This window comes from Alphaproteobacteria bacterium HT1-32 (genome assembly GCA_009649675.1).
In the GTDB taxonomy this organism is placed as follows: domain Bacteria; phylum Pseudomonadota; class Alphaproteobacteria; order Rhodospirillales; family HT1-32; genus HT1-32.
Genome location: WJPL01000001.1, coordinates 2,134,927 through 2,192,597, shown reverse-complemented (window position 1 = coordinate 2,192,597; position 57,671 = coordinate 2,134,927). Strand labels below are relative to the sequence as shown.

49 protein-coding genes, 2 tRNA genes and 1 CRISPR repeat array (2 of these 52 only partly in view) are annotated in these 57,671 nt (G+C 57.5%); of the genes, 21 read left to right on the top strand and 30 right to left on the bottom strand.

The window, feature by feature from the left end; translation table 11 throughout:
- The 5 genes from GH722_10400 to GH722_10380 all read right to left on the bottom strand — a co-directional run.
- Positions 1-757, bottom strand: partial view of an NAD-binding protein gene (locus GH722_10400; GenBank protein ID MRG72183.1) — the 5' portion only. It extends 143 nt beyond the left edge of the window; the window shows 757 of its 900 coding nt (coding positions 1-757); its start codon is at positions 755-757; its stop codon lies off the left edge, out of view.
- Positions 758-1,156: 399 nt separating this feature from the next.
- Positions 1,157-2,242, bottom strand: coding sequence for a fructose-bisphosphate aldolase class II (locus tag GH722_10395; protein MRG72182.1), 1,086 nt, complete (start codon positions 2,240-2,242; stop codon positions 1,157-1,159).
- A gap of 58 nt (positions 2,243-2,300) precedes the next feature.
- Positions 2,301-3,494 carry a phosphoglycerate kinase gene (gene pgk, locus GH722_10390; GenBank protein MRG72181.1) on the bottom strand — a complete coding sequence of 398 codons (1,194 nt, stop codon included), beginning with the start codon at positions 3,492-3,494 and terminating at the stop codon, positions 2,301-2,303.
- On the bottom strand, positions 3,494-5,500 hold the full coding sequence (gene tkt, locus GH722_10385) for a transketolase (protein ID MRG72180.1): 2,007 nt from the start codon (positions 5,498-5,500) through the stop codon (positions 3,494-3,496). Before tkt ends, pgk begins: the two co-directional genes overlap by 1 nt.
- A gap of 256 nt (positions 5,501-5,756) precedes the next feature.
- Complete coding sequence (locus GH722_10380; GenBank protein ID MRG72179.1) at positions 5,757-6,665, bottom strand: NAD-binding protein; 909 nt, start codon at positions 6,663-6,665, stop codon at positions 5,757-5,759.
- Between the two features lie 112 nt (positions 6,666-6,777).
- On the opposite strand from GH722_10380, the gene GH722_10375 reads away from it, so the two are divergent.
- Positions 6,778-7,632, top strand: coding sequence for an alpha/beta fold hydrolase (locus GH722_10375; protein MRG72178.1), 855 nt, complete (start codon positions 6,778-6,780; stop codon positions 7,630-7,632).
- 18 nt (positions 7,633-7,650) lie between these two features.
- Here GH722_10375 and argE read toward each other — a convergent pair whose 3' ends face one another.
- From argE to apaG, 4 genes are all read right to left on the bottom strand, one after another.
- Positions 7,651-8,811, bottom strand: a complete 1,161-nt coding sequence (gene argE, locus GH722_10370) for an acetylornithine deacetylase (protein ID MRG72177.1) — start codon at positions 8,809-8,811, stop codon at positions 7,651-7,653.
- Positions 8,811-10,217 carry a potassium transporter TrkH gene (locus GH722_10365; protein MRG72176.1) on the bottom strand — a complete coding sequence of 469 codons (1,407 nt, stop codon included), beginning with the start codon at positions 10,215-10,217 and terminating at the stop codon, positions 8,811-8,813. The genes argE and GH722_10365 overlap by 1 nt, the downstream gene beginning before the upstream one ends.
- A 125-nt stretch (positions 10,218-10,342) precedes the next feature.
- Positions 10,343-10,963, bottom strand: a complete 621-nt coding sequence (gene folE / locus GH722_10360; GenBank protein MRG72175.1) for a GTP cyclohydrolase I FolE — start codon at positions 10,961-10,963, stop codon at positions 10,343-10,345.
- 81 nt (positions 10,964-11,044) lie between these two features.
- A complete protein-coding gene (gene apaG, locus GH722_10355; protein ID MRG72174.1) occupies positions 11,045-11,443 on the bottom strand; it encodes a Co2+/Mg2+ efflux protein ApaG in 399 nt (132 codons plus the stop codon).
- 340 nt (positions 11,444-11,783) lie between these two features.
- Between apaG and cas9 the strand changes: the two genes are divergently transcribed.
- From cas9 to GH722_10330, 5 genes are all read left to right on the top strand, one after another.
- Positions 11,784-14,933, top strand: coding sequence for a type II CRISPR RNA-guided endonuclease Cas9 (gene cas9 / locus GH722_10350; GenBank protein ID MRG72173.1), 3,150 nt, complete (start codon positions 11,784-11,786; stop codon positions 14,931-14,933).
- Entirely contained in the window at positions 14,750-15,841 is a 1,092-nt protein-coding gene (cas1, locus tag GH722_10345) for a type II CRISPR-associated endonuclease Cas1 (GenBank protein ID MRG72172.1), read from the top strand. Before cas9 ends, cas1 begins: the two co-directional genes overlap by 184 nt.
- Before the next feature lie 32 nt (positions 15,842-15,873).
- Complete coding sequence (gene cas2 / locus GH722_10340) at positions 15,874-16,170, top strand: CRISPR-associated endonuclease Cas2 (protein ID MRG72171.1); 297 nt, start codon at positions 15,874-15,876, stop codon at positions 16,168-16,170.
- A 73-nt stretch (positions 16,171-16,243) separates the two neighbouring features.
- A CRISPR array of direct repeats spans positions 16,244-18,981; the repeat unit is 36 nt; unit sequence AGTGTAGCTAATCAGAAAGTGCGGTCCAACCGGAAC.
- Between the two features lie 83 nt (positions 18,982-19,064).
- Positions 19,065-19,138 (top strand) — tRNA-Gly (locus tag GH722_10335).
- Between the two features lie 267 nt (positions 19,139-19,405).
- Positions 19,406-20,620, top strand: a complete 1,215-nt coding sequence (locus tag GH722_10330) for an acyl-CoA dehydrogenase (protein ID MRG72170.1) — start codon at positions 19,406-19,408, stop codon at positions 20,618-20,620.
- Positions 20,621-20,668: 48 nt separating this feature from the next.
- On the opposite strand, the gene GH722_10325 is transcribed toward GH722_10330, so the two are convergent.
- Positions 20,669-21,520, bottom strand: a complete 852-nt coding sequence (locus GH722_10325) for an EamA family transporter (GenBank protein ID MRG72169.1) — start codon at positions 21,518-21,520, stop codon at positions 20,669-20,671.
- A 134-nt stretch (positions 21,521-21,654) separates the two neighbouring features.
- On the opposite strand from GH722_10325, the gene GH722_10320 reads away from it, so the two are divergent.
- The gene (locus tag GH722_10320; GenBank protein MRG72168.1) at positions 21,655-22,461 is read left to right on the top strand and encodes a hypothetical protein; all 807 of its coding nucleotides are present in this window, start codon (positions 21,655-21,657) and stop codon (positions 22,459-22,461) included.
- On the opposite strand, the gene GH722_10315 is transcribed toward GH722_10320, so the two are convergent.
- The 4 genes from GH722_10315 to GH722_10300 form a co-directional block, all read right to left on the bottom strand.
- Positions 22,351-23,259 (bottom strand): hypothetical protein, encoded by a 909-nt coding sequence (locus GH722_10315; protein MRG72167.1) that lies wholly within the window; start codon positions 23,257-23,259, stop codon positions 22,351-22,353. The genes GH722_10320 and GH722_10315 overlap by 111 nt on opposite strands.
- 107 nt (positions 23,260-23,366) lie before the next feature.
- Entirely contained in the window at positions 23,367-24,752 is a 1,386-nt protein-coding gene (locus GH722_10310; protein MRG72166.1) for a PDZ domain-containing protein, read from the bottom strand.
- Between the two features lie 137 nt (positions 24,753-24,889).
- Positions 24,890-25,657, bottom strand: coding sequence for a creatininase family protein (locus tag GH722_10305; protein ID MRG72165.1), 768 nt, complete (start codon positions 25,655-25,657; stop codon positions 24,890-24,892).
- Positions 25,658-25,663: 6 nt separating this feature from the next.
- On the bottom strand, positions 25,664-26,014 hold the full coding sequence (locus tag GH722_10300) for a hypothetical protein (protein MRG72164.1): 351 nt from the start codon (positions 26,012-26,014) through the stop codon (positions 25,664-25,666).
- Positions 26,015-26,094: 80 nt separating this feature from the next.
- On the opposite strand from GH722_10300, the gene GH722_10295 reads away from it, so the two are divergent.
- Entirely contained in the window at positions 26,095-26,604 is a 510-nt protein-coding gene (locus GH722_10295) for a universal stress protein (protein MRG72163.1), read from the top strand.
- A 16-nt stretch (positions 26,605-26,620) separates the two neighbouring features.
- On the opposite strand, the gene GH722_10290 is transcribed toward GH722_10295, so the two are convergent.
- Positions 26,621-27,448 (bottom strand): DUF1849 family protein, encoded by an 828-nt coding sequence (locus tag GH722_10290; GenBank protein ID MRG72162.1) that lies wholly within the window; start codon positions 27,446-27,448, stop codon positions 26,621-26,623.
- Between the two features lie 147 nt (positions 27,449-27,595).
- Here GH722_10290 and GH722_10285 point away from each other — a divergent pair, with 147 nt between their 5' ends.
- The 4 genes from GH722_10285 (at position 27,596) to GH722_10270 (ending at position 33,851) form a co-directional block, all read left to right on the top strand.
- Complete coding sequence (locus tag GH722_10285) at positions 27,596-29,410, top strand: hypothetical protein (GenBank protein MRG72161.1); 1,815 nt, start codon at positions 27,596-27,598, stop codon at positions 29,408-29,410.
- 79 nt (positions 29,411-29,489) lie between these two features.
- Positions 29,490-30,707, top strand: a complete 1,218-nt coding sequence (locus GH722_10280) for a CoA transferase (protein ID MRG72160.1) — start codon at positions 29,490-29,492, stop codon at positions 30,705-30,707.
- Positions 30,708-30,873: 166 nt separating this feature from the next.
- A complete protein-coding gene (locus GH722_10275) occupies positions 30,874-32,307 on the top strand; it encodes a deoxyribodipyrimidine photo-lyase (protein ID MRG72159.1) in 1,434 nt (477 codons plus the stop codon).
- A gap of 131 nt (positions 32,308-32,438) precedes the next feature.
- Complete coding sequence (locus tag GH722_10270) at positions 32,439-33,851, top strand: methyltransferase domain-containing protein (GenBank protein ID MRG72158.1); 1,413 nt, start codon at positions 32,439-32,441, stop codon at positions 33,849-33,851.
- Here GH722_10270 and GH722_10265 read toward each other — a convergent pair.
- Entirely contained in the window at positions 33,848-36,109 is a 2,262-nt protein-coding gene (locus GH722_10265; protein ID MRG72157.1) for an NADP-dependent malic enzyme, read from the bottom strand. The two genes, GH722_10270 and GH722_10265, sit on opposite strands and share 4 nt — an antisense overlap.
- A gap of 151 nt (positions 36,110-36,260) precedes the next feature.
- On the opposite strand from GH722_10265, the gene GH722_10260 reads away from it, so the two are divergent.
- From GH722_10260 to GH722_10250, 3 genes are all read left to right on the top strand, one after another.
- Complete coding sequence (locus tag GH722_10260; GenBank protein ID MRG72156.1) at positions 36,261-37,721, top strand: NADH:flavin oxidoreductase; 1,461 nt, start codon at positions 36,261-36,263, stop codon at positions 37,719-37,721.
- 75 nt (positions 37,722-37,796) lie between these two features.
- The gene (locus GH722_10255) at positions 37,797-37,994 is read left to right on the top strand and encodes a YqaE/Pmp3 family membrane protein (protein MRG72155.1); all 198 of its coding nucleotides are present in this window, start codon (positions 37,797-37,799) and stop codon (positions 37,992-37,994) included.
- Positions 37,995-38,002: 8 nt separating this feature from the next.
- On the top strand, positions 38,003-38,257 hold the full coding sequence (locus GH722_10250) for a hypothetical protein (GenBank protein ID MRG72154.1): 255 nt from the start codon (positions 38,003-38,005) through the stop codon (positions 38,255-38,257).
- A gap of 82 nt (positions 38,258-38,339) precedes the next feature.
- Here the strand turns inward: GH722_10250 and GH722_10245 are convergent, their stop codons facing one another.
- The 4 genes from GH722_10245 to GH722_10230 all read right to left on the bottom strand — a co-directional run bounded on the left by GH722_10245 (position 38,340) and on the right by GH722_10230 (position 43,367).
- Positions 38,340-39,512 carry a nicotinate phosphoribosyltransferase gene (locus GH722_10245; protein ID MRG72153.1) on the bottom strand — a complete coding sequence of 391 codons (1,173 nt, stop codon included), beginning with the start codon at positions 39,510-39,512 and terminating at the stop codon, positions 38,340-38,342.
- 11 nt (positions 39,513-39,523) lie between these two features.
- Positions 39,524-40,906 (bottom strand): 3-deoxy-7-phosphoheptulonate synthase class II, encoded by a 1,383-nt coding sequence (locus GH722_10240; protein MRG72152.1) that lies wholly within the window; start codon positions 40,904-40,906, stop codon positions 39,524-39,526.
- A 195-nt stretch (positions 40,907-41,101) separates the two neighbouring features.
- Positions 41,102-42,481: a glutathione-disulfide reductase gene (gene gor, locus GH722_10235; GenBank protein ID MRG72151.1), complete on the bottom strand. Its 1,380-nt coding sequence runs from the start codon at positions 42,479-42,481 to the stop codon at positions 41,102-41,104.
- 67 nt (positions 42,482-42,548) lie between these two features.
- Positions 42,549-43,367, bottom strand: coding sequence for a hypothetical protein (locus tag GH722_10230; GenBank protein MRG72150.1), 819 nt, complete (start codon positions 43,365-43,367; stop codon positions 42,549-42,551).
- 78 nt (positions 43,368-43,445) lie between these two features.
- Here GH722_10230 and GH722_10225 point away from each other — a divergent pair, with 78 nt between their 5' ends.
- A complete protein-coding gene (locus GH722_10225; protein MRG72149.1) occupies positions 43,446-44,204 on the top strand; it encodes a haloacid dehalogenase type II in 759 nt (252 codons plus the stop codon).
- A gap of 12 nt (positions 44,205-44,216) precedes the next feature.
- Here GH722_10225 and GH722_10220 read toward each other — a convergent pair whose 3' ends face one another.
- The 3 genes from GH722_10220 to glmU form a co-directional block, all read right to left on the bottom strand.
- A complete protein-coding gene (locus GH722_10220; GenBank protein MRG72148.1) occupies positions 44,217-44,798 on the bottom strand; it encodes a LysE family translocator in 582 nt (193 codons plus the stop codon).
- 115 nt (positions 44,799-44,913) lie between these two features.
- Complete coding sequence (glmS, locus tag GH722_10215; protein MRG72147.1) at positions 44,914-46,740, bottom strand: glutamine--fructose-6-phosphate transaminase (isomerizing); 1,827 nt, start codon at positions 46,738-46,740, stop codon at positions 44,914-44,916.
- Positions 46,741-46,742: 2 nt separating this feature from the next.
- Positions 46,743-48,122, bottom strand: a complete 1,380-nt coding sequence (gene glmU, locus GH722_10210; GenBank protein ID MRG72146.1) for a bifunctional UDP-N-acetylglucosamine diphosphorylase/glucosamine-1-phosphate N-acetyltransferase GlmU — start codon at positions 48,120-48,122, stop codon at positions 46,743-46,745.
- Positions 48,123-48,223: 101 nt separating this feature from the next.
- Here glmU and GH722_10205 point away from each other — a divergent pair, with 101 nt between their 5' ends.
- Together GH722_10205 and GH722_10200 are read left to right on the top strand one after the other, a co-directional pair.
- Positions 48,224-48,904 carry an HAD-IA family hydrolase gene (locus tag GH722_10205; protein ID MRG72145.1) on the top strand — a complete coding sequence of 227 codons (681 nt, stop codon included), beginning with the start codon at positions 48,224-48,226 and terminating at the stop codon, positions 48,902-48,904.
- A 61-nt stretch (positions 48,905-48,965) separates the two neighbouring features.
- A tRNA-Val gene (locus GH722_10200) sits at positions 48,966-49,040 on the top strand.
- 57 nt (positions 49,041-49,097) lie between these two features.
- Here GH722_10200 and GH722_10195 read toward each other — a convergent pair.
- Positions 49,098-49,748, bottom strand: coding sequence for a DUF2306 domain-containing protein (locus GH722_10195; protein ID MRG72144.1), 651 nt, complete (start codon positions 49,746-49,748; stop codon positions 49,098-49,100).
- Between the two features lie 104 nt (positions 49,749-49,852).
- Between GH722_10195 and GH722_10190 the strand changes: the two genes are divergently transcribed.
- The gene (locus GH722_10190; protein MRG72143.1) at positions 49,853-50,758 is read left to right on the top strand and encodes a LysR family transcriptional regulator; all 906 of its coding nucleotides are present in this window, start codon (positions 49,853-49,855) and stop codon (positions 50,756-50,758) included.
- 319 nt (positions 50,759-51,077) lie between these two features.
- On the opposite strand, the gene GH722_10185 is transcribed toward GH722_10190, so the two are convergent.
- From GH722_10185 to GH722_10165, 5 genes are all read right to left on the bottom strand, one after another.
- Positions 51,078-51,458, bottom strand: a complete 381-nt coding sequence (locus GH722_10185) for a DoxX family membrane protein (GenBank protein MRG72142.1) — start codon at positions 51,456-51,458, stop codon at positions 51,078-51,080.
- A 95-nt stretch (positions 51,459-51,553) separates the two neighbouring features.
- Positions 51,554-52,174, bottom strand: a complete 621-nt coding sequence (locus tag GH722_10180; protein ID MRG72141.1) for an NAAT family transporter — start codon at positions 52,172-52,174, stop codon at positions 51,554-51,556.
- A 362-nt stretch (positions 52,175-52,536) separates the two neighbouring features.
- A complete protein-coding gene (locus GH722_10175) occupies positions 52,537-52,890 on the bottom strand; it encodes a DUF1428 family protein (protein ID MRG72140.1) in 354 nt (117 codons plus the stop codon).
- Positions 52,891-52,901: 11 nt separating this feature from the next.
- Positions 52,902-53,372 carry a VOC family protein gene (locus tag GH722_10170; GenBank protein ID MRG72139.1) on the bottom strand — a complete coding sequence of 157 codons (471 nt, stop codon included), beginning with the start codon at positions 53,370-53,372 and terminating at the stop codon, positions 52,902-52,904.
- The gene (locus tag GH722_10165) at positions 53,369-53,779 is read right to left on the bottom strand and encodes a glyoxalase/bleomycin resistance/extradiol dioxygenase family protein (protein MRG72138.1); all 411 of its coding nucleotides are present in this window, start codon (positions 53,777-53,779) and stop codon (positions 53,369-53,371) included. Before GH722_10165 ends, GH722_10170 begins: the two co-directional genes overlap by 4 nt.
- Positions 53,780-53,876: 97 nt before the next feature.
- On the opposite strand from GH722_10165, the gene GH722_10160 reads away from it, so the two are divergent.
- Entirely contained in the window at positions 53,877-54,326 is a 450-nt protein-coding gene (locus tag GH722_10160; protein ID MRG72137.1) for a winged helix DNA-binding protein, read from the top strand.
- A 15-nt stretch (positions 54,327-54,341) separates the two neighbouring features.
- Here the strand turns inward: GH722_10160 and GH722_10155 are convergent, their stop codons facing one another.
- Positions 54,342-55,685: an MFS transporter gene (locus GH722_10155; GenBank protein ID MRG72136.1), complete on the bottom strand. Its 1,344-nt coding sequence runs from the start codon at positions 55,683-55,685 to the stop codon at positions 54,342-54,344.
- Here GH722_10155 and GH722_10150 point away from each other — a divergent pair.
- Positions 55,666-57,671, top strand: the 5' portion of a protein-coding gene (locus tag GH722_10150) for a PAS domain-containing protein (GenBank protein MRG72135.1). Its footprint extends 517 nt past the window's final position; the window shows 2,006 of its 2,523 coding nt (coding positions 1-2,006); its start codon is at positions 55,666-55,668; its stop codon lies off the right edge, out of view. The two genes, GH722_10155 and GH722_10150, sit on opposite strands and share 20 nt — an antisense overlap.

Below are 57,671 nucleotides of genomic sequence, written 5' to 3'. Positions count from 1 at the left end.
ACTTTGCCTGACGGGCAATGTCCAGCACGATGCCCAGATCTTTCGGCCAGATATTGATCGCCGAATGGGGCGTGTAATCGCCCCTGACCACATGCGGTGCCCGGTTCTCGAACATCCAGGAGGTTCCGGCGCACTGACTGATCACCTCGACAAGCTTCGCCGGGTCCACACCCTGTGTCATGCCGAAGGTCATGGCTTCACCCATCGCCGCGATATGCACACCGGCCAGCAACTGGTTCACTGCCTTCATGGCCGAACCCGGCCCGGCGCTGTCACCCAGCTGGAATATCGTCTCCGCCATAGCGTCCAGTGCCGGTTTCACGGCGGCAAAGGCTGCGGGCCGGCCTGCCGCCATCACCGACAGCCTGCCCTCGGCCGCCTTCACCGAGCCACCGGATATCGGCGCATCGAGATAATGCAGGTCTGCCGCTTCCGCCGCCGCCTCCATCTCGCGGGCAAAGTCCGGTGACACGGTTGCGCAGGAGATAATCCCCGCACCGTCCGGCATCCGGCCGATCAGCCCCTCGTCACCGGTCAGCACCATCCGCGTCTGGTCGGCGTTGAGGACGACCAGCACGGCGATATCGAGGTCGTCAGCCACCGCCGCCGCGACACCCGTCTTGCCGCCTTCGCCAACAAATTTCTCGACCTGCGCCCGGTTCGGATCAAAGCCCCAGACCTGATGACCGGCCCGCAGCAGCGACTGCGCCACGCCATAGCCCATCGATCCCAGACCAAACACGCCAATCCGCATCATATCACCCATCCGTCATTCTCCCGTTCATTGCCCACATCATCCGGCTTTCCACCCGAAAGCAAAGACCTGAGCGTAACCACAGATCATATTACCCCTCCCTGCCCTGAACTCGTTTCAGGAACGTCCGACAACAGCCGGAGTGTCAATTGTGAGGGATCCTGAACTGGATTCAGGATGAGGGAAAAAGGAGCGAAAAAGAGAAGGGGCAAGACATCTGACCCCGGCCTTTTACAGCCAGCCTTGGTTGTCAGCCCTGCCAGCCTCATCCTGAACTCGTTTCAGGATCTTTCCCGGCAATCCTCACAGTGATGTCAGAGGAGTTCTGAAAGGCATAAAAAAAACCCGTTGTCCCGAAACTGATCCGGAACAACGGGTTTTGGATAACACGGTAACCTGTACTTACTGTGCAGCAGCCTGTGACTGCTTGACTGACGGGGCCAGCGAGCCGGAGGCGTAGCGGGCGGCCATGTCGGAGAGCGGGATGGCTTTCAGCTTGCTGGCCTGACCGGCGGTGTTGAAGGATTCAAACCGTGCGATGCAGACTTTCTCCATCGCGGCGATGGCCGGCTTGTTGAAGGCCCGGGGATCGATTTCCGCTTTCTTCTCGGCAGCGACTTTCCGGTACATGCCGGTGATGGCCATCCGGTTGTCGGTGTCGATGTTGATCTTACGGACACCGAACTTGATGCCTTCGACGATTTCCTCAACCGGCACACCATAGGTCTGCGGCATTTCACCACCAAACTCGTTGATGATGTCCTGCAGGTCCTGCGGTACGGAAGAAGAGCCATGCATGACCAGATGCGTGTCCGGCAGCTTCTCGTGAATCGCCTTGATGACGTTCATGGCGAGAATGTCGCCGGTCGGCTTGCGGGAAAACTTATAGGCGCCGTGGCTGGTGCCGATGGCAACGGCCAGCGCATCGCAATGGGTACGGCTGATGAAATCGGCGGCCTGTTCCGGATCGGTCAGCAGCATATCCTTGTCGAGCTTGCCCTCGAAGCCGTGACCGTCTTCCTTCTCGCCTTCGCCGGTCTCAAGCGAACCAAGGCAGCCCAGTTCACCCTCAACAGACACACCAACCTGATGCGCGGTCTCAGCGACCTTCGCCGTGACTTCGACATTATAGTCGTAGGAAGCCGGGGTCTTGCCATCTTCTTCCAGCGAGCCGTCCATCATGACGGAGGTGAAGCCGTTCTGAATGGCAGAGAAGCAGGTGGCGGAATTATTACCGTGATCCTGATGCATGCAGACCGGGATATCCGGGTACATTTCAACAGCCGCCTGAATGAGGTGGCGCAGCACAATATCATTGGCGTAAGCGCGGGCACCGCGGCTGGCCTGCAGAATAACCGGCGACTCGGTTTTGGAGGCCGCCGACATGATCGACAGCATCTGTTCCATATTGTTGATGTTGAAGGCTGGCACGCCGTAACCATGTTCGGCTGCGTGGTCCAGCATCTGACGCATTGAAATCAAAGCCATTTTTCTCTCCCGTTCGTAAATGGGGGGCTATCGCTTGGGGCTGCCCTCCCGGTCGTGATTACCTTTCCAGCGCGGCGACACCCGGAAGCGTCTTGCCTTCCAGCCATTCCAGAAAGGCACCACCTGCTGATGATACATAAGTGAACTGTTCCTGAACACCAGCCGTCGCCAGTGCAGATACCGTGTCGCCCCCACCGGCAACGCTGAGCAAGCGGCCGTCGCGGGTCAGCTCTGCCGCCTTCCGGGCAACCGCATTGGTGCCTTCGTCGAACGGTTTGAACTCGAACGCACCGAGCGGGCCGTTCCAGACCAGTGTCTTGCAGGTCTCCAGCAAATCACAGAGAGATGCTGCAGCCATTGGCCCGACATCAAGAATCATCTTGTCGGACGGCACGCCACCGACTTCAACAACATCGGTTTCGACCCCTTCTGACAGCGTTGCAGCAACAACGGCATCACGCGGCAGTACAATCTCGCATCCCGCCGCATCGGCCTTGCCCATGATGGCGCGGGCCGTATCCAGCATTTCATGTTCGCAAAGCGACTTGCCGATATCCGTTCCCAGTGCGGCCAGAAAGGTATTCGCCATGCCGCCGCCGATCACCAGCTTGTCGACCCGGCCGACCAGGTTGCCCAGCAGATCGAGTTTCGTCGAAACCTTGGAACCACCGACGATGGCACAGACCGGACGTTCCGGATTACCCAGCGCCTTCTGCAATGCATCCAGTTCCGTCTGCATCAGACGCCCTGCTGCATTCGGCAGCCGCCGGGCGAGGCCTTCGACAGAAGCATGGGCACGGTGCGAAACCGAAAACCCGTCATTGACGAAGATGTCACCGAGTTCCGCCAGCGCATCGGCAAAATCGTTATCGTTGGCTTCCTCGCCGCCATGAAAGCGGAGATTCTCCAGCAGCACAAAGCCGCCGGGTGCACAATTGCCAATCACTGCCCGGGCCGGTGTGCCGATGCAGTCGTCACCGAACGCCACCGGCGCACCAAGCGCCTCAGACAACGGGCCAGCCAGCGGCTTCAGTGAGCTGGCCGGATCAACCTTGCCCTTGGGCCGGCCGAAATGGGACAGGATCACAACCTTTGCACCTGCCGCCGCAAGATCTTTCGCCGTCGGGACAAAGCGGCGAATACGGGTGTCATCAGAGATAACCCCATTCTGCATCGGCACGTTCAGATCGGCGCGAACAAGGACAGTCTTACCTTTGACATCCAGATCATCAATGGTGTTGAAGTCGCTCATCAGACCCGTGCCTTCACCGCTTCCACCACGGCATCCGACGTGATGCCGAAATGCTTGTAAAGCTGATCTGCAGGCGCAGAGGCGCCGAAGCCGGTCATGCCGATCGCGACACCATTGTCACCGAGATAACGCTCCCAGCCCCAGGTGATGCCCGCCTCGACTGACACCCGGAGGCTGCCCGGCGCACCAAGAACGGAAGCCTTGTAGGCTGCGTCCTGCCGGTCGAACAGTTCCTGACAGGGCATGGAGACAACCGCCGTCGGGATACCCGCAGCCTGCAGTTCGGCACGGGCTGCAACAGCCAGTTCAACTTCAGAACCGGTTGCCAGAATGGTTGCCGCACGGGGGCCACCTTCCGCTTCAAACATCACATAGGCACCGCGACCGGAAAGGTTCTCTTCCGTGTGCAGGGTGCGGATGGTCGGCAGGCCCTGACGGGTGAGAGCCAGAACAGACGGGGCATCCGTTGATTCCAGCGCCAGCGCCCAGCATTCCATGGTCTCGACCACGTCGCAGGGACGCATCACCATGACATTCGGCATGGCCCGCAGGCTGGCCAGATGCTCGACCGGCTGATGGGTCGGGCCATCTTCGCCAAGTCCGATGGAATCATGGGTCATGACATAGACAACCGGCTGCTGCATCAGTGCCGACAGACGGATCGAGGGACGGCAGTAATCGGTAAAGACCATGAAGGTCCCGCCATAGGGACGGAAACCACCATGCAGCGAGATGCCATTCATCGCCGCGGCCATACCATGTTCACGGACACCGTAATAGATGTAGGCCCCGGAGAAATCGTCACGGCTGACCGGATTCTGACCGGCAACCTTGGTATTGTTTGAACCCGTCAGATCGGCAGAACCACCAGCCATTTCCGGCATCACCGGGAAGATCGCCTCAATGGCTTTCTGGGAGGCCACACGAGTCGCCAGCTTCGGTGCGGTTTCCGACATCAGCTTCTTGTGGGCATTCACGGCGGCTTTGAAACCGTCATGCAGCTTGCCGGTCGAAACCCGGACAAATTCATCACGCAGGCCGGCATCTGCCTTCGCCAGCTTCTTTTCCCAGGCGGTGCGGGCTGCCTTGCCGCGCTTGCCGGACTGTTCCCAGGCTTCCTTGACACTGGCCGGGATTTCAAACGGTGCATGCGGCCAGTTCAGCGCCTTGCGGGCACCGGCAATTTCATCCGGGCCGAGCGGCGCGCCGTGGGTTGCGGAAGTACCGGCTTTTGTCGGCGCCCCGAAACCGATGGTGGTCTTGCAGCAGATCAGCGACGGCTTGCCCTTCTGACGCTGCGCCGCCTTGATCGCCTTCGCGATGGCTTCCGGGTCATGACCGTCAATGGACTGTACATGCCAGCCGGATGCCTTGAACCGGGCAGGCTGATCATCAGAGACGGACAGGTCGGTAGAACCGTCGATGGAAATCGAATTGTCATCAAACAGGACGATCAGACGGCCAAGGCCGAGATGCCCGGCCATCGACACGGCTTCATGACTGATGCCCTCCATCAGGCACCCGTCACCGGCGATGACATAGGTATAATGATCGACCAGATTGTCACCGAAGCGGGCGGCCATCATGCGTTCGGCCAGCGCCATACCGACGGAGGTTGCGATCCCCTGCCCCAGCGGGCCGGTGGTCGTCTCGATGCCGGTTGCATGACCATATTCCGGATGACCGGCGGTGATGCTGCCAAGCTGGCGGAAATTCTCGAGCTGCGCCTTCGTCATATCCGGATAGCCCGTCAGGTGAAGAACGGCATAAAGCAGCATCGAGCCGTGCCCCGCCGACAACACGAAGCGATCCCGGTCAGCCCAGTTCGGAGCCGTCGGATCAAACTTCATGAAATCCTTGAACAGAACCGTCGCCACATCCGCCATGCCCATCGGCATTCCCGGATGACCAGAATTGGCTTTCTGAACAGCGTCGGCAGCAAGAAAACGGATGGCATTCGCCATCTCTTCGTGGGTCGCGGTAGCCGCGGACGAAGAATCGGGCATAGGTAAAGCTCCTGAAGGGCTGAAAGTCGCGGCCTTTATACCCGCCCTCCCCGGAGAATCGACCGAAAACGGGGCATAGCCTGTGGAAAACTATTCGGGGTCACGGCAAATCAGCCTGATCTTCACGACCGGGGACAGTGCTTCATCACATAAGCCAGTCAAAACACCTGCCCCTCCAGACAACCACATCATGTCATCCCGTCAAACGACAGGTCGCTGCCGGGATGACATGTTGCGGATAAATGCTCTGACCCGCTTAAAGCGTCCGGCCCGAGATTTTTTCCATCCAGGCAGAGATTTCACAATGATCATGGCCGGCACCCAGGTCTTTCTGAGCCTCCAGCCAGGCTTTCACGCCCGTGGTCAGGACACTATTGGGCAGCCCCGCATCTTCACCGATCCGCATCGCCGTGGTGATATCCTTAACCATCAGGTCCATGGAGAACCCGGAATTGAAGGTATGGGGCAGGAAGAACTGCTTCACCTTGCGCTCGGTCGTACCGTTACGGCCTGTCGAGGCATTCACCACATCCGTGAAATTATCCAGATCGAGGCCGAATTCCTTGCCCATCAGCAGCGTCTCGATCGTGGCGACCATGCCGACAGCATTGACAAGATTGTTCAGTGCCTTGGTCGCCTGTCCGGCACCCGGACCGCCACAACGGTACACATTGGCACCCATCGCCTGCAGAACGGACTCGGCCCGGTCGACCAGATCAGCCGACCCGCCGGTCATGATTGCCAGCGAACCGGCTTCTGCGCCCTTGATACCGCCGGATACCGGGGCATCGATGAAATCAAACCCGCGCCCGGCGAGATCGGCCTGCAGGTCGCGGGTTTTCATCGGGTCGGATGAGGACATGTCGATCAGCAGCTTGCCCGGCGCGAATCCGGCAATCAGCGAATCACCGCCATCACCAAACAGAACCGACTTCACGATATCGATCTGCGGCAGCATGGTGATGATAATTTCAGACTGCGCCGCAAGGTCTTTCAGGCTGGCGGCCTTCGTTGCGGTCGGGCAACGGTCCAGAAACTCGCTGACAACTTTTTCACTGGCGTCGGTAACGCAAACACTGTGCCCCGCCTTCACCAGATTGGCGGCCATATGCCCGCCCATGTTGCCAATGCCGACAAACCCAACCTTTTTTGATGATTCGCTCACGTTACTCTCCCATTGAAAAAACAGCAGTTACCGAAGATCAGGTGGCCATCGAATAACATCTTGTTTTCATGGTCCACTTGATTTTGTCCGGTCTTTAGCATATCGCCATGGAATGAGCACTGATCCTTTGAAAATTCTCGACGACCTCGACGGTACAGCTTCACATCTTCACACGCCCTGCGGTGACGGACATATGGTCTGGCGCAGCTGGGGGAAGGGTGATCCGCTGGTGCTGATGCATGGCGGCTATGGCAGCTGGATACACTGGGTTCGCTGTATCGAGCCCCTGTCAAAGCGTTACCGGCTGCTGGTTCCGGACCTGCCCGGCATGGGTGATTCAGAAGTTCCGCCGGAACCACATACAGCTGAAGGGCTGGCGCAAGTCTGCGTCACCGGCCTCAATCAGATTCTGGAACCGGGTGAGCGACCACATATCGCCGGGTTCTCTTTCGGATCAATTCTGTCCGGCTACTCTGCTGCCTTTCTGGGAGAGCGTGCCCGCTCCTATACGATGATCGGCGCCGGTGGCCTCGGGCTGCCGCGTGTTGCCGGAATCGACCTGCGGCCGCGCCGACGTCATATGACAGAGCAGCAGAAGCTGGATGTCCACCGTCACAATCTGGCCGAGCTGATGCTGGCCGACCCGGATGCCATTGATGAGCTGGCCATGCATATGCAGGTCACCAACACCGGACGCGCCCGCACAAAAAGCCGGCCCATTTCCGGCACGGACACGCTGGCCCGGAAGCTGCCGGACATCATCGCACCGATTGCCGGAATCTGGGGCGCACTGGATGCAACGGCCATCCCGCGCATCGATATGCGCCGGGACATGCTGCGCCGGGTTCAGCCGGATGCAGAATTCCATGTCATCCCGAAAGCCGGTCACTGGGTGATGTATGAAGCGACGGATGCCTTCGTCGAAACCCTGACGGGCATCCTCAGCCGGGTCGAGGAACGGGGCTGAAGATCAGAGGGCTGAAGGTCAGCCCTCTGCCCAGTCCATCAGCTTGCCGATGAAGGCGTTGCAGGCTTCGATTTCCGTCAGGTCGATAAATTCGTTGGGCTGATGCGCCTGCAGAATGCTGCCCGGTCCGCAGATTACCGTCGACAGACCGGCTTCCTGAAACTGTCCGCCCTCTGACGCATAGGAGACCGTGGTCGTGGCATTGCGCCCGGTCAGCCGGTGGACCAGTTCTGCCGCCGGTGACGGGCTTTCCGGCATCAGGCCGGGAACCGAGGCCAGTTGCACGGTCTGTATATCAGCCTCCGGGAAAACGGACCGCATGGCCGGCAGCATCTCTGCAGCGCGGCCTTCAAGGCGCGCCAGAATGTCAGCGGAACTCTGCCCCGGAATGGTCCGGCAGTCCCAGTTGAAGCTGCATTCCCGGGCAACGATGTTATTCGCCGTGCCGCCGGAGATAACATTCACACCCATCGTTGTATAAGCCGGGTCGAACCGTTCATTGAAGGGGCCCTGGCTGCGGAATTCATCGGCGATGTCATGCAGAAAACTGACAAGCCGGGCGGCAATCGCGACCGCGTTCACACCCTTGTCCGTATGGGCGGAATGCGCCTCAAAACCGGTCACCGTCGTGCGAAAACTTGAAATGCTCTTATGGGCATCGACCACGCCCATCATGCTCGGCTCGCCGACGATACAGAGGGCCGGTTTCGGAAAACGGTCCACCAGTTCACGGATCATCCGGGGTGCTCCAAAACAACCGACTTCCTCGTCATAGGACAAGGCAAGATAGATCGGGCGTTTCAGGGGGCGTGACACAAGCTCCGGCAGACGGGACAGAACGATTGCCGAAAAGCTTTTCATATCTGCCGTACCTCGACCGAACAGGCGGCCGTCCTTCTCCACCACTTCCCAGGGGTCGGTGACCCAGGGCTGGCCTTCGACCGGCACCACATCCGTGTGACCGGAGAGCACCACGCCGCCCTCCGTCAGCGGACCGAAAGCCGCATACAGATTGGCCTTGGTGCCCTCGTCATTCGGCACCGCGTAGCTTTCGACGCCCCAGGCAGCGAGATAGTCGCGGACAAAATCAATCAGCGGCAGGTTGGAACGCGACGACGTGGTATCGAAGGAGACCAGCTTCGCAATCATCTCACGCGGGGTATAGCGGGGTCCGTCCATCATTCTTTCCAGAAAGCCGGGGTCAGCAGAATCAATACGGTCAGCACTTCCAGACGCCCGATCAGCATGCCCGCGCTGAGCATCCATTTCGCACTGTCCGGCAGGGTCGCAAAATTACCCGACGGACCGATAATCGGGCCAAGGCCCGGACCGACATTGGAGATCGCAGTCGCCGCGCCGGAAACCGCCGTCAGGAAGTCGAGGCCGGCCAGCCCCAGCCCCATCGCCAGCACCCCAAAACAAAAGACGAAGGTAAAGAAGAAGGTCAGCACGGACAGGCCCACCGTCTCGGAAATCGGCCGGCGGTTATAATAAGGTATGAAAACACCATGCGGCTGCAGCAACGTCTTCATCTGCGCCGCCGCCATGGCATAGAGAACCTGAAACCGGAAAATCTTGATGCCGCAGGTCGTCGACCCGGCACAGCCGCCGATGAACATGACGACAAAGAACATCACCAGCGCAAAGGTTCCCCACTGGTCGTAATCCGCCGTCGCATAGCCGGTCCCGGTCATCACCGACACCACATTGAACGAGACATAACGCAGTGCGTCATACCAGGGCTCGCCATTTGCAAAGGTCTGCCAGACCACAAGAGCCGCAATCACAGCGCCAACTATGCTGAAGAACCAGCGGACCTGTGTATCCCGCAGCAGGGCCAGGGGCTGTCCCCGGAAGGCCTGCAGATAAAGCACAAAAGGCAGCGCACTGGCGATCATGCCGAAGGTAATGATCCAGTCGATGGCGGCGCTGTCGAAATGACCGATCGACGCATCCGCCGTCGAGAACCCGGCCGTCGCGATGGTGGTCATCGCGTGGGCCACGGCCTCCAGCTTGCCCATACCGGCAAACCACAGCATGACGGCCCAGACCAGTGTCAGACCGACATAGATCAGGCCAATTGAACTGGCGATCTGTGCGGCCCGTGGCAAAACTTTCTCGGACTGGTCGGAGCTTTCCATCCGGAACAGCTGCATACCACCAACTCGCAGCATCGGCAGAACCGCAATCGCCATGACGATGATTCCGATGCCGCCAAGCCATTGCAGGACAGCGCGCCACAGCAGAATGCCCGGCGGCGCAAAATCGAGGCCGGTGATCACCGTGGCACCGGTGGTGGTGATGCCTGACATCGCCTCGAAGAAGGAGTCCGTATAGGACATTTCCAGCTTCGAGAAAGTGAAAGGCAGGGCGGCAAAGGTGGTCAGCACCACCCAGCTGAGGCTGGTCAGCAGAAAGGCCTGCCGGATGGTCAGGCGCATATCCTCGCCGCGACAGGTCAGGATCAGACTGATACCGATAAAGAACGTGCCCGCCGCGGACGCGGCAAATGCCTTCCAGTCATCGTCACCGCGAATAATGTCGATGATGGCAGGCAGGCACATACCGATGGCCAGTGTCGCCATCAGCAGTCCGATAACAAAGAGTATAGGTCGAAAGTCCGGCAAAAAAGTCTCCGAGCGCCCCGGCTGTCCGTTGCGCGCAGAGTCAGGCTAAAAGGCGGCGCTGTCCAGCACGCCGGTCAAATTCCCTAGCGGGCACCGACACCCAGAATGGTCAGAACCTCTTTCCGGCTCTCCGCATTATCGCGGAAAGCGCCGAGAAGACGGCTCGTCACCATGGTCACCCCGGGCTTGTGAACACCACGGGTTGTCATGCACTGATGCTGGGCCTCAACGACAACGGCCACCCCTTCCGGTTCCAGCACATCCTGAATGCAATTGGCAATCTGCGCTGTCAGCTTCTCCTGAATCTGCAGCCGTTTGGCATACATGTCGACAACACGCGCCAGCTTGGAAATGCCGACCACACGCTTGCGCGGCAGATAGGCAATATGAATCTTGCCGATGATCGGCACCATATGATGCTCGCAATGGCTTTCCAGCCGCACATCCCGCAGGGCCACGATTTCATCATAGCCATCGGTCTCTTCAAAGGTGCGGCTCAGGATTTCAACCGGATCCTGCTCATAACCGGCGAAGAATTCCTCATAGGCACGGACCACGCGGTTCGGCGTATCCAGCAGCCCTTCACGGTCAGGGTCGTCACCGCTCCACCTGATCAGGGTACGGACGGCGGCCTCTGCATCCTCACGGCTTGGACGACCTTCCTTGCCACCAAGTGCCGGGGCCAGCTTATCGATTGCGTTCACGTTGAAATCCTCTCATCTGCGACCGAACCTCTGAAATGTGGATCAGCCGACCTGCTTGCAAGTGCGGATTTACCCGCAGGATCAGTGAATGACCGGGTGACTGTGCGGACTGTCGAGGGAAAAAGCCGGAATCGCAATGTCGAACAGGTCACCGTTCTCGCGCTTCATTTCATAAGTGCCAACCATGAACCCGGACGGCGTCGAAAGCGGGCAGCCGCTGGTATATTCAAAACTCTCCCCCGGAGACAGCACCGGCTGTTCACCAATCACACCGGGACCGCGCACTTCCTCCATCCGGCCGCCGGCATCGGTGATTTTCCAGTGCCGGTTCAGCAACTGAACCACTTCATTACCATTGTTGCTGATAACCACACGATAGGCCCAGAGATAATGATCATCTGAAGGCTCGGACTGCTCATCGAGATAAAACGGCTCAACCGTTACCGTGATATTCTCCGTGGTTTCGCTGTAGTCCGCCATTTTCTGCCTTGTTTGCTCTCACTCAGAAGGCCAAACACTTAATTCCCCCCCTCCGCCCTGTCCAGCCTCGGGCGAGTTGCCCCTGCTCGGGAAGTGGGTCAACGGCATGCAGCAGACAATTGGGGATGTGGTTCGACTTCAGAAAAACCGGTACCGCAGCAATTTTGCCAGCGCGGAAACCAGAAAGGCAGAAGGCGGACCATTGGCCCGCCTTCTTCATTTTGTGGTCTAAACCTTGTTACCGGAAAGACCGCACTTTCGAGTTAGCTACAACTCTATTTTAGATAGTACAACCCGATCGGATTGTGCACAATAATAATTTTCTGAAGAATGGAGATTTATGATGTGGCGGCTGGGCATAGATGTTGGAACCAATTCGATCGGTTTTTCTGTCCTGGAACTTGATCAGACTCAGGAGATCCTGAAGCCGGTCAAAATTCTCGATCTTGGTGTCCGGATATTTACAGACGGTCGCAACCCGAAGGACCTTCAGTCACTTGCCGCCATGCGAAGAACCCCCCGCGGCATGCGACGCAACCGCGACAGGGCAAAAAACCGGAACGCCCGGTATCTGGGTGAGCTCCGGCGATATGGTCTTTTGCCAGACGAAGACCGGCCCTGCATCCTGCAACTTGATCCTTATATACTGAGGCTAAAAGGTCTGGATGAGAAGCTCGACCTGCATGCGTTTGGGCGCGCACTCTGGCATCTCAAACGCCGGGGTTTCAAATCAAACCGGAAAACGGATGGCGGGGATCAGGAAGGCGGCAAGATCAGGGATGCTTCTGACAGAACCCGTCAGACGCTGAAGGAGGAGAACTGCCGTACTCTGGGTGAATGGCTCGGCAAACCACGCCTTCAGACACTCATCGATAACGAGTGCCATAAAGCCGGCGAGAGAAAGCCGATGCCACAGGCCCGGGTGCGATTAAGAGGCAAAGGTGCAAAAGCGTTCTATGACTTCTATCCGACCAGGGAGATGATACTGGAGGAGTTTGACCTGTTGTGGCAGGTCCAGCAGAAATGGCACCCTGAAGTCCTGACCCCGGAAGCTAAGGAGTCATTACGGGAGACGCTTGCATTTCAATGGCCGCTAAAACCGCAACCGGTCGGACGATGCACCTTTGATCCGGACCAGCCAAGAGCACCACGGGCTCTGCCGAGTGTTCAGCGACTGAGAATCCTGCAGGAACTGAACCATCTCGGCATAATTGAACCCGGGAAGTCCTTACGTTCCCTGACTCTTGAAGAAAGGGATCAGGTGCTCCAGTTACTGCTCAGGACAAAAAAGCAGACTTTTGACGGCATACGGAAAGCGCTCAGATTGCCACAGGATGCCAGGTTCAATCTTGAATCGGCAAGCCGCCAACATCTTGACGGAGATCAGACGGCGGCCCGCCTGTCTTCAAAAAATCTGTGGGACAAGTCATGGCGGGATCTGTCCGCAACGGAACAGGATCGCATCGTCGAACGGCTGCTCGAAGAGCAGAACGAGACAGCTCTCGTTGAGTGGCTGCAGAAGGAATATTCACTGGCCCCCGACCGTGCGGACGCCATCTCCCGGGTAACACTGCCCGCAGGGCATGGGGCGTTCTGCCGGGAGGTCACAGCCCGGCTTACACCACATCTTGAGGCGTCAGTTCTCAGTTTTGACAAGGCTGCACTGGCTGCGGGTTTTCATCATTCCGATTTCAGGGATGGTGAAGTGTATCCGGACGGGTTGCCTTACTACGGTAAAATCCTGCAGCGGGAAGTGGCCTTCGGGAGCGGAAACCCGACCGACCCGGAAGAAAAGCGGCTGGGGAAAATCGCGAACCCGACAGTTCATGTCGCCCTGAATGAAATTCGCAAGGTCGTCAATGATCTCATTTCGATTTACGGGACACCGTCACAGATTGTCGTTGAACTGGCCCGGGATCTCCCGTTGTCAGCGCAGGGGCGCCGTGATCTTGAAAAACAGCAGCGGGAAAACCGGGAGGCAAATCAGAGCCGGGACAAGGAGCTTGACCGCCTGGGTATCCCCAGATCCTACGAAAACAGGCTGCGCCTGCGGCTCTGGGAAGAGCTGAATCAGGACAATGTGATGGACCGTCGATGTGTATTTACCGGTGAACAGATATCCATTGAACGGCTGTTCTCGTCCGAGGTCGAAATCGAGCATTTACTGCCGTTTTCCCGGACGCTGGATGACAGTATTGGCAACAAGGTTCTGTGCATGCGGCAGGCGAACCGGATAAAGACCAACAAAACACCACATGAAGCCTTTGGCGGATCACCGGAATGGGCGGATATTCTGAACCGCGCAGCAAGTTTACCGGAAAACAAGTTTTGGCGATTCTCACCGGATGCGATGGACCGGTATAACACCGGGGAGAGAGATTTTCTGAACCGGCAGCTTAATGACACCCGCTATATTGCCCGACTGACAAAAGGATATCTTGAAAAAACCGGTGCCGATACATGGGTGAACACCGGGCGACTGACATCCGACCTGCGCTGGGCGCTTGGACTGGACTCTGTCCTGCCCGGGCATAACAGCGCAGCATCCGGGACCGGGAAGAACCGGCTTGACCATCGTCACCATGCTGTTGATGCCCTTGTCGTCGGCCTTTGTGACCGGTCGATGATGAAGAAGGTCTCCGAACTTGCCGCGAAGCAGGAAACTGCTTCAGGTGTAAGGCTGCTTCCCGGTCTGGACGAACCCTGGGAGGATTTCCGGGACGCGGTTGTTCACCAGCTGGAGCGACTTGTCGTCTCTCACAAACCTGACCATGGCGTTCAGGGGCCGCTGCACAATGACACTGCCTATGGAATTCTTGACCCGCAGGCTCCGGCCGGAGAGGCACAGGAAGTTGTTCGCCGGGTAGCAGTTTCTGACATTCATAAAGCGTCGGATATCGAGCGGATCCGGGACCCGGAACTCAGGTCATTTTTTCAGAATGTTGCTGAAACAGCGACAGACAAGAATCTTGGCGATGTGCTCAGCGCAGCGGGAGAGACGCTGCATCCGCCTGTGCGCCGGGTTCGCGTTGTTGAAAAGCTCAGGGTCATCCCGATCGGCAATGGCCGGGCTACACCCTTCAAGGCCTATAAGGGCGATGGAAACTATTGCTACGACCTGTTCGAAGATCAGAAAGGCAGGTGGACCGGGATTGTTATCAACCGGTTTGACGCTAATCAGAAAGACTTTGATCCGCATTCCGGGACCGGCCCCGATGGCCATAACCTGGTCATGAGGATTCGGGTAAATGACATGCTGGAACTGGAACACGAGGGCAGCCGACAGGTCATGCGTATTGCGCAAATATCGCCTGGCAAGATCACTCTCGCCGGTCATACAGAGGCGGGCAGCCTGAAAGCACGAAATGCAGACAAGGAAGATTCCTTCCGATATCTCACATTTTCCCCTTCGTCGCTGCAAAAACTCGGGGCCGTGCGGGTCACTGTCAGTCCGGCCGGGCGGCTGTTTCGGAAGCAACCCGGACAGTGAACCATCGTGTTGTCGAAATAACCCGGGAAGATGCCCGGCTGAACCTGCACAGAGGCTTCCTCGTCGTCAGCTCTGCGGACGGGGAGATAGGACGGGTTGCGCTCGGTGATATCGGCGCTCTGATCATAAGAGGCCATGGCACCAGCCTGTCTGTGGCGGTTTGCTCGGCATTTGCTGAGCGGTCTCTCCCGGTCGTCATCTGCGGGTCTGATCAGCAGCCGGACGCCGTTATATGGCCGATCGACGGTCACTTCGAACAGGGTAAACGAATGCAGGCACAGGCAGAGGCAAGCCTGCCGGTTCGCAAACGGCTTTGGCGTGAGGTCGTCCGGGCAAAAATCCGAACCCAGGCGGGAATACTCGATCTCCGGGGTGTTCGAAGTAACAGGCTGCGACAAATGGAACGGGCTGTCCGGTCGGGAGATCCCGGGAATATTGAGGGGCAGGCAGCAAGATACTACTGGCCGATGCTGATGGGAGCCGGTTTTCGTCGTGAACGATCGTCAGGAGGTATTAACGCCCGCCTGAATTACGGATATACAGTGCTACGATCAGCAACAGCACGTTCAATTCTGGCGGCCGGTCTGCATCCATCGCTTTCGCTGCATCACGAAAGCCGGGGCACGGCGTTACGGCTGGCCGACGATCTGATGGAACCGTTCCGGCCTTATGTCGATTTCCAAGTCGCCCGGCTGATGGATGAGGGTGAAACGGATGAACTCAGTCCGGCAATGAAAGCCACACTTGCAGCCGTTCTGACCCGGGACCTGGCAGGTCCGAAAGGAGTCCGGCCGTTGCAGACCTGCCTTGATGCCATGGCCCTCTCATTGGCCCGGGTTTTTACCGGCGAAGTTCGTAAACTTGATCTTCCCGGAGAACCGTTACCGATGGACCTTGCCTCGACGTGAGTCATCTCAGTGGATTTCGACTATTGTGGATTATGGTATTCTTCGACCTCCCGGTAACCGAGCCATCCGAACGGAAGGCCTATACAAGGTTTAGAAACTATCTTCTTGATGAAGGATTCGAACAGGCACAGTTTTCTGTCTATGTCCGCCACACATCAGGAAAAGAGGCCGTAGAGGCTCTGGTCAGGCGAATTGAGCAACAAGTTCCCGAAAAAGGTAAAATAGATATTCTTCAATTTACCGACAAACAGTACGAGAATATCATCAGTTTCAGAGGCCGCGGACAGAAAACCAGTCCCGAAAACCCGAGCCAGTATGTGCTGTTTTGATGCAAATTGACCCGTTTCCGAAAAGTTTAATGGCGGATAATGCTTTTAAAATCAGAGCATTATCCGCCATTATAGTGTAGCTAATCAGAAAGTGCGGTCCAACCGGAACTGTGGGCGTCATGGTAAGGGCCAAGGTCGAGTGTAGCTAATCAGAAAGTGCGGTCCAACCGGAACTGTGTGCAAAAGGTTGGTGTTAAGTTCCAAAGTGTAGCTAATCAGAAAGTGCGGTCCAACCGGAACGGGCTGGTGTATCCATCCAGCATGGACCGGAGTGTAGCTAATCAGAAAGTGCGGTCCAACCGGAACTCGGCAATCAGACGGTCCTGCTGTTCAAGTAGTGTAGCTAATCAGAAAGTGCGGTCCAACCGGAACCGGCCCCATTCCACCCGTATCAGGTCCATCAGTGTAGCTAATCAGAAAGTGCGGTCCAACCGGAACGCGCAGGGCGAAGGCCGGGCAACCGATGCCAGTGTAGCTAATCAGAAAGTGCGGTCCAACCGGAACTGACTGCGCAGCGGTTGCCGTGGTCGTGAAAGTGTAGCTAATCAGAAAGTGCGGTCCAACCGGAACTCTCCTGATGAAACGTAAGTTTCATATGCTAGTGTAGCTAATCAGAAAGTGCGGTCCAACCGGAACTCGGATAGGTCGGCATAGAAGCCGGGGAACAGTGTAGCTAATCAGAAAGTGCGGTCCAACCGGAACTGGAAAGCAGACACGCATGTATCGATTAATAGTGTAGCTAATCAGAAAGTGCGGTCCAACCGGAACAGTTCGGGGGAAGCATCCACGTAATAACGGAGTGTAGCTAATCAGAAAGTGCGGTCCAACCGGAACTCGGTCGTCGTTGTCTGCTGGGTCTTGTCAAGTGTAGCTAATCAGAAAGTGCGGTCCAACCGGAACGGATCAGGCATTCGCCCGACAGCGCGATGGAGTGTAGCTAATCAGAAAGTGCGGTCCAACCGGAACTCTCACGTGCGCGTGCACAACGGGTTTCCGAGTGTAGCTAATCAGAAAGTGCGGTCCAACCGGAACCTTTCGGCACTACCACATACCCGGCATTACAGTGTAGCTAATCAGAAAGTGCGGTCCAACCGGAACTCCATGGTCACTATCAAAAGCGCGATAGACAGTGTAGCTAATCAGAAAGTGCGGTCCAACCGGAACGGGCTGGTGTATCCATCCAGCATGGACCGGAGTGTAGCTAATCAGAAAGTGCGGTCCAACCGGAACCGTGCCGATCTCAACTATCAACAGGGCTTGAGTGTAGCTAATCAGAAAGTGCGGTCCAACCGGAACAATGCCAGACGGCGGACGAACAAGTCCTGAAGTGTAGCTAATCAGAAAGTGCGGTCCAACCGGAACCGGATGGCGGCGGCGAAACTTTCGGCCCGTAGTGTAGCTAATCAGAAAGTGCGGTCCAACCGGAACTCTGCTCAAGGTCAGCCATCTGGACTTCGGAGTGTAGCTAATCAGAAAGTGCGGTCCAACCGGAACGTAGACATACGGCTTTGATCTCAATTCGTTAGTGTAGCTAATCAGAAAGTGCGGTCCAACCGGAACGAATCCCACTGGCGCGCCATCCTTCTCGAAGTGTAGCTAATCAGAAAGTGCGGTCCAACCGGAACTGAACCGCTGTTACATCTGCCGCAAGCGGTAGTGTAGCTAATCAGAAAGTGCGGTCCAACCGGAACGATGAACAGGCGGACAAGGAAAGCCGTGTCAGTGTAGCTAATCAGAAAGTGCGGTCCAACCGGAACGGGTTGCCTACCATATGTATCGCAGTCATCAGTGTAGCTAATCAGAAAGTGCGGTCCAACCGGAACGCAATCCTTCATCGAACGCATCGAGCGTCTAGTGTAGCTAATCAGAAAGTGCGGTCCAACCGGAACCGGTCCATTGCCATTGCGGCATCGCGCAGGAGTGTAGCTAATCAGAAAGTGCGGTCCAACCGGAACCGGCTACCCTTGGTAAACCGCCCGGATTTCAGTGTAGCTAATCAGAAAGTGCGGTCCAACCGGAACCGGCGGCTCTATTGGATGGAAGATGAAAGTAGTGTAGCTAATCAGAAAGTGCGGTCCAACCGGAACGTATTCGCGATGGTCCGGCGGAGCTGTTCGAGTGTAGCTAATCAGAAAGTGCGGTCCAACCGGAACTTTGCGTGCGGAAACCATCTGGCGCGAAGGAGTGTAGCTAATCAGAAAGTGCGGTCCAACCGGAACGCTGGAAAGGCAGGCGATCTTGTCAGAAATAGTGTAGCTAATCAGAAAGTGCGGTCCAACCGGAACTGTAAGGAGGAACGACGATGGATTTTCTATCAGTGTAGCTAATCAGAAAGTGCGGTCCAACCGGAACCGGTCAGACATGCTGGTTCCGCGCGTTGCGAGTGTAGCTAATCAGAAAGTGCGGTCCAACCGGAACTAGACGCATCCCATAGGGATTGCTGCCAGGAGTGTAGCTAATCAGAAAGTGCGGTCCAACCGGAACTTCTGGCGTCTCGATGCCGGCAACCTGAAGAGTGTAGCTAATCAGAAAGTGCGGTCCAACCGGAACAGCGCGACTGGTCAGAGCATACCGCGTCAAGTGTAGCTAATCAGAAAGTGCGGTCCAACCGGAACGTTAATCAGGCGACAATGGAGACGGCAATAGTGTAGCTAATCAGAAAGTGCGGTCCAACCGGAACCTTGAGGCCATCGATCCGCCTGCCTCCCTAGTGTAGCTAATCAGAAAGTGCGGTCCAACCGGAACGTATTCGCGATGGTCCGGCGGAGCTGTTCGAGTGTAGCTAATCAGAAAGTGCGGTCCAACCGGAACCGGGGCGGGACATTCCTCCTCCGCCCTGTCCAGCCCGAGCCGAGTTGCCGTGCCCGCTGCGCTGGATTATAAGCATCGTTAACGCGGGTGTAGCTCAATGGTAGAGCTTTTGCTTCCCAAGCAAGTGACGAGGGTTCGATTCCCTTCACCCGCTCCAGTTCCTTCCTCAGCCAGAAATTAGATGCAACGCACAATTTTCCTGTGATAGCTTGTGTGCGACGCACAAATTTGCCGGAGAAAAGCGCCGTTTAACCCGTGAAGATTCTTTGACATCAGCCTTGCCTGACATCATCAATCTTCGGGTAATCGGGGATATTGCATAAAATTCGGGCGCCCTGCAGGCCTCGTCAGATTGTCCTTCCCCGGCGAATTGATATAATTATATAACAATAGAAATGTGACGCACCCTGGAATGGAGACGACCATGACCGCCGAAGCCGCAGCCGGCAAAACGCCGGCAAGCACCAGAGCCCACTTCAACTGGGAAGACCCTTTTCTGCTGGAAGACCAGCTGACTGAAGACGAGCGGATGGTACGCGACACCGCCCGGGATTATGCTCAGGAGCAGTTGCAGCCGCGTGTTCTCGAAGCCTACCGCAATGAAACCTTCGATCCTGAAATCATGCGGGAGATGGGGGCGCTTGGCCTGCTTGGCATGACCATCCCCGAGGAATATGGCTGCGCCGGCGTCAATCATGTCTGCTACGGACTGGTTGCCCGTGAAGTCGAGCGTGTCGATTCCGGTTATCGTTCGGCGATGAGTGTCCAGAGCTCACTGGTCATGCATCCGATCTATTCTTATGGCACCGAAGAACAGCGCCGGAAATATCTGCCGAAACTGGCAACCGGCGAATGGATCGGCTGCTTTGGCCTGACCGAGCCGGATGCCGGTTCCGACCCGGCCGGCATGAAAACCCGCGCTAAAAAGGTCGATGGCGGCTATTCCCTGTCCGGCTCGAAGATGTGGATTTCCAATTCACCGGTCGCAGATGTGTTCGTGGTCTGGGCAAAAACCGACGACGAGGTCATTCGCGGTTTCGTGCTGGAAAAAGGCATGAAGGGCCTCTCCGCCCCGAAGATCGAAGGCAAGCTGAGCCTGCGGGCCTCGATCACCGGCGAGATCGTCATGGATAATGTGCAGGTGCCTGAAGAAAACCTGCTGCCGAATGTGCAGGGTCTGAAAGGCCCGTTCGGCTGTCTGAACAAGGCACGGTTCGGCATTGCCTGGGGTGCCATGGGTGCCGCTGAATTCTGCTGGCATGCCGCCCGCCAGTACACGCTGGACCGCAAGATGTTCGGCCGTCCGCTGGCTGCAACCCAGCTGATCCAGAAAAAACTGGCCGATATGCAGACCGAAATTTCACTCGGTCTGCAGGGTGCCCTGCAACTGGGCCGCATGGCCGATGCCGGTACGATGGCACCGGAAGTCATCTCGCTGATGAAGCGCAACAACTGCGGCAAGGCACTGGATATTGCCCGCCTCGCCCGTGACATGCATGGCGGCAACGGCATCGCCGATGAATTCCATGTCATGCGTCATATGGTGAATCTGGAAACAGTGAACACCTATGAAGGCACCCATGACGTGCATGCCCTCATTCTGGGCCGCGCCCAGACCGGCCTGCAGGCTTTCGGCTGATTGCTGAGAAGCCGTCTGATCTTCACTGGCCCCGGTTGCTGACCGGGGTCAGTGGAAGATGATCAGAACCGAGGCACCCGTTGCCATCAGCAGAAAGGCCGGGATATAGCGCCGGGTCAGGGGTTCGGTAAACACCACCCGGGCGATCAGGGCCGCGATCACCGGCTTGGTCAGCAAAATCATCTGATGTTGCCAGACAGGCAGCAGTTCCAGCCCCTTCAGACTAAGCCAGACGGCACCTGCATTGGTGATACCCAGCATCGGCAATTGCCAGAGAAACCGGCTTTTCCATGAACCGAGCCAGCGGTTGCGTTCAAACGCCACGCTCAGCAGCAGTGACAGAACCGAAATGCCCGCAGACAGCAGGCTGACGATGACAAATGACGGCACGACATCGACCGCGATCTTCAGGCAAATCGGCAACAGGGCATAGAAGGCTGAAGCGGCGACAAGAATATGCGCCCCGTGCCAGCTGCCCTTTCCCCAGCCATTAAAGGCAATCAGCAAGCCCGCCGCCATCAGCGCAAAAGCCGGGGCCGCCGTCCAGCCCACCATTTCCCCGAACCATATCCAGGCCGCGAATCCGGCGATCAGAGGTTTGATCAGAATGAACAGCTGGTGCCGCCAGATCGGCATATAGTCGTAACCGCGGATGACCAGATAGGCGCCGGCAACCGATACGCAGGCCCCCGCCAGAATCGCCAGCAAAGTGTCATTGCTTGTCACCGCAAGCATCTGCCAGTCGCCGCCACCCCAGGCGATCAGACCGGAAAGCACTGCTTCGAACGCCGAAGCCAGCCCGACCAGCAGGAAGGGCGGACAGGGACGTGAGGCCTTCGCCATAATCGGGATGAATGCATAGACGATCGAACAGGCGACCATGATCCCGAAAGCCGCCATTCAGTCATTCCCCTACTAATTGTATCTTCTGAAATTCGATCACAAAATAATTATCCCCATGTTCCCTGCATTATCCGGCGCGTCAACGTGATATTTTGTCGGTCTTGAAACGGCTTGGGAAAGGGTAAAAAGCCATGAGACTACCAAATCAGATCACCATGCATCACGGTCCGCAGATGTTGCTGGCCCGCTCAATCTTTGCCATCGACGCGGTTGCAGAACAACGGGGCGTCAAACTGGAAATCTCTACCGACCTTGAAATGGTTCAGGAAATTAACCGGCGGCACAGCGACAGCTGGTCACCGATCATGCCAAATCTGCTGATGCCGGAGCAGACATTCTGGATCATCGGCCGTGATGCCGATGGTGAGGCTGCCGTAACCATGGGTTGCCGGCGGTACGCCATCGAGAAAGGGTCTCTGTCAGAGATTCTTGCGGATCTGTCATTTTTCTACGCCACAATTCATCCCGACCTCGATGAGAGGGTGGAACTTCTGACCGTGGTTCCTGACTATATCTCCGGTCAGGTTGCCTATGTCGGCGGTATGTGGACCCGCCCGGATTTCAGACGCCGGGGGCTGGCTGCCGTGATGACGCGGATTGTCCACGCCATCTGTCTGGGTGTCTGGAATACGGACCATGCGATGAGCCTGGTTCGCCCGGAACTGCCGGAAGGGGTGCTCAGCGCCTACGGGTACCGCAACACGGCAGCCGGCTTCAAATGGCATGGTTGTGAAAAAGCATCACGGGCGCGAATGCGCCTGATCTGGTCCGACAAGACCGGACTGATCTCCGATCTCGAAACCTATCTCGACATGGCTGTCGCGGAACTAGAGGGCAACACCCTCGCGACGGGTCTCAGAGAAACACCAGACCGCGTTGATCGTTTTCCGACGCGGCCTTTCGAGGCGGAACGGCAGCAGAATGCGGTCGTAGTCTAGAACAACGTCGTCACCGGCCCCATCAATGCGTGCGAAGGACGTGTTGATGTGGCCGATGCGCGGACGCCATTCATCCAGCACGCTGGCATAATCGCCGGCAACGGCCATGGCGTAGCGCTTGTCGAGGTGAGCAGCACGACGGGTGCGGCCAATATTATCGATGGAGAAACCGGCACCGAACCAGTGGTCAAAGCCATGACCAATGTAACGGTAGGTAAAATCAACGGCCGCATCCGCGTCCTGCGCCACGACAATTGACCGGCGCAGCAGACCGGATTGCATCATCCGCTCGAAGACATCCGGCGACAGACGCCCGTCAGAAACCTGCCAGATGCGTTTGGCAAGCTGGAGCGATTCAACTGGCGGAATATCGTGGCCGAGAGATTCAAATCTGAATTCCCGCTCACGACCGGCTTCCTCACGGCGATCAATCACCTGTCCCAAACGGGTGACGATGTCTGCCATCAGGCCAGGGCCATGGTCGGCACGGTCAAAACGTTCCTCAACCCAGCCCTTAAAATAGAAATTCAGCCAGACCTGGGTGATATTGTGGGTTTCCAGCTCGCGCAGCTTCCCGACAAGCTGGTCAATCGCACCAAGCTGCACATTCGGCGTATAGAAACGAACGGTCAGCCATGACTTTTCCCGCCGCAAATGGACATGCCCGAGATTCCGGATATTGAAATCAATGGTGTCCACAGCATCTGGCCGGGACAGGGGAATCCCTACCTCCTGCGCCGCATGCATGATCGTCGCAGGGTACCAAGTCGTTCTGTTAAATACGATATCGTCTGTCATCGCCCACCCTCCAAGGCGGTCACTCTACTCTGATTAATCAGTTATCCACAAGCAGTTGCGAACAAAAACCAAAACAGAAAAATGACTCCCGGAGTCAAATGGGAGACTCAGGTTTCCTTGTCGGAAAGAGGCAGGACACGAGGCGAATAACCGGAAACTGTCTCAACCAGCAGAAGAACATGCTTCCGCCTCTCGCTGATTGCCGCTTTCACAGCAGCCTCGAATTCCGCCGGCGTTGTAACCGGCTGCTGGTTAATTTGCAGAATCACATCACCCGGCTGCAAACCGGCATCGGCAGTTGGTGTATTGGCGTCAATATCCGTAATGGCGAGACCAGTCATCCCCCAGCGCAGTCCGTATCTGCGGCGCACCTCGCCGGAAAGGGATGCCAGCGACAGGCCAACGGACATGAATTTCCCGTCAGCAGGTTCCTGCCAGAACCATGCACGATCTGCGGGCTCCGTACGCGGTTTCAGTGTCTTGCGATAGTCGCCGCGCAGAACACGTGTCTCGACACGGCTGTTTGCCTGTTCAGTCGAAATCACATCAAACACATCATTCACCGACTTGACCGAACGGCCATTGACCGTGGTGATGACGTCGCCACGGCGGAACCCGGCACGGGCTGCACCGGAGCCCAGAATGATATCGGTAACAACACTTCCTCCCGGCTCACCGAGGCCAAGCGCCCGGGCCATGGCGGCATCAATTGTCTGCATTTTAAGGCCGATCGGCCCCGGGCCGTCAGCATAGGCTTCGTCTTCGGCAACATCGCCGCCGGGCATCAGCACATAGCGAAAGCCGGAACGGTTTTCCACCAGCATCAGCATCTGCTCAACGCCACGTCGCCGGGCTGCCTTGAAGGCCGCATCAATCTGCTCCGGTCGCCAGACATTTTCGCCATTGACCATGACGATGACATCGCCCTCTTCAATTCCCGCCTCGGCTGCGGGCTGTCCCTGATCTGCACCGGTAACCGCAACGCCGACAACACCCCAGCGAATGCCGAATTCCTCACGGATTTCATCGGTCAGGGCATCAAGCGACAACCCTTCTGCCGGATAGCGACCACGGGCTGATTTCTGAATTTGTCGTGCCGGTGGCCAGTTGGTGAACCGGACCGTCAGCTTTTTCATCTCTCCGCGCCGGAGAACCGTAAATTTCCGCTGGTCACCCGGCCGGGTTTGCAGCATGGCACCAATCAGATCGTCGAATTTTTCGACCGGTGTTTCATTGACCCGGAGGATCAGATCACCACGGAGAAAGCCGGCCTTGTCGCCGGGACTGCCGACAGCAATATCACGTACCAATGCACCTTCCGGCTCGCTCATGCCCAGGGCTTCGGCCATCAGATCATTCGCGCCCTGAACCTGCATGCCGACAAAACCATGCTGCTGAGCGCGGGCAAAATTCGGCCAGCCGGCCATTGCCATCACAGCGACAACAAGCGCCGGTATGAAGATAGATTTTTTCAAGAAAACGCGATCAAGCATGCCTAACGACAATCAGTATTCTGTACAAACCGTTGCCCCGGCGCCGGGGCCGCAATCAACCCCAACTTCCCCCCAAGTCAGGAGGCACTGTACAAACAGTCTGGCAGGCGCACAACCGTAAGGGATACTCTGGTCAATCAGGCTTTCCGGAATGACTCTATTTCATGAATCAGATCTTCAGCCGCGGCCTCAATCAGACGTTCACCAAGCTCGGCTCTGGCCAGACCGGGATCAGACCCCACAAGCCCGTCCGGAAAATCAGCCCGGTGCCGGATCGCATCTGCATGGGCGTCACCACCGTGATTACGTAAAAATTCAGCGGACAAAACCTCACCCGTTGCCGTTGCCATACGCTGGCAGGTCTCCCGCCGGGCTGCCATTACGATCGAAAGTTCGCTGGGCGTGCCGTGCATCCCTTCCCGGTCACCAAAATACTCCTGACGCAGTGCGTTACAGCCCGGCAACTCCCACCAGCTGCGCACCCGGCAGGCAAACATCGGCTCTGTCGTGCCGGAAAAAGCATGTTCCGTCTGAACTTCGTGAATCGCTGCCCGCAGGGGGGCGATATTGCCACCATGTCCGTTGAGAAACAGAACATGCGTTGCCCCATGTCGCGCCAGCGAGCGCAGATAATCCACAGCCAGCATGGTCAGCACCGAAGGACGGATCGTTATCGTCCCGGCAAAAGCCATGTTGAAGGGGGCCACCCCAAGGTCAAGCGATGGTCCGACCAGCCAGCCCGCCCGTTCAGCTGCGGCATCGGCAATCACCGACGCACAGATCGCGTCGGTCCCGATCAGTCCTTCCGGGCCATGCTGTTCGGTGGAACCTGTCGGCACAAGCACGATACCCGACCTGCGGAAATAGTTTTCAGCCTGCCAACTGGTGATTTCAGATAATCGCATGACCGGTTATTTCACCTTTGGCTTGTCGGGTGCGGCCAGCATGATTCTGTCACCGATGCTGGCTTCACAACTGCCGTTCGCTGTAGCGCGGGCGACATTACCATTCTCGTCAAACTCGAATTCCGTGACACAGCCATCATCATCCAGATTGCCGAACACCGCCACACGGCGACCGTTCGGCAGCCGGTAAACCGCCTCCGGCTGTCCCCAGAACCGGAACAGTTCCCAGGCACCATGTCCCTGCCAGTCGCCAATCAGTTCATTGTAATTCTGGCCAGCCTGACGGGAACAGCCGGTCATCAGCAACGGCAACAGAACAACAGATAGCAGTACAAATGGCGGTCTTACATTTCTCATCAGGCGACCTATCTCCCGGTTTGCAGCCGATCCGTCAACAGTGATTGCCTGACCCTCCCTGACTCTGCAATGATGATCCCATGAGTGATGAAATTGACAAGACAGACTATCCGGAAGATCTGCGCGATGACGAGCGCATCTTTCTGATTGTGGCCGACAATACGGAAGAAATGAACGTTGCCATGCGCTTTGCCTGCCGACGGGCAAAGAATACTGATGGCCGTGTTGCCGTACTGTATATCATCCAGCCCCCCGAATTTCAGCATTTTGCCTTTGTCGGCAATCTGATGATCGAGGAGCAGGAGGAAGAAGCAGAAGAAACGCTGGCCCGGCTGGCCACTGTGATCGAAAGCCGTTCCGGCAAGGCACCCGTCACTTACATCCGTTCAGGACGGGCCATTGATGTGGTTCCCGCACTGGTCGGCGAAGAAGAGCAGATAAAGGTGCTGGTACTCGGTGCCAATGTCGGCGGCGAAGACCCCGGCCCTCTGGTCTCTCATCTGGTTGGCAAGGTCGCCGGACATCTGCGCACTCCGATTACTGTCGTTCCGGGCAATCTGACCCAGGAACAGATCGACGCCATTACCTGACCGGAAAGCCCCTCTGTCAGTTACATTTTGGCAGAGGCAGGGCCTGAACCTGTGCCAGTCGTGCTGACATCGTGAAGGTCGTATAATCAAACAAATAGCTGCCGGCGATGCCATCAGCCCGCAGCGTCATCGCCTGTTTCAGCAGGGACTGACCCGTCGACGGGTCGCTGACCACCATCTCCATCGGCCAGTAGACAGACGCCCCGATCGCGTCGAGACCGTTGGTCTGGCCAGGTGGTGTATTCTCCGGCGGACCCATGCGTGCGGCATAGGACAGGGGCTTGCCAGGCCCCCAGCCCGGAAACACCGTCCGTCCGGCAAAGTTCTGCCCGATTGCCGCCTGTTCAGCCAGGAACAGCATATAATCATGCGGAAACATGGTCCCCGGTGGCAGATCAACCGTCCGGGTTTTCGGCTTTGTAAACTCGGCCTTGCCCGGCTGACCGGTACCAGCCATCAGTGCTTTCAAATCGACCTCTTCGACAATCTGGTTTCCGCGCGAGACCGTCAGCTGATAGCGATAGCCACGCCCGTCAAGCGACTCCCAGCTGCGTGAACGGGCTGAAGTCCGGGGCAGCGGTCCGGTTGCCGTCTGCATGGTGAAATCCATAACCTCTGTCGACAGCCAGCCGTCACACCGCAGTTCAACCCGCAGATCATAAGTGCCGGTCAGCCCGGTAATACTGCTGTTGGCGGCGGGCGGCGGACCCATCGTCAGCTGATAGCGCCCGACAAACGGACGGGGCTCTGTGGTCTGCGCCTCACCGATGACCGGAAAAAGTGTCAGAACAACAAGTCCGATAAACGCCAGAAAGATGTAAAGTTTTGTTGTACGGTTAAACATACTGCTGCTCCGGCCGGGGGGATCGGGGTATAAGAATGCCGGATTGAGGTTAATATTTGGCGAAGCTCGTGAATTTTCGGTCAATCCGACAAGCCGCCGGCCCCGTATAAATACCTGAAACTGTTCATTCGACGACCAGAGGACGATATGCCATCAGCCTGTTGGGAGCGGGATTTCGACGCCCCGGTTACCGCCATATGGGAGACCCTTGGGGATACCGCCCGGTATAATGAAGCAGCCGGTCTGCCACGTCAGAAAATCACCGAACAACCGCGTCCGGACGGATCAACGCGCTATCTGGCTGAAACCAGAATGGGGTGGATTACGCTGAAATGGGACGACATTCCCTGCAACTGGGTTGCCGGCAAATGGTTTCGTCATGAACGCCGGTTCTTCACCGGCCCACTGACCAGCATGACCGCTACCCTGCAACTGGAGCCAACGGATGCCGGCTGTCACGGCCGTTACGAAATCGAGGCTGAGCCACGTGGCCTGCTCGGACATCTGTTACTGAAAACCGGCTTCTTTCCGTCGACCGGCAAAATGTTCAACCGCCTGGCATCAGATGCCGAACTATTTGCCAACCGCAAACGCGAGACACCCTTTGAATATCAGCCGCCGGTCATGGCGGATAAATCAAGGGAACGCCTGCGCGATGTTGTTCAGACAATCAAGGATGGCCCGTTTCATCACGGGCTGGCCGACAAACTGGCCCGCCATATCACCGACAGTCAGGAAGTCGACCTGTGGTCGGTCCGACCGGTAGCTCTGGCCCGGAAATGGGGGGTCCACCCCCGCAAGGTCATTGAACTTTGTTTTGCATCCGTACGTGCCGGGCTGCTGCACATGCGATGGGATCTGCTCTGCCCTCGCTGTCAGGTCGCAAAGGCAACATCTCCGTCGATGGACCGGCTGCCCAGCGGCGCCCACTGTCCGTCCTGCAACATCGATTACACCCGTGACTTCACCAATAATATCGAGCTGGTGTTCTATCCGGACAGCGCCATCCGGGAAGTTCTTTTTGAGGAATACTGCCTGTTCGGTCCCGGCGGAACACCCCATATCAAGGCCCAGCTTACGGTCGGTTCCGGAACCGGGCGGGAGGAAACCATAGCGCTTGCCCCCGGCTCCTACCGGGCCCGCACGCTGGAACCCGGTCTGGAATTTGATTTCGATATTGAAGAAGGCGATGGCATTGCGATTGAACTCGCCGAAGATGATGTCGCTGTCGATGTCATTCCGGGCGGGGGCAAGCTGATCATCTACAATCACTTTCCGGTCGACCGGGTCTTCGTGCTTGAGGAACAAGTCTGGCGACGGGATATCCTGACCGCCGACCGGGCGATCACCTATCAGGCATTCCGCGATCTTTTCAGCCGCGACATCCTGCGCCCGGGAGATCACATTGATATCGGCAACATTGTCATCATGTTTACCGACCTTCAGGGCTCGACGGCCCTCTATGACCGGGTCGGTGATCCGGCAGCCTTTGCCCTTGTGCGGGAACATTTCTCGCTGCTGGGATCATCAGTACGCGATCATGACGGCAGCATCGTCAAAACCATTGGCGACGCCATTATGGGTGCCTTCACCGAACCGGCGGATGCCCTGCTTTGCGCCATCGATATTCACGACAGCTTTGCCGCCTACAATGCCGAGAACCCGGACAAGGACCCGCTGGTTCTGAAGATCGGCCTCCATGCCGGGCGCTGTATCTCGGTCACTTTGAACGATCAGCTCGACTATTATGGGTCTGCGGCGAACATGGCGGCCCGCCTGCAGGGCAAGAGCGAAGGCTGGGATATCGTGTTGTCCAAAGAGATCGCCGGTGATGTCGCTGTACGCGAAATTCTCTCCGAACTTAACCCGGTCGAGGAGGAAGCAGAGATGAAGGGGTTCCCCAAGCCGGTCCCCTTTCTCCGGCTCACTCGGGAAGATCTGGACGCCCGGCGTGGAAATTAAGCGTCCGGACAATTGGCCTTGCCCGATCTCTGTGGTAAGTCACCGCAACATCTAATCATCCTTCTGGGAGTGACTGTTTATGAGCGGACCGCTGAGTGGGCTTCGGGTATTCGATCTGACACGTATTCTGGCAGGCCCGACCTGCACGCAAATGCTGGGAGATCTGGGTGCCGATGTCATCAAGATCGAAATACCTGAAAAGGGCGACGACACCCGCAAATTCGCACCGCCTTATCTGAAGGATGACAGTGGTGAAGACACACCGGAAGCAGCCTATTTTGCTGCCGCCAACCGGAACAAACGGTCCATCACACTGGACCTGACCACGGAAGAAGGTCAGGCGCTGGCCCGCAAGATGATCGCGAAGTCGGATGTGCTGGTCGAGAATTTCAAATTCGGCGGTCTGGCAAAATACGGTCTCTCCTACGATCAGCTGCGCGAAGAATTTCCGTCACTGGTCTACTGCTCGATCACCGGCTTCGGCCATACCGGACCCTATGCAAAACGGCCAGGCTATGATGTTCTGATTCAGGCCATGGGCGGATTTATGAGCGTTACCGGCGACCCGGATGGCGAACCCCAGAAAGCCGGTATTCCGATCGCTGATCTGATGGCCGGGATGTATGCCGCCGTCTCCATCAATGCGGCGCTCCGCCATCGTGAAATCACCGGCAAGGGCCAGCATATCGATATCGGCATGCTGGATACGACAACCGCGATGCTGTCAATTCAGGCCATGAACTATCTGGCAACCGGCAACAATCCGCCGCGCCTCGGCAACCAGCATCCGAATATTGTCCCCTATCAGGTTTTTCCGACGGCGGACGGCAATATCATTCTGGCCTGCGGCAACGATGCCCAGTTCCAGCGTTTCTGCGACTTTGCCGAACGTCCGGACATCGCACAGGATCCGCAATACGCCACCAACAGCGCGCGCCTGAAGAACCGGGATGCAATTACCGATCTGCTGACGCCGATCATTCAGGCCAAACCGTCGCAGCACTGGCTGGAAGGTCTGGAAGCACGGAGTGTCAGCTGTGGTCCGATCAACACCATCAAACAGGTGTTCGATGACCCGCAGGTTCTTGCACGCGACATGAAAATCAGCATGCCGCATGCCGCGACCGGCGGTGCCGAAATTGATATCGTCGGCAGCCCGATCAAGATGTCAGAGACCGGCGTGACCTACCGCCATGCCCCGCCAACCCTTGGCCAGCACACTGATGAAGTCCTTCAGGAAGTCCTCGACCTGACCCCGGACGACATTGCGAAGCTGAAAGCCAACGGCACGATCTAAGAACTACCGCCAGTAGTCCCTCCCTCCCCTATCCCTGATTAAATTCAGGGTGGGGGAGGAACAGGGGGCATTACATCTGACTCTCTGGAGATTACCGGAGGGTTCAGCTTGAACTGCACTGGCACAGGTGCCAACTCCCTCACATGCTGTCTGAGGAAATGCACCCATGAGCCCACCCGTCATTGTCTGGTTTCGAGATGATCTGCGTCTTGCAGACCATCCCGCATTATCAGCCGCAGCCGCCAGCGGTGCGCCGGTGCTGGCAATTTATGTCCGCGACGAAACGCTCGAAAAACCACCCGGTGCCGCAAGCCTGTGGTGGCTGCATTACAGCCTCGAAAAACTGTCCGGTGCATTGTCGGATATCGGCGGGACACTGATCCTGCGACACGGCAACACGGCACAGTGCCTGCGCGAATTTGCCGGGGAAACCAAAGCGCAGGCGATTTTCTGGAATCGCAGCCATGAACCGGCTGAACGCCGGCGGGAGGCAGAAGTGGCCGCTGAAATGGCGGAGATCGGGGTCGAAGTGTCCCGCCACAGCACCGACCTGCTCTATGAGCCCGGGTCAGTCCGGACAAAGACCGGCGGACAATATTCAGTCTTCACTCCCTTCTACCGCGCCTGCATGGCCGGGCCGCCGCCGGCTGAACCACTGACAGCCCCCGAACGGCTTAGCCTCTCGGAAACACTGCCCCGAAGTGACCGTCTGGCCGACTGGCATCTGCTGCCTGTCAGGCCGGACTGGGCCGGCGGTCTGCGGAAGGCATGGGTTCCCGGGGAAGCCGGTGCCCGGCAGGCTCTTGATAATTTTCTCGATGACGCCGTCCGCCATTACAGGGAAGGACGAGACATTCCCGGCAAACAATTCACATCGCGCCTGTCGCCGCATCTTCATTTTGGCGAGATGAGTTCGCGGCAGGTCTGGCATGTCACGCAATTCCGGATTGAACGGAGCAACGGCGGGCCGGTCGCCGTCAATGGGGAAGCCTTCCTGCGGGAACTGGTCTGGCGGGAATTCTCATGCCACCTGCTGTCACGCACCCCCACCCTGCCCGCTGCCCCCCTGAGGCCGGAGTTTGCCGACTTCCCGTGGTCAAAGAACTATAATGAAAAACTGAAAGCCTGGCAGACCGGGCAGACCGGATATCCCATCGTCGATGCCGGCATGCGGGAACTCTGGGCTACCGGCTGGATGCATAACCGGGTACGCATGGTAACCGCCTCCTTTCTGATCAAACATCTGCTGATTCCCTGGCAGGAAGGCGAGAAATGGTTCTGGGACACACTGGTTGATGCTGATCTCGCCAACAACTCGGCAAGCTGGCAGTGGGTTGCCGGATGCGGGGCCGATGCCGCACCTTTCTTTCGTATCTTCAACCCGATCATGCAGGGCGAGAAGTTTGATGGCGACGGGGCCTATGTCCGGAAATGGGTTCCGGAAGTGGCCGACCTGCCGGACAAGTATCTGCACAAACCCTGGGAAGCACCGGATGACCTGCTGACCGGTGCCTGCCGTGACTATCCACCGCCAATCGTCGACCATAAAACTGCACGCGAGAAGGCTCTCGATGCCTTCAAAAGCCTGAAGAAGGATTGAAAAGCAGGATTATTGGCGATTCGGGAGACACAACTTCAGCCATATATAAAACTCCCGCCTATGAATTCTCACTATATACGGGTATAAAATCCTGTGCCGATTCGCAGCGATCACAATCCAGTAGCGGGGGGATGGGGTTGTGCGCAAATGGGACGTTGTTGACGCACGATCAGGATTCATATGCCGATGACGCATTACCCCGTCACTTTCCACAGCAAGAATATGCCTGGCGATCAGACCAGTTGTCTGCGTGCACTCCCGGCCGCAGAAGGCAACCGGACATGACCGGGAGCAGAACTGAGATACCCTCGACAACCGGCGTAACTACCGGGGTCAAGCCTGTCCGCGTCAAACGCAGTTCACGCAATCTGCGCCGGATGATCGCGATCCTCGAAAACATCGAGTACGGGGCACTTGAGATCGTCTTGCCCAGTGGCCGCCTGGTTACCTGTAAAGGCACCGGCAAGGGGCCGGAAGCATCACTGATCATCAAGGACGCCGATGCCGCCGACCATGTTTTCAGCCGGGGGGCGATAGGTGCCGCTGACGCCTATATGTCCTATGACTGGGACAGTCCGGATCTGGTCGCCCTGCTGGAACTGATGGCACGTAACCGCACCGCCTTCGAACCACTCAGGCGGGGTGGTATGCTATACCGCCTGAAAAACCGGATACGACAGAAACTTCATCTTGGCGGCAGCAAGGGACGGGCAAGACGTTTTGCCGGTCACTATGAACTGCCGAACCGCTTCTTTGAATGCTGGCTTGATCCGGAGATGGTCTACTCCGCAGCCACTTACGGGCTCGGCAACGATCTGGCAGCAGCACAGAAGGCCAAGCTGCATCGCATCTGTACGCAGCTTGGCCTGAAACAAGGCATGAAGCTGCTGGAAATAAATTGCGGCTGGGGCAGCCTGTCTGTGCTCGCTGCCCGGGATTATGGCTGTGATGTTACTGCACTGACATTGTCGGAAACCCAGCTGGAAACCTGCAGACTGCGCGCCCACGGCCACAGGCAGGACAACAAGGTCGATTTCAGGCTGGAGGATTTCAGCGCCATCACCGGAACCTATGACCGCATCATTTCCGTTGAACCGTTCGGTATGATGACAGAAGCCGACTGGCCGAATTTCTTCGCCACCATTTCCGGTCATCTTGCAGAAGACGGACTTGCCTATGTCGAGACCACGACAATCCGCGACGAACTGTTCGACAGCTACCGCAACAGCCTGGACCCGGTACGGGAATATATCTTCCCCGGTTCATTGCTGCCGTCTTATGGCATTCTGGATGATGTGGTCCGCGATGCCGGACTGACCGAGGCCGGCTACGCGGATATCGGCGGCACTTATGTTCCGACCCTGAAGGTCTGGCAACGCCGGTTTCAGACCATGTGGCCCGAAATCATGATGCTGGGCTTCGACAACGACTTCAAACGCAGCTGGGAGCTGTTCCTCGCCTATGCAGAGGCAGGCTTTCGCACCGGTGATCTCACCCTCCGCGAGATGCTCCTCGCGAAGGGTGAAACCGGCTCATCCGGCTAGACTGCTTCGTGCGCCGCCAGAACGGCGTATTGCAGTATATCGTTGGCACTGGCTTCCATCGGCACAATCTGAGCCGGTTTCGACAGGCCGGTCAGCAACGGACCAAGGACTTTGCCCCGGCCAAGCTTGCTGATCAGTTTTGAGGTAATGTTAGCACTGTGCAGGGCTGGCATGATCAGCACATTGGCCGGTCCGGACAGACGACAGAACGGATAAAGTTCCATCAGCTGCGGATCCAGGGCGACATCAGCCGCCATCTCGCCATCAAACTCGAAATCAACATTGCGCTGTTCCAGAATTCTGACCGCTTCGCGTACATGCTCTGACTTGTCATGCATCGGCAGGCCGAAGTTCGAGAATGACAGCAATGCCACCCGTGGCGTATGCCCCATCTGCCGCGCCTTTTCCGCCGTCTGAATGGCGATATCAGCGAGTTCCTCGGCGTCAGGCAAGGCGTTGATGGTCACGTCCGAGATAAAGACCGTGCGCCCCCCGCCAATCAGCAGGGAAACACCCAGCAGGTTGTGACCTTCTTCCGGGTCAATCACCCGGGTAATGTCTTCCAGTGCCGTATAATAATTCCGGGTGGTCCCGGTAACCATGGCATCCGCATCACCCAGCGCGACCATGCAGGCTGCGAAGACGTTCCGGTCCTGATTGACCAGACGCTGGCAGTCACGGCGCAACAGACCGCGGCGCTGCATCCGTTCATAAAGGAAGTCGGTGTACTGCTTGTTGGCATAAGACTTCCGGGCATTGTGAATCTCGATACCTTCAAGATTTCCAAGACCGGATTCCCTGGCTGTTCCTTTCACCACATCCTCACGCCCGACCAGCACAGCCTGACCGTAACCTGCACTCTGGTAGGCAATGGCGGCACGGATCATCTTCTCTTCCTCGCCTTCCGCGAAGACCACTTTCCTCGGGTCGGCGCTGACGCTGTCAAAAATAAACTGCATGCTGGCGGAAGTCGGATCGAGGCGTGAGCGCAGCTGCGCCCGGTAGGCATCCATGTCCAGAATAGGTTTCTGGGCGACACCGGAATCCATCGCCGCTTTGGCAACAGCCGCCGGTACATATTCGATCAGCCGTGGGTCGAACGGCACCGGAATGATATAGTCCGGGCCATAGCGCAGGCGACGACCTGAATAGGCTGCGTCCACTTCATCCGGCACATCTTCCCGGGCGAGTTCAGCCAGCGCATGGGCTGCTGCAATTTTCATCGGCTCATTGATGGTTGAGGCCCGTACATCCAGCGCACCGCGGAAAATATAGGGGAAGCCGAGGACATTATTGACCTGATTGGGATAATCGGACCGCCCGGTCGCCGTGATCGCATCCGACCGTGCTTCCTTGACTTCTTCCGGTGTGATTTCCGGGTCCGGGTTGGCACAGGCAAAGATGATCGGCTTGTCGCCCATCGACCTGATCATGTCCTGATCAACCGCACCCTTGACGGAAAGACCGAGGAAGATATCCGCGCCTTCCATTGCATCTGCGAGCGATCGCTTTGACGTCTTCACCGCATGCGCCGACTTCCACTGGTTCATGCCGTCCTGACGGCCCTGATAGATCACCCCCCGGGTATCGCACAGCAGCACATTTTCGTGCTTCATGCCCATCGCCTTGAGCAGCTCGATACAGGCGATGCCGGCTGACCCCGCCCCATTGCAGACCATCGTGGCTTCAGAAATGTCGCGGCCTGTCAGATGCAGGGCATTCAGCATGCCGGCGGCCGTGATGATGGCAGTACCATGCTGATCATCATGGAAAATCGGGATATCCATGAGTTCGCGCAGGCGCTGCTCGATAATGAAACAGTCCGGTGCCTTGATGTCTTCCAGATTGATGCCGCCAAAGCTCGGGCCGAGATAGCGGACACATTCTACCAGCTTGTCGACATCATCGGTGTCGACGCAAAGGTCCATGCCATCAACATCGGCGAAGCGTTTGAACAGAACCGCCTTGCCTTCCATCACCGGCTTGGATGCCAGCGCGCCCAGATTACCGAGTCCCAGAACCGCCGTTCCGTTCGAGACGACCGCAACAAGATTGCCCTTCGCCGTATAGTCATAGGCAAGCGTTGGATCTTTCTGAATTTCAAGGCAGGGAACCGCAACGCCCGGCGAATAAGCCATCGACAAATCACGCGCTGTTACCAGCGGTTTTGTCGGCGTGATTTCGAGCTTTCCAGGCCGTCCCTCGGCGTGAAAGGCAAGAGCCTCTTGCCCGGTAACACGCTGATTATTTTCATCCATTCCGTTTTCTCTCCCGATAAATAGGTACCTGTTGGTCCGTTAACGAGATTGTGCCGCCTGCGCCCGGAAAAGCCTAGCGGAATGGAAAGCGGATTTCGGATCGCGGAAAGAGGCTCTTGCGGCAAAACTATTTTAAGCTTAAAATAATTTTATGTGGAGACCACCTGAACGCATCCGGTTCGAGCCAGCCCCCGGGCGCTGGCCAACCGCCGAGGAAGCCGCCTCGTCGAGGCTGTTTTCATCCGTGTCTGTCGGTCCGGTCACTTTGGCCACCCGGACATGGATACCGGCGATGGTTCCGTGGCGGGCAACCGATGACGGATTTGTCTCTGAAGATGTTCTGGACTGGTATGGCCGTTTTGCCCGTGGACGCCCCGGTGCAATCGTCGTCGAGGCCACCGGCATCCGGGATATTCCCAGCGGCCCGTTGCTGCGGATTGGTGACGATCGCTTCATTCCCGGTCTGCAGAAGCTGGTTGAACGTGTCCAAACCGAAAGCGCGGGCGAGACAAAACTGCTGATCCAGCTGATCGATTTCCTGTCCATTCGGCGCCGCCCCGATCCGGTAAAGTTCTTCGACCGTTTTCTGGCCATCACCGACCAGCATCGCGAGGCGCTGTCAGCAACAGACAGAACTGACAGCGAAATACGTGAGCAGTTGAAAGCCCTGTCTGAGGACGAACTGGAATCAGTCCTCACAGAACGCGAGCTTGATTCGCTCCGCATGGGCGACCGGGAACGGGTCACCGACACCCATCTGCCGCATATCGCGAACCTTCCCGTGGTTCTGCCCGACCTGTTTTCAGCCGCTGCCCTGCGGGCACAGCAGGCTGGTTTTGACGGTGTCGAACTGCATTACGCCCATGCCTATACAATGGCATCGTTTCTGTCGGCAAAGAATGACCGGAACGACGGATATGGCGGATCCCGTGAACATCGCGCCCGCCTGCCGCTCGAAGTCTTTGCTGCCGTCCGTCAGGCCGTCGGTGATAACTATCCCGTCGGTTGCCGTTTTCTGGCTGACGAAGCCATTGAAGGTGGCAACAGCCCGGAAGATGCAGCCTGGTTCGGAGCCGAATTCGCCCGCGCAGGGATGGATTTCCTGTCGCTGTCGCGGGGCGGCAAGTTTGATGACGCCAAACAACCGGGCGTCGGTCAGGCCGCCTACCCCTATACCGGCCCGTCCGGTTATGAATGCATGCCGTCCTATTTCTCCGACGAACTTGGTCCTTTTGGACGTAACGTCGAGGCAACGGCACTGGTCCGCAACGCGGTCCGCAAAGCCGGCAGCGACATACCGGTCGTCGTCGCCGGGGGCATGCACGGGTTTGAACAGGCCGAAAAATTACTGGCTGACGACAAGGCCGACATCATCGGTTCTGCCCGCCAGACACTCGCCGACCCCGACTGGTTCCTGAAAATGCGTCTGGGACTGGGCGCAGACGTCCGTGTCTGCGAATACTCAAACTATTGCGAGGGGCTTGACCAGAAGCACAAGCAGGTGACCTGCAAGCTCTGGGACCGGCTGGAGCTTGATGAACCGGACGTGCCGATGACAACGGACGGCAAGCGCCGGATGATCGCTCCGGACTGGCAACCCGGCAACAACTGAGCCGGGGATTTACAGCCGTCCCGTTCCGGGCAAAACTGACGCACTGATTCGTCATTCTCTTGAGGTGTTCTCATGATTCGCCTGATCCTCGCCATCCTGCTGCCCTGGTTGCAGTTCTTCACCATCGGCAAACCGATTTCGGGCATCATCTGCCTGATCCTGCAACTGACCCTGATCGGCTGGATCCCGGCGGCAATCTGGTCTGTCTATGCGCTGAGCCAGTACAACACCGACAAGAAGATCGACGAAGCCCGTAACAGCGGCAAACTCTGAGACAATCTTTGAAAATAGGTCCTATCCTCGGCACGGTCCTAAAGCTCGTCATCATTTCGGTGCTGGTGGGTCTCGCGATGAATTTGTTCGGCGTGACCCCCGACAACGTCTTCGATTTCCTTGCCGGCGCCCTGCAAAGCAGCTTCCACTTCGCCGTGGATTCCCTGCACTGGGCATTCCAGTACCTGCTGATCGGCGCTGCCGTCGTCATCCCGATCTGGCTGGTGATCTTCCTGATAAAACTGGCGGGCAAGAAGGGCTGACCCGGCTACCAGACGAACCCCGCTTCTTTACGCAGGACGCGTCTCAGGGTCTGCGGAGAGAAAAAGAATTCGCGGAAAACCGTCAGTCCGCAGCTGAGTTCTTTGCATCTTCCGGTAACAGGAATTCGCGACCAACCTTCACGCGATAATCGCCGTTATAGGAAATGATGTCTGCTGTGGCATAGGTTTCCGACCAGCGGTCCGGCAGATAGGAGCCGGTACCCACCACGTCAATCGGGGCCTTCACCTCACCCATCACACGACATTTCGCCGCATTGAAGCCAGAGGAAGCGACAACTTTGACCTTGTCGAAGCCGGCATCATCGAGACATTTCCGCATATAGAATATGGATGCCGCAGAAACCCCTGTACCCACGAGAAAACGCAGTTCCTCCTCAGACCGGTAACGGCGGATTGCATCCGGCACGGACTGATCCAGCACCGCATAGGAACGCTGCGGGTCAAGGCCTTCAACAAACCGGCTGCCATGGGTGTCGAGCCGGACACCGATCTTGCCTTCGGCGGCCATTTCCGGGAACCGGTTGCAGACCGCCAGCGCGTCACGGACTTCATGTCCGAAGTAATCAACCAGAACGGTGAGGTCCTTGCCGGGGAATGTTTCGACGAACATTTCCGCAGCCCGCAGGGTTGATCCCGCATAACCGATGAAGGCATGCGGCATGGTTCCCATGCCCTCCGGATTGCCGAAGTAATGTGCGGTCGCATCCGTCGCGTTCCCGACAAATCCTTTGGCACCATGTTTTTCCCGCGCCACTTTCGAGCCAACCGATGCGGCATAAGCCATCATGTCGGCCATATCATGACCGGCGCAATGCCGGGCATCCATTGCCAGAAAAGCGGCATTCGGCATATCAGCGCACATCTGATAGGCGTTATAGGCAGCGATACAGGTCGCTCCCAGCTTTTGCAGCAGGATCGTTTCCAGATCGACCAGACTATGCAGCGAACCGGTCAGATAAAGCAGGGGCTCACCCGCACCGACCCAGTCACCTTCCTGATAATTCTGCTTGATGTCGAAAGCCGCTCCCCGCGCCTTCGACATGTCTTCCAGCCAGCCGACAGCCAGACGGGGGGTAAAGATCACCGGACGCCGCATGAAGATGGCATAGGTTGCCGAAACATCGCCAAACTTCGCGACAGCATCCCGCGTACGGCTGAAATACTTGTCGGTCAGGCTCGGGACATCGGCTTCCAGCGGCCGGTGACTGCCGTCATGGGTCGGATCAAAGGTCATGACTCAGATAATTACCCTGCCAGAGCAACTTTCGCCGCATCAAGATCACGATGAGTTTTCAGCTCTTCCGCAATCAGGAAAGCAAGCTCCAGCGACTGGCTGGCATTCAGCCGCGGGTCACAATGGGTGTGATAGCGGCTCGACAGATCAGATGAGGTAATTTCCTGTGCGCCGCCGAGGCATTCCGTCACATCTTTGCCGGTCATCTCGAAATGGATACCACCGGCATGGGTGCCTTCGGCACGGTGAACTGAAAAGACACTCTTCACCTCCGACAGGATCTGATTGACCGGACGGGTCTTGTAACCGGATTCAGCCGAAATCGTGTTGCCATGCATCGGGTCACAGGACCAGACAACGGAACGGCCTTCATCACGGACCCGGCGGATCAGCGGCGGCAGGCCCTTTTCCACCTTGTCGGCACCGAAACGGGTGATCAGTGTCAGGCGGCCCGCCTCGTTCGCCGGGTTCAGAATATCGATGTTGCGGATCAGGTCATCCGGGTCCGTTGTCGGACCAACCTTCATCCCGATCGGGTTTTTCACACCACGCAGAAATTCCACATGCGCATGGTCCGGCTGGCGGGTACGGTCACCGATCCACAGGAAATGCGCCGAACAGTCATACCAGTCACCGGTCAGGCTGTCCTGACGGGTCAGGGCTTCCTCATACCAGGGCAGCAGCGCCTCATGCGAGGTGTAGAAATCCGTCTCACGAAGCTGCGGCACGTTTTCTGCCGTCACGCCGCAGGCGGTCATGAAATTCAGGGTTTCATCCAGCCGGTCGGCGATCTGGTTGTAACGTTCGCTTTGCGGGCTGCCCTTGACGAAGTCGAGGTTCCAGCCATGAACCTGATGCAGGTCAGCGAAACCACCCTGCGCAAAGGCGCGCAGCAGATTCAGCGTTGCCGATGCCTGATTGTAAGCCCGCAGCATCCGTCGCGGATCCGGAATCCGGGCTTCTTCAGTGAACTCGATACCGTTGATGATGTCACCCCTGTAGCTCGGCAGGGTCACGTCGCCCTTTTTCTCGATGTCGGAAGAACGCGGCTTGGCGAACTGGCCAGCCATACGACCCACCTTCACCACCGGACAGGACGCCCCGAAGGTCAGAACCACAGCCATCTGCAGCAATACCTTGAAGGTATCGCGAATGCCATTGGTGTCGAATTCCGCAAAGCTTTCGGCACAATCCCCGCCCTGCAGCAGGAAAGCCTCACCATTTGCGACTTTCGCCAGGCTCTTTTTCAGGCGGCGGGCTTCACCGGCGAAGACCAGCGGCGGCAATTTGCGCAGGTCATCTTCGACAGCATGAAGATCGGCCTCTGCCGGATATTCCGGCACCTGCAGGATGGGTTTTTCCCTCCAGCTTGCCGGGGTCCAGTTCGTGGCCATAACACTCTCCATCAGATGTATTTCATTAAAAAGGGTTCCGGATATACGCCGTTTCCCAAAGGTTATCCACAGGAAAGCGCGATCCGCCGGCCAAAGCCACAACAATTGGGATGCCGCACCATCCGGCACCCCAACAGGTCCTGCCCGTCATCCCGTCCGTTACAAAGCGAAATGACGGGATGAAACAGCTCCGGTTTATTCCGCCGCTTTCTGCTCTTCCGGCTCCGGACGTTTCTCGCGCATGGTGACAAATTCCTCAGCCGCCGTCGGATGAATACCGACCGTCGCATCAAAGTCCGCCTTTGTCGCACCGGCTTTCAGGGCAACACCCAGCCCCTGCATGATCTCACCGGCTTCATCACCGACCATATGCGCACCCAGCACCTTGTCGTCCGCAGGATTGACGATCAGCTTCATGAAAGTCTTCTCGTCCCGGCCTGACAGCGTATGCTTCATATGACGGAAGGATGTGGCATAGACATCAATCTCGCCAAACTGTTCACGGGCTTTCTCCTCGGTCAGTCCCACCGTGCCGATATTTGGCTGGCTGAAGACAGCCGTCGGGATGGTGTCATAATTCATCACTCGCTTCGTACCCCGGAACAGGTTCGAGGCAATGACCATGCCTTCACCGATAGCGACCGGCGTCAGCGGCACCCGGTCAATCACATCACCCAGCGCATAGATTGATGGCACACTGGTCTGGAAATAGTCATCAACCTTGATGCTGCCGTTCTTTGCCAGTTCAACCCCGGCTTCTTCCAGTCCGAGATTTTTCGTATTCGGGAACCGTCCGGTGGCATACATCACCAGGTCTGTCTCGAAGGTCTCGCCATCACGCAGCACCACCGTGTAGTCGTCATCGTTCCTGATGATCTCGGCGATATCCGCGTTCATTTTCAGATCAACGCCCTTCTTGCGCATTTCCTCCAGCAGCGTGCCCCGGACATCCGCATCAAAGCCGCGCAGGAACAATGGTCCGCGATAAAGCTGCTTAACCTCTGCACCCATACCGTTGAAGATACCGGCAAATTCCACCGCGATATAGCCGCCGCCGACAACCGTGATCCGTTTCGGCAGTTCCGGCAGATAGAAGGCTTCATTCGAGGTGATGACATGTTCGCGACCGGGAATATCCGGCACATAAGGCCAGCCACCGACGCCGACCAGAATGTACTTCGCCGTGATCTTGCGCCCGTCAACGTCAACCGTATGCGGATCGACAATCGTCGCCCGCGCCTCGATCAGGTCGACCCCGGCATTGGCCAGCAGGCGACGGTAAATTCCGTTCAGACGGCTGATTTCGGCATTCTTGCGGTCGATCAGCTTCGTCCAGTCAAACTTCTGACCGGAAAGGCTCCAGCCAAAACCTTCAGAATCCTCAAAATGCTCCGCATAGTGCGAGGCATAAACCAGCAGCTTCTTTGGCACACAGCCGACATTGACGCAGGTACCACCCAGAAACCGTTCCTCGGCCACGGCCACCCTGGCGCCATAGCTGGCTGATATACGGCTCGCCCGGACACCACCGGACCCTGCCCCGATTACAAACAGATCATAGTCATATTCAGCCATATTCAGTCTCCGCAGATCAGCCGCAGGATTGCAGCGCACTCTTTAAATACGCCAGGTCATCCCCGTTTCAAACAGGCTGATACCCGAACCCGGCCATATAGGCACTGCAGATTTCCTGAACAACGCCGGTTTCCGCCGTACTCAAAACCTTGTGAAAGGCCCCGACCTGCCGGTCAGAGATCGGTTTGCCCCACAAATCGTCCGGACCGCGCCGGATATCCGGTACCGCTTCATCAATCAGTTCCGACCGCCATCCGGTTTGTCCGGCAAAGCCTGACAGATCCAGCCCGCTGTAACTGGCAATGCGTTCAATATTCTCATCCGGCAACTGCACCAGATCCTCATAACGAACGGTGAGAAGACGCTTATAGAGCGACTTGTCCGGCAGGTTGGAGACCGGGGCATAAAACCCATTATAGGCTTTCGCGAGATAGTCGGCCGACCGGCCAGCACGGGTCAGCCAGCTTTGCTGCCCAGCGCGGATTTGCCGGTCATGCAGACAGAACAGTGAGGCCACAACATCCCGCGGATCGCGAACCATCACCACCCCCCGTGCGTCCGGCAGAACATTCAGCAGGTCAGCCAGTACCGGGGTCAGACGGGGGCTGCGAAACACCTGATGCCGGGTCGTCGGGAACCGCAGTTCCAGTGCATCGCAGAGGGCTTCCACCTGCGAGGCGGTAAAGGCAGTCAACCCCTCGGGATGCGCGAAATACTCTTTCACTTCCGCTTCGAATGCATCCTGCCCGTATCGATAGGCGCGCATCAGATAACGCAGATAGGTTGCTTCCGGCATCATCGGATGAACCGCCGGATCGCTGCACAGAATTGCGTTCAGCAAGGAGGTGCCGGTACGGGGTGCGCCGCCAATGAGAAGAACTGACATGCCATCACTGTGAAAGCAGTCCCGGCACCTTGCAACCTGAACCCTTGACCGGGCACCCGGCGGATTGCACCAGCCGCGATGTCAGCCTACCTTCCCCGAAACAGTTCTGGAGGATACCCGGTGGCAATTCCTGAAGTTAAGGCATTGGTTTTTGATACGTTCGGTACGGTTGTCGACTGGCGCAGTTCGATCATCCGGCAGGGTGAAATATTTGGCCGGGACCGGAACCTGACCGGTATCGACTGGACCGGACTGGCGGATCAGTGGCGGGCCGGCTATGCCCCGGCGATGGACCGGGTACGGCGCGGCGAACAGGAATGGACTCCCCTCGACAAACTGCACCGGCAAAGGCTGGAAGAACTGATCCCGCAATTCGGGCTGGAAAGCCTGTCCGAGGAAGACCGGGACTGGCTGTGCCGTGTCTGGCACCGTCTCGACCCCTGGCCCGATTCAGTACCCGGCCTGCGCCGTCTCGCAAAACGCTATCTGCTGGCCCCGCTGTCGAATGGCAATGTCACCCTGTTGGCGAACATGGCAAAACGTGCCGGGCTGCCCTGGGACTGCATCTTCGCCAGCGATATTTTCAAGCATTACAAACCGGATCCGGAAACCTATCTGGGCGCCGTCGAACTGCTGGGCATGAAACCGGGTGAGGTCATGATGGTTGCTGCCCATAATTACGATCTCGAATCTGCCGCCAGCCATGGCCTGCGCACCGGCTATATCAACCGTCCGACCGAATATGGCCCGCTGCAGGTAAAGGATTTCAGGGCAACCGGTGACTGGGATGTCATCGGCGAGAGCATGGAAGATATCGCCGACGCGATGGGCTGCTGAGGCCCCTCCCGGTCAGGACAGCAGCACACCGACCACCACCGTGACGGTAATCACGATCAGTGTGCGCGACAGGATCAGGGAGCCGTGAAAGGCATGTCCCAGAAGCCCGCCGGCAATGCACCAGCCAGTATGGAAAATTGCCTGTGCCACCGCAAAACAGGTGACGATAACCAGCATCTGCGTCGGCAGATCACCGAAGGCCGGGGCGAAATCTGACCAGGCCAGTAATGTCATCACCCAGGCTTTCGGATTCAGCGGATGGACAATCAGCCCTTTGCGGAAGCTGTAGGCAGATCGCGCTGCCTCGACCTGTGCGACCGAATTCCATGACTGCATGGCCAGCCAGATCATATAGCCGCCAGAGATGAATTTAAGCGCCGTCTGCAACAGCGGATAACGGGTGATCAGCACACCCAGCCCGAGCCCCACCGCCACATTGAGGGCAATCTTGCCGCAGATCAGCCCGAGATTGAACGGCATGCAGGCCCGCACACCATAGGTCGCCCCACCGGTCATGATCAGCAGATTCGCCGGACCTGGCGTTCCCACCATCAGGGAAACAAAAACAATCAGGGGAATCAGCGCCTCAGACATTCGGGTCAGCCTCCATCATCACGGCAGCCCGCTACCGGACTTCCGAAGCCAGACCCTGAACCAGCAACATGCCGGCGAAAAGCAGAGTATTGTCACGGGAACAATAAAAGCCCCGTCACTCCACCGTCACAGACTTCGCCAGGTTGCGCGGCTGATCAACGTCTGTGCCCTTCAGCACGGCGACATGATAGGCCAGCAACTGCACCGGGATGGAATAGAGGATTGGCAGGACGAAGGGATCCGCGTCCGGCAGGATCAGGGTGCTGCGCGACATATCAGCCACTTTTTCGGCGCCGTCCGCATCGGTGAGGAAGATCACACGGCCACCACGGGCTGCGGCTTCCTGAAGATTCGAGACGGTCTTGCCAAACCAGCGGTCGCCCGGTGCGATGGCAATTACCGGTACCGCCTCGTCAATCAGCGCAATCGGGCCATGCTTCATTTCACCGGCGGCATAACCTTCCGCATGAATGTAGGAAACTTCCTTGAGCTTCAGCGCCCCTTCCATCGCAATCGGGAAGGAGGTTCCGCGCCCGAGATACAGCACATCGCGGGCATCCATGATCGTGCGGGCAAGTTCCTTGATCGCGTCATCATGCTTCAGCACCTCTGTCACCAGCGCCGGCACTTCCGTCAGCGCGGTGGCCATTTCGGCTTCCCGCTGATGGTCGATTTCCCCCCGCGCCTTTGCTGCGACAATCGCAAGACAGGCCAGAACGGTCAGCTGGGTGGTGAAGGCCTTGGTCGAGGCAACGCCGATTTCCGGTCCGGCAAGGGTTTGCAGGACGGCATCGCTTTCGCGGGCGATCGCACTCTCCGGCTGGTTGACCAGCGCGATCAGCCGCTGCCCTTCCTGTTTTGCATAGCGCAGCGCCGCCAGTGTATCGACCGTTTCACCGGACTGGGAAATACAGATCGTCACGCCACCGGCAGGCATCGGCGCTTCCCGATAGCGGAATTCCGAGGCGATATCGACCTCCGTCGGAATCCGGGCAATCTGTTCGAACCAGTATTTTGCCACCTGTGCGGCATAGAAAGAGGTGCCGCAGGCCAGCAGGGTAATTTTCGGGATTGTCGCAAAATCAACACCGAGGTCCGGCAGCGAGATCGTGCGCTCAGCCGGGTTCAGGTAGCTGTGCAGCGTATCGCCGATAACCTGCGGCTGCTCATAGATTTCCTTCTGCATATAGTGATGGAAGTTGCCCTTGCCGATCATCGCACCGGACATGGCAGTCAGCTGAATTTTGCGTTCAACCGGCTGGTCGTTCTCATCAAAAACCGATGCCGCCCCGGCACGCAGAACCACCCAGTCGCCTTCTTCCAGATAGCTGATCTGCTGGGTCAGCGGCGCCAGTGCCAGCGCATCAGAGCCGAGATACATCTCGCCATCGCCATAACCGACGGCCAGCGGGCTGCCGCGACGGGCGCCGATCATCAGGTCATGCTCACCGGTAAAGATGATCCCCAGCGCAAACGCGCCCTCCAGCTTGCGAAGCGTACGTGATGTCGCACGTACAGGGTCATCACCATCCCTGTTCATGTAATGGGTCAGAAGCTGTGCAACAGTTTCCGTATCCGTGTCGGTTTCGAAAGTGATGCCGGCCGCGGAAAGTTCTGCCCGCAATTCCTGAAAATTCTCAATGATCCCGTTATGCACGACAGCAACCCGGTCCGTCGCGTGGGGATGGGCGTTGATTTCGTTGGGCACGCCATGGGTCGCCCAGCGGGTATGGCCGATACCGACCGTTCCCTTCAGCGGGTGACGGTCTACCAGTTCGGCGAGATTCTTCAGCTTCCCTTCGGCACGGCGGCGGTCGATATGGCCATTGACGAGGGTTGCGATACCGGCGGAGTCATAACCGCGATATTCAAGCCGCCGCAGGCCGTCCACCAGCAGGGGAGCCACGTCTTTCTTGCCCAGAATACCAACGATCCCACACATGATCAGAAACCTTCCTGCTTGTTCCGGGCTGCAATCTGCGCCGCTTTCTCAGCCGATTTCCGGTCCCGGAATTTCAGCGCGGCACCGGCCAGAGACTTCTGGGGCGCACGTTCCACCGCGATGGCATCTGCCTCGACATCCTTGGTAATCGTGCTGCCCGCGCCAATGATGGCACCCGCGCCGATACTGACCGGGGCAACCAGCGCCGAATTGGAACCGATGAAAGCACCCGCACCGATATCCGTATGGGATTTCAGATAGCCGTCATAATTACAGGTGATCGTACCTGCACCGATATTGGCGCCCTCACCAACACGGGCATCACCGATATAGGAGAGGTGATTGATCTTTGCCCCTTCCTCAACCACGGCATTCTTGACCTCGACGAAATTACCAACCCTGGCCGCCTTGCCAATCCTCGCCCCCGGACGCAACCGGGCGAACGGGCCGACCTGTGCCCATTCATCAATGGTGACACCTTCAAGATGGGAAAAAGCCCGGATCTCGGCATTATGCCGCACACGTACACCCGGACCGAAAACCACATGTGGTCCAACCGTTACATCGCGGCCCAGTTTCGTATCCCAGCTGAAATGGACGCTGTCCGGGTCCTGCAGGGTGGCCCCCGCTTCCATCGCGGCAATCCGCATACGGTACTGAACGGCTGCTTCTGCCTGCGCCAGATGTACCCGGTTATTGACGCCGAGCATTTCTTCCTCGTCACCTTCAACAACCGCACAGTCGCCACCAGCCTCGCGGGCAATCCGAACGATGTCCGTGAGGTAATATTCACCCTGTGCGTTATCCTTGTCGATGGCTCCCAGCATATCGAACAGGACAGAGCCTTCGACACACATCACACCGGAATTGCAGAGGTCCGTCATCAATTCTTCCGGGGTCGCATCCTTTGCCTCGACAATGCGCTCCAGACCGCCATCCTCATCCAGAATCAGACGGCCATAGGGGCCGGGATCTTCCGGACGAAAGCCCAGAACAACCACTACCGGACTTTCTTCACTGCGGCGCAGATCAATCATATCCTGCAATGTTTCCGGCGAAATCAGCGGCGAGTCGCCGAACATGATCAGCACATCGCCATCAAATCCACCCAGCTTGCGCTTTGCCTGCAATGCCGCATGACCGGTTCCGAGCCGCTCGGACTGCTCGACCGTCTTGTGCGGTTCACTGGCAACCTCGACCTCCCACATATCCGGGCCGACGACGACCACGATGTCGCTGGGGTCCAGTGCTTCTGCCGTTGCGATGACATGTTGCAGCATCGGACGACCGGCAATCGAATGCAGGACTTTCGGTTTGCGGGACTTCATGCGGGTGCCGTGACCGGCGGCCAGCACGATGACGGCGATATCTGTAGCTGCCATGACCTCTGGGGGAATTGTTGAACAGGGTTGCCGCAACCTGCGACGCAGCGGAAAATGCCACGTGCACCGCCTCGCGGCAAAATCAAAGTTTGTTTCGGAATATGTCAGATATGCAACCACATCGTTTCAGGGCCATTCTTATCGATCTCGACGGAACCTTGCTGGAGACCGCACCCGACCTCGGGGACTCCCTGAACCGGATTCTCCGCTCGGTCGACAGGCGCGCTCTCACCGAGGCCGAAGTCCGCTCAATGATCGGCGACGGACTGGCCAAACTCATTGAGCGGGGATTTGCCGCGACCGGCGGTATCCCCGAGCAGGCCCGCTATGATGAACTGCTGGCTGCCTTCATGTCTGACTACACCGCCAACTCCACAGTGCGCACCCACCCCAATCCGAATACGATTGCCTTTTGCACCGCAGAGCAGGCCCGCGGGGTCAAACTGGCTGTCGTGACCAACAAGCCGGTGATCCCGAGCAAGGTGATCTTGGATGCCAATGGCTTTACCCCGCTGCTGACAGCCCTCGTCGGCGGCGACAGTGCGTCCGCCAAAAAACCCGATCCCGCCCCCGTCCGCCTGGCCCTCAGGCAGATGGATATCCCCGCCGAAGACGCTGTGATGATCGGCGATTCACCGGCAGATGTCGGTGCCGCACGCGCTGCCGGCATTCCGGTCGCCACTTATCGCCACGGCTATACCAGCGTGCCCGTTGACGATCTGGGCGCTGATCTGGTGTTCGACGATTTCGCCGATCTGGGTGCCGCCCTCACAAAGCTGTAAGCCGCGCACCAGCTTGACAGCCAAGAGGCCGCACCATATACACCCGCTTCCTCCGAAAAGAGGGCGCGTAGCTCAGCGGGAGAGCACTCGCTTCACACGCGAGGGGTCGCTGGTTCAATCCCAGCCGTGCCCACCATTTTCCATAAGACAAACAAATCCGTTCTGAAGACGCCTCGTGTCCGAGGCGCATTCCTCAGGCTGGCAGAGTTCGGGGCGCAAATATCGTTCTAATCAAGAGCTCGGCGATCAGCAGGTTCAGCCCCCAGGCAAAAACCATCATACCGTCTCGCAGGGGCCCCAGCGGTTCTGTCCCAAGAGCAACCATCCACCCGATCCCAAGGACAGTTTGCGTGGACGCGCCCTGGCCGATTGCGTAGGCGCGGAGCATTGCAGCGCTGTGTCCCAAGACATTTCGTGACCTGATTGCAATTACGGCCCACGCGATCAGGCCGACCATCCACAGGCTTAGCGCAATCCGCGCCCAGTACAGCAGAAGACCCTGAAGTTCATCCGGAAACGCGAAGAAATGGGTCATCCAGAGACCTGTCAAAGCGCTTACGCACCCTGCCGCGGCGATCATCCAGCCAGTTGCGCGATGCATCGCCGGGTAATGGCGCCTCACGCTCGGCAGGAATTGCAGCGCACCGACGGTGCAGAACAGGAAACTGCTCACTATGTGCAATACGATTGGCAGGGGACAGGCCAAGGCGCGCGAATTCTCGGGCACGATCGACGGGCCACCTCCCAGTTCGATGACCCGGAGAAGGCCGCCAAAAGTCGGCACAAAGGAATAAACCAGAATGATCGCGAGTAATGCCCATTCGCGCCGGGTGACAGTTTTCATGGAGCCCTTCGTTTGCATTGCATCTCTCAAAGCCAGGGCCGGTATATCCATACGTTAGCAAACAGTGAATTGCCCAAATTCGTCCATCTGCTATACGTATATGCATGAACTGGCAGGCAATCTCCTTCGACTGGAACCAGGTGCGGGCGTTCCTTGCGACTTCCGAGGAGGGGTCACTCAGCGGCGCAGCACGGGCTCTAAAGACCACGCAGCCAACGATCGGCAGGCAGATTTCTGCGCTGGAAGGTTCGCTCGGCGTCACGCTTGTCGAGCGCAGCGTGAGGGGCCTGACCCTCACTCAGGAGGGCCGCAACCTACTGGACCATGTTCGGGCCATGGGCGAGGCGGCGAGGCTGATCTCGATGTCGGCCGACGGGCAATCGCAGGAGGTGACGGGCGAAGTCACGGTCACAGCAACCGACCTGTTGTCCGCGGTGGTTTTGCCCACGCTCCTCGCACCGCTACGACAGACCGCGCCGGGCATTAGAGTGCGCATTGTCAGCTCGAATGACATCCAAAACCTCATGCAGCGTGAGGCCGATATCGCGATCCGGCATGCCCGTCCTGACCAGTTGGAACTGATTGCGCGCCATGTCGGTGACTTCCGGGCAAGCCTGTATGCCGCAAGCGTCTATCTCGACCGGGCCGGCCGGCCGCGCACCCCGCGAGAGGTGGCAGATCATGCCTTCGTCGGTAACGCGGACCCGGAGCGCCTTATGGCACCTCTGCATGACATGGGCATTCCCGTGCGGGACGAGAGTTTTGTGATGTCCTCCGACAGCGGCGTGGTCGCATGGGAACTGGTGAAATCTGGCTACGGCATCTCGATGCAACCCGAGGTTCTGGGCGAGGCCGAGCCGGGCATCGAGAAAGTGCTGCCGAGCCTCCCCTCGCTGCAGTTTCCCGTCTGGTTGGTGACGCATCGTGAACTCAAGACCAACCGGCGGATCAGATTGGTATTCGACATGCTAGCGCGAGGGCTGGTGGAGGCGGCCGCAAGGGCGACCTGAAGCGTCAGAGTAAATTGGCGTCGCAGCGCCTCAAACCAGGGCAATGTCCGCGACAGCCTCGGCTATCAGCGGACGAGGCCTACTGCCTTCATTGAAGCCCCCAAACAACGGACGATCAGAAAACCGGGGCGTCGCCGACTGCGCGGGCACGGAGCAGGTGCCAGATTCTCCCAGAGCCGCATTCCACTCCGCCTGAATGTCCAGAAAATGGTTCCAACTTTTCCAGTTGGGCCCACCATTTTCCCGTCAGTACCAGTCTGCTTTATCTGATCGCCCTTACCCGGCGGATCGGCGAACAGATATCGTTGAGGCCGAAACTTCATCCACGGAGGCGGTCTACGCTCCAGATACCGGCGCCACGGGTGGCGATGAACAGGAAGATAAAGCAGTACAGGGCGACAAGCTCGCCGCCATTTGCGATGGGAAACAGATCTTTGGTGCCGTGTGCCATCCAGTAAGCGACGGCTGCCATGCCACTACAGATAAACGCGGCGGGGCGGGTCAGAAATCCGACAATGATCAGTGCACCCCCCACAACCTCGATAAGACCGGCGGCGGTCATCATCGGGCTCAGCGGACCGTAGGGAAATTCAATCGGGAAACTGAACAGCTTCTGAGTGCCGTGGAATAAGAACAGAAGCCCGCTGACAATTCTCAACAGGGCGTAGGCATATTCCTGAAACCCGTCCAAAAATTTCATAACTGTCCCCCTCATCATCAATTCAGATTTTTCTTTAGCACGGCCACGACAAACCATACCAGCATCGTCACCCGCTTCTGGCCGGGGACAGAAGTTCAGAACTGAAAATATTCCCGGATACCGGCCAGACAGTTTTGCATGGCAACAGCCGCCAGAATGATGCCCATAACCCGACTGATAACGCTGGCACCGTTATTGCCGATCAGCCGGTGCGCATAGCTTGAGATGAGCATCAGCAGGAATGTGATCAGCAGCACACTGAGCATCAATCCGGTTGTCACCGCCTGCTGGACGACATTGTAACGGTCGTTCTCTGTCAGCAGAACCGCTGCCAGCATGGCGCCCGGGCTGGCAATCGACGGGATGGCCAGCGGATAGACAGCCACACTTTTCGCTTTCTGCCCGATCTTCATTTCTTCATCGGGTTTGCTGTCACCAAAAATCATCGTCATTGCGAACAGGAACAGGATGATCCCGCCGGAAATCTGGAATGCCGCCAGCGGTATCTGCATCGCATCCAGAATGACCTCGCCGCCCAGCACGAAAAAACAGAGGACGATTGCCGCGATGATTGTAGCCTTTACAGCCACCCTCCGCTTTTGGGCCTCGTTCAGCGTTGTGGTGAAGGCGATGAAAACCGGCACCGTCCCGATCGGGTCGACCACCGCGAAGAAACTGATGAAGGTCGCAATCAGCCGACTGGGATCAAACTCCATCACAGCACCCGGAGAGAAGAAGAAAGTAAAAGACCGGGGAGAAAATATAAACGAGGCATATCTGATTTTATTCTTTTATGAGGATAATAACACCAACAGCAAGATAGTCTGGAAGAGGCAGAATCCGACTGCACAGAGCCTGAAGGTTACGCACAGCAAAACCCGGCAGGCCGGAAAGAGGGACACCCCGGATACCCTCAATCATTGCAACAGGATAATGAGGACCAGACTATCAGATAGTGTTACCGGTCTCGACTTAAAAGAAGGTTGAGAGTGAAATATTCCGGCTTTTGCGGGTTTCGGAAGGTGCGGCCGCCGGAGAGCCTTCACCTCGTCACAAATACCCCCGTAAGGGCTGTCTTTTACTGGTCGACCAGCACCTCAAAACCGCCATAGATCATTCGCTTGCCATCAAACGGCATGGGATTGTTCTCAGGACTCATTCTGGGGTCCGCCATGATCTTCTCCCAGCCGGTCTTGCAGGCTTCCTTTGACGGCCAGACGACCCATGAAAAACAGACCGTCTCGTCAGGCTGGCATTTGACCGCCATTGGAAAGGACGTCACCTCGCCGTCCGGCACATCATCACCCCAGCATTCAACCAGCTTCAGCGCGCCATGATCTTTAAACACAACAGCAGCGGCTTCCGAATGTTCGCGATAGATATCACGATTGGCTGTCGGTACAGCGGCAACAAATCCATTCACATAAGTCATCTGGTCTCTCCTCAGTTTGCGTGGAAAGCCGCTTCTAGAGCAGCAATATTGATTTTCTTCATCTGCATCATCGCAGCACGTGCCCGCCCGGCCGCAGCCTTGTCGTCGTCGCTCAGCAGGCGCGGCAGTATTTCCGGAATGATCTGCCAGGACAGGCCATAGCGATCTACCAGCCAGGCACACATTTTCTCCTCTCCGCCACCTTCGATCAGCCTTGACCAGAGAGTGTCGGTCTCCTGCTGGTCGCGGGTCAGAACGGAAACCGAGGCCGCCGGGGTATGACTGAACATCGGCCCGCCATTCAGCACCATGTAGGGCGCACCGGACAGGGTGAATTCAACAATCAGCGGCGGACCATCCGGTGCCGGGGAAAAACTGCTTTCGATGAAACTGTCCGGCAACAGGGAAACATAGAATGCCGCTGCTTCATGTCCGTTCCCGTCAAACCACAAACAGGTGCGGACTTTTGCTTTCCCGATCATTGGCCGGCACCCATTGCATCCGGATTCATCCAGAACGGCTCCCAGATATGCCCGTCCGGATCAGCAAAGGCGTGACCATACATGAAACCATGATCTTCCGGATCACGAACCGCGGCCCCACCGGTCTTCAACGCCGTTGCGACCATCCGGTCAACCGCCTCCCGGCTTGCCAGTGACAGGGCGCAAAGGACTTCGCTCGCCTTGTTTGCATCTCCTATCGGCCGTGGCGTGAAGGATGCAAACTTCTCATGCGACAGCATCATGACCGCACAGCCATCATTGACGACCATGCAGATTGCGGTCTCGTCCGAAAAGGTTTCATTGAAGGTAAAACCCAGCTCCTGGAAGAAAGACCGTGAGCGATTGATGTCCGCAACCGGAAGATTGATGTAGAGATTGATCGTCACTTTGAACGGGCCTCCCTGCCCCATTGCCGCACAGGCTGTTTTGCCGGGAGAGGATATAGTCTGGAAATTACGTTGATGTCAACATATATTGAATCTCATGAGAGCTGATCTGCCAATTGACGTAACCCTCGAGGTACGTGACCGTTGCCTGTGCCTGCACCTTCAGCGGGCAGCACGGGCGGTCGGCCGTCGGTTTGACGAGGCGCTGCGCCCCTTCAACCTGACACATGGTCAGTATTCCCTGCTGATCTCCCTGAATCGTCCCCATCCGCCCCGGATTTCAGATGTCGCCACATTACTGGCGATGGACCGGACGACCCTGACGGCAAATCTCAAACCGCTGGCGCGACGGGGACTGCTTGCCATCACACCGGACCCGAAGGACAAACGCGGCCGCCTGCTCAATCTGACCGACGCCGGCCGCGACCTTCTGGTTCAGGCCGTTCCGGTATGGCGGGACACCCATGATGAAATCGACCGGGTTCTGGGCCGGGATGATAATGAACAGCTGCGGTCAGATCTGACCGATCTGACCTTCAGGCTTTGAGCAGCTACGGGCCGGTCAGTCCGAAGGCTTTTCCCGGAAGGCAACAGCCATGAACAACGCCCCGAAGAACAGCACACCGGCGATGGTGAGCCAGGCCGGACCATAGGCCCCGCTGATATCAAGCACGTAGCCGAACAGCGGCGGACCAATTGCCCCGCCAAGCGACCAGGCAAGCGCGTTATACCCGATCGCCCCGCCGGACAGGCGTGGCTCTACCGTCTCCACCGTCATCGACAGAATCAGCGCGGCATAGGAAGCAATCGTTCCCCCCATACCGACAGCAAGCAGAATCAGCACGGGTGCCGGCCAGCCCGGATTGGCGAAGGCCGCGATTGTGACACTTGCCCCTCCGGCAATGATCAGCCCGACGATAATCCATTTTCGTCGTCCGCCCATGAAGACATCGGACAGATAGCTGAACCCGATCCGCCCACCAGCACTGGCCGCCTGCGACAACCCGGTCCCGAGGCTGGCAAGGGGCTGGCTGAGAGCCGTCGCATCACGCAGAAACAGGGTCAGATAGGCAAACAGGCTGGACTGACCAATACTGAAAGCAATGTTTGAAATGCAGATAATCCCAAGTGAGGGATGACCAAGGACAGCGCGCAGATCCTTCAGGATACCGCGAAAACCACGATCATCGCGGGTCGGGCGGCGCGCAAACAACAGCCATAGCCCACCAATTACCAGCGTCGCACCGGCAATCAGCATCAGAACCAGACGCCAGTCGATGAGCACTACCAGCATTCCCCCACCAGCACCGACAACACCGCCGACCGGCACCCCAAACTGCTTGATGCCCATTGCCGTCGCCCGGCGGTTTCGCGGATACCAGGTCAGCACACCCTTGGCGGTTGCCGGATTCACCAGCGAATAGCCAAGCCCCATGATGAACATCGCAACGACACCACCCGAGAAACCTGGCGTCATCGCAAACAATCCCATCCCTACGGCCATCATCAGCATCGCCAGTGACAGCGTCCAGCCGACACCAAAGCGGTCTGTCATCAGACCTGATGGCAGTGCGGTCAGCACCTGCGAAGCAAAAAAGGCGGACAGAAAGAAGCCGAAATCTGCTGCCGTCAGCCCAAGATCCGTACGGATGACCGGTGCCATCGCCATCACCGACATATAACCCGCCGTCCCGACCAGATGGACAGCCAGCAACAGAATTACCCGGCCGCGCCAGGGTACAAACGGAAAACCGTCTGGCTGTCGTATCATGAGGGGCTTGCCATCTGCGGGGATCCGGTTTGAAAATCTGGTGAGCTGATCAGAATGCCGAAGACGGCAGACCAACAATAGCGGGAAAGCATCAGGGTTATCACCACTGGAAATTATGCAATACCGGCAGTACATTGTTCTGTCAAAACAGGCAATAGATACGCACGGTTGTCATAACCTCCAGCTCAGGCAGGCCGATATCAGCACCTTTCGGAAAACCAGGTCAAAGGCGGATCGGACTTCCCGGCAGCAAAAGGGCGACCGGATTGCTGCCCTTGAATTATTAGCCAGCCGCGAAGCGACAGAAGGTGATTTCTATCTGGTGGCCAGCCGGGCCCTGCTACTGGCGTTTGGCGTCAGATGGGTTGCAACAGGCGAACTCGACCAGACCGGAACGGGTGTGAATATCACCTGCATGATGGACCGGGAGACAGTGATTGACCCCTTCCATTATGAGCTGAAGAACAGCCCCTGCGGCGTGCTTTACGATGGGTCGGAGGAGGCATCGATCTTCTTTGATTCCAACTTGCAGGATGAATTTCCACTGTTCGGAATATTCTCTGAGCTGGGAGCGGAAGGGTATCTGGCACAGCCCTTTCATGACGCAAATGGTGCCCCGGTTGGCCATTGCTGCATCATGGACGACCAGAAAGTTGTTCTGGATGAAGATGACCTGACAATTTTTCATCTGATCGTCCAGCGCGTCGGCGCAGAATACCGCCGCCGGGAAGCTGAACATTCTGCGAGAAGTCCCGCAGAACATATGGCGGCATTTGTAAACAGCGCTTCCGACTGGATATGGGCAACAGACGAGAATGACCGCTTCACCCTGATGGAAGGTGAAGTCTTCAAGGAACTCAAGTTCGATACCAGAGTTGCAATCGGCAAGACCCGCAAAGATCTCGCCGATCTTGGCGATCTCGCCGCAGAAGCGGAGAAATGGGCCTACCACGACACGATCATAGCCTCCCGCGAACCCCTCCGGGATTTCAGCTATATGCGCACAACGCCGGAAGGGGGACGCCAGATCATTCTTATCAATGGCTCTCCGCACTACCGCCCCGATGGCAGCTTCGCCGGTTATCGCGGAACAGGACGAAACATTACAGAAGCCGAAAGCGTACGGCTGGATACCAGCCTCACCCGGCAACGGCTCGACTTCATCATCTCCGGCAGCGGTGCCAACCTCTGGGACTGGAACCTTGAGACCGAGGATCTGTGGTTTTCACGCGGTTGGATAACCCTGCTTGGTCTGGATGAGCGGAAGTTTCATGACTTCCGGCTGCAGGAATATATCCATCCGGACGATCTGATCGAGCATGAGAAAATACTGCTCCGGCACATAAAGGGAGAGACCGACTTTTACTCAAGCCAGCTGCGGTTCAGAAGAAAGGGCAATGAATGGGTCTGGCTGCAATGTACCGGCTATTGCTCCAGAAAAACCGGCAGCAACCAGGCTGTAAGATTTTCCGGACAGGCCATCGACATTACAAGGCTGAAAGAAACGGAAGCCGCACTGAAACGCAGTGAAGCCCGCTACGAACTCGCATTCAGGGCGACCAGTGAAGGTATCTGGGAATGGAATATCGAACCTGACACCGTTTTTCTGTCCCCGACATTGCTTGATATTCTTGGCTATGACCCGGTCGCCATGCCGGTATCTTCTCACGCATTTGAAGAACGAATTCTGGGCGAAGACCTTGTCGTTCACCGGACCGCGATACGTAATTACCTGCGGGGCCGGATGCCTCATTATGAATGCATATTCCGGGTAAAAACCCCGCAGGACGACATCAAATGGGTGCGCAGCCGCGGACTGGCAGAATTCGGTCCGGACGGGCAGGCAACCCGCATGGTCGGCTCCTTCGCTGACATTACCGAAATTCGTAAAAAAGAACTCGCCCTGAATGTTGCGCTCGAAGAAGCCGAAATCGCCAACCGGGCAAAAATCGAATTTCTCGCCAACATGAGCCACGAACTCCGGACACCACTGAATTCGATCATCGGATTTTCCGAAACAATCCGGGACCGGTTCTTTGGTGACAGCTCTGAAAAATATACGGAATACGCCTATTACGTCTGTGATTCAGCACGGCATCTGCTCGATCTGATCAATGACAT

What these genes read in the sequence shown, in the direction of transcription:
- GH722_10290 (MRG72162.1), bottom strand. Translation starts at nt 27,448, where the DNA reads ATGTTTAACCGTACAACAAAACTTTACATCTTTCTGGCGTTTATCGGA.
- GH722_10245 (MRG72153.1), bottom strand. Translation starts at nt 39,512, where the DNA reads ATGACCTTTGATCCGACCCATGACGGCAGTCACCGGCCGCTGGAAGCC.
- GH722_10265 (MRG72157.1), bottom strand. Translation starts at nt 36,109, where the DNA reads ATGGATGAAAATAATCAGCGTGTTACCGGGCAAGAGGCTCTTGCCTTT.
- GH722_10300 (MRG72164.1), bottom strand. Translation starts at nt 26,014, where the DNA reads ATGAGAAATGTAAGACCGCCATTTGTACTGCTATCTGTTGTTCTGTTG.
- GH722_10185 (MRG72142.1), bottom strand. Translation starts at nt 51,458, where the DNA reads ATGAAATTTTTGGACGGGTTTCAGGAATATGCCTACGCCCTGTTGAGA.
- glmU (MRG72146.1), bottom strand. Translation starts at nt 48,122, where the DNA reads ATGGCAGCTACAGATATCGCCGTCATCGTGCTGGCCGCCGGTCACGGC.
- GH722_10190 (MRG72143.1), top strand. Translation starts at nt 49,853, where the DNA reads ATGAACTGGCAGGCAATCTCCTTCGACTGGAACCAGGTGCGGGCGTTC.
- GH722_10225 (MRG72149.1), top strand. Translation starts at nt 43,446, where the DNA reads ATGTCAGCCTACCTTCCCCGAAACAGTTCTGGAGGATACCCGGTGGCA.
- GH722_10175 (MRG72140.1), bottom strand. Translation starts at nt 52,890, where the DNA reads ATGACTTATGTGAATGGATTTGTTGCCGCTGTACCGACAGCCAATCGT.
- GH722_10220 (MRG72148.1), bottom strand. Translation starts at nt 44,798, where the DNA reads ATGTCTGAGGCGCTGATTCCCCTGATTGTTTTTGTTTCCCTGATGGTG.
- GH722_10285 (MRG72161.1), top strand. Translation starts at nt 27,596, where the DNA reads ATGCCATCAGCCTGTTGGGAGCGGGATTTCGACGCCCCGGTTACCGCC.
- GH722_10375 (MRG72178.1), top strand. Translation starts at nt 6,778, where the DNA reads ATGAGCACTGATCCTTTGAAAATTCTCGACGACCTCGACGGTACAGCT.
- GH722_10195 (MRG72144.1), bottom strand. Translation starts at nt 49,748, where the DNA reads ATGAAAACTGTCACCCGGCGCGAATGGGCATTACTCGCGATCATTCTG.
- GH722_10330 (MRG72170.1), top strand. Translation starts at nt 19,406, where the DNA reads ATGACCGCCGAAGCCGCAGCCGGCAAAACGCCGGCAAGCACCAGAGCC.
- GH722_10260 (MRG72156.1), top strand. Translation starts at nt 36,261, where the DNA reads ATGTGGAGACCACCTGAACGCATCCGGTTCGAGCCAGCCCCCGGGCGC.
- GH722_10365 (MRG72176.1), bottom strand. Translation starts at nt 10,217, where the DNA reads ATGGCGACACTGGCCATCGGTATGTGCCTGCCTGCCATCATCGACATT.
- GH722_10155 (MRG72136.1), bottom strand. Translation starts at nt 55,685, where the DNA reads ATGTACTGCCGGTATTGCATAATTTCCAGTGGTGATAACCCTGATGCT.
- GH722_10160 (MRG72137.1), top strand. Translation starts at nt 53,877, where the DNA reads ATGAGAGCTGATCTGCCAATTGACGTAACCCTCGAGGTACGTGACCGT.
- cas2 (MRG72171.1), top strand. Translation starts at nt 15,874, where the DNA reads ATGGTATTCTTCGACCTCCCGGTAACCGAGCCATCCGAACGGAAGGCC.
- GH722_10395 (MRG72182.1), bottom strand. Translation starts at nt 2,242, where the DNA reads ATGGCTTTGATTTCAATGCGTCAGATGCTGGACCACGCAGCCGAACAT.
- GH722_10315 (MRG72167.1), bottom strand. Translation starts at nt 23,259, where the DNA reads ATGACAGACGATATCGTATTTAACAGAACGACTTGGTACCCTGCGACG.
- argE (MRG72177.1), bottom strand. Translation starts at nt 8,811, where the DNA reads ATGGACGGACCCCGCTATACCCCGCGTGAGATGATTGCGAAGCTGGTC.
- tkt (MRG72180.1), bottom strand. Translation starts at nt 5,500, where the DNA reads ATGCCCGATTCTTCGTCCGCGGCTACCGCGACCCACGAAGAGATGGCG.
- GH722_10180 (MRG72141.1), bottom strand. Translation starts at nt 52,174, where the DNA reads ATGGAGTTTGATCCCAGTCGGCTGATTGCGACCTTCATCAGTTTCTTC.
- GH722_10240 (MRG72152.1), bottom strand. Translation starts at nt 40,906, where the DNA reads ATGGCCACGAACTGGACCCCGGCAAGCTGGAGGGAAAAACCCATCCTG.
- GH722_10205 (MRG72145.1), top strand. Translation starts at nt 48,224, where the DNA reads ATGTCAGATATGCAACCACATCGTTTCAGGGCCATTCTTATCGATCTC.
- GH722_10305 (MRG72165.1), bottom strand. Translation starts at nt 25,657, where the DNA reads ATGCGATTATCTGAAATCACCAGTTGGCAGGCTGAAAACTATTTCCGC.
- GH722_10170 (MRG72139.1), bottom strand. Translation starts at nt 53,372, where the DNA reads ATGATCGGGAAAGCAAAAGTCCGCACCTGTTTGTGGTTTGACGGGAAC.
- GH722_10280 (MRG72160.1), top strand. Translation starts at nt 29,490, where the DNA reads ATGAGCGGACCGCTGAGTGGGCTTCGGGTATTCGATCTGACACGTATT.
- apaG (MRG72174.1), bottom strand. Translation starts at nt 11,443, where the DNA reads ATGGCGGACTACAGCGAAACCACGGAGAATATCACGGTAACGGTTGAG.
- gor (MRG72151.1), bottom strand. Translation starts at nt 42,481, where the DNA reads ATGGCTGAATATGACTATGATCTGTTTGTAATCGGGGCAGGGTCCGGT.
- GH722_10230 (MRG72150.1), bottom strand. Translation starts at nt 43,367, where the DNA reads ATGTCAGTTCTTCTCATTGGCGGCGCACCCCGTACCGGCACCTCCTTG.
- GH722_10310 (MRG72166.1), bottom strand. Translation starts at nt 24,752, where the DNA reads ATGCTTGATCGCGTTTTCTTGAAAAAATCTATCTTCATACCGGCGCTT.
- GH722_10295 (MRG72163.1), top strand. Translation starts at nt 26,095, where the DNA reads ATGAGTGATGAAATTGACAAGACAGACTATCCGGAAGATCTGCGCGAT.
- GH722_10270 (MRG72158.1), top strand. Translation starts at nt 32,439, where the DNA reads ATGGGGTTGTGCGCAAATGGGACGTTGTTGACGCACGATCAGGATTCA.
- GH722_10320 (MRG72168.1), top strand. Translation starts at nt 21,655, where the DNA reads ATGAGACTACCAAATCAGATCACCATGCATCACGGTCCGCAGATGTTG.
- glmS (MRG72147.1), bottom strand. Translation starts at nt 46,740, where the DNA reads ATGTGTGGGATCGTTGGTATTCTGGGCAAGAAAGACGTGGCTCCCCTG.
- pgk (MRG72181.1), bottom strand. Translation starts at nt 3,494, where the DNA reads ATGAGCGACTTCAACACCATTGATGATCTGGATGTCAAAGGTAAGACT.
- GH722_10275 (MRG72159.1), top strand. Translation starts at nt 30,874, where the DNA reads ATGAGCCCACCCGTCATTGTCTGGTTTCGAGATGATCTGCGTCTTGCA.
- GH722_10325 (MRG72169.1), bottom strand. Translation starts at nt 21,520, where the DNA reads ATGGCGGCTTTCGGGATCATGGTCGCCTGTTCGATCGTCTATGCATTC.
- cas9 (MRG72173.1), top strand. Translation starts at nt 11,784, where the DNA reads ATGATGTGGCGGCTGGGCATAGATGTTGGAACCAATTCGATCGGTTTT.